Source organism: Ensifer sp. Root954 (genome assembly GCF_001429005.1).
Classification (GTDB): Bacteria; Pseudomonadota; Alphaproteobacteria; order Rhizobiales; family Rhizobiaceae; genus Ensifer; species Ensifer adhaerens.
The window spans coordinates 293-57,963 of record NZ_LMJM01000002.1 but is presented as its reverse complement, the minus strand read 5'-3'; the positions used below and the strand labels follow the sequence as shown (position 1 = coordinate 57,963).

The following is a 57,671-nucleotide window of genomic DNA, read 5'->3' as shown; positions in this document are numbered from 1 at the left end:
CTGGCCGTCGAGACGCGCTGTGAAGAGGGCGGCATCCGGCCCGGCCGCGGTCTCCACAAGCTCGTCCGGATCGGATCCATAGGTCTTGATGTAGCTCTCGACCGGAGCGACGTCGCCGAGACCGGGGCCGGTGAAGGGCGGCAGTGCCTCGGACGTGACCTCGAAGAAAAAGTCGCAGCCGGCAAAGTCGCTGACGAAACGCCCGTCGGCCGGCTCGACGATGACTGCTGCTGTCATGGGATCTGCCTGCTCAAACCGCCTCAGGCATCGGCGGGGCGATCCTTGGGATCGAACTGGATGATCGTCTGCCAGGTTGCCGTCAGCGCCGGCTTGCGCTCGCCTTCGATCTCGACGCTGACGTCGTAGGTGATCATCAGCATGCTGGCGCCGCGGAAGCGGGCATCGGCCATGGTGAAGTGGCCGCGCACCTTGGCGCCGCTCTTCACCGGCGCGATGAAGCGCACTTTCTCGAAGCCGTAATTGATGCCCATGGTTTGTTCGCGGATTTTCGGCAGGCAATTGTAGTTCATCGCCGAGAGCAATGAGAGCGACAGGAAGCCATGCGCGATCGTGCCGCCGAAGGGCGTTTCGGCAGCGGCCCGCACCGGGTCGACGTGAATATACTGATAGTCGCTGGTTGCCTCGGCGAATTTGTCGATTGTTTCCTGCGTGACCGTGATCCAGTCGGAAACGCCGACCTCCTTGCCGACCAGCACCTTGATCTCAGAAAGTGAAATGTCGTGCAGCATGTAAACGCCTCGAAACAAGCCCCCCAAGCGATCTATAGGCTCGCCCGTTGCAACCTGCAAGTGGTGGAAAAGCTTTAGAAAACCTCGACGAAGAAGGCAACGGAGCGCGGCGCCACGTGATCGGCGGGGGATGACGCTGCGAGCGCATCCTGCCATTTTCTATTGGCGCTGTCGGGCAGGCGGAGGGGATGCGGCGCATGGCTGCGATTGATGACGACGGCAAGCCGCGTTGCCCGCTTCTGGGTGCGGTCGGGGGTGGTCAGCACCATTGTCAGATTGTCCGTTGCCGGATGCTCCCAGTCGGTCACGGTCATCGGGTGACCGTCGAGACGGCACCACTCGACGTCGCCGTTTCCTGTCAGGAACGTGGTCTCGTCGAAAACGCCGAAGCGGGAGCGCATGGCTGACAGGGCTGCAGTATGGGCGACGATCTCATCGTCCATCGCCGTCCAGTCTAGCCAGGTGATGGCGTTGTCCTGGCAGTAGGCGTTGTTGTTGCCCTGCTGGCTGCGCCCGGCTTCGTCGCCGGCGGTCAGCATGATCGTGCCGCGGGTGGCAAAGAGCGTGCCGATGAGCGCCATCACGTCATGGCGGCGAGCCGCCTCGATTTCCGGATCCGCGGTCGGCCCTTCGGCGCCATTGTTCCAGGAGTGGTTCTCGTTGTGGCCGTCGCGATTTTCCTCGCCATTCGCCTCGTTGTGCTTGCCGGCATAGGAGACGAGATCGGCCAGCGTGAAGCCGTCATGGGCGGCGATGAAGTTGACCGTGCGCGTGCCGGTCTCACCCCAGCGGGCGAAACTGCCTGAGGAGCCGGCAAGCGCTGTCGCCAGCGCGCCGATCGAATGGCGATCGCCGCGCCAGTAGATGCGGAGGTCGTCGCGGGCGCGGTCGTTCCACTCGAGGAAGGGCGCGGGGAAATTGCCGAGCTGGTAGCCACCGGGACCGATATCCCAGGGCTCGGCGATCAGCACCCGGTCGGCAAGCAGCGGATCGGTCGCAATCGCCTGGAAGAGTGGGGCATCGCGGTGGAAGCCGCCCATGTCGCGGCCGAGGATCGAGGCGAGATCGAAGCGGAAGCCGTCGACGCCGGCAGCGCTGACGAAGTGGCGCAGGCTGTCGAGGATCAGTGCCTCGACCACCGGATTGTCGCAGGCGATCGTGTTGCCGCAGCCGGTATCGTTGATCAGCTCGCCCGGGCGGTCGGTGGCGTGACGATAATAAGTCAGGTTGTCGAGGCCGCGCATCGACAGCGTTGTGCCGAAGCGATCGCTTTCACCGGAGTGGTTGAAAACGAGATCGAGGATGACGCCGATGCCGGCCTTGCGCAGCGCCTCGACGGTCTTTCGCAGCTCCTTGATGCCGCCCGGCACCAGGCGCGGATCGAGTGCCATAGGGGCGATCGGATTGTAACCCCAGCCGTTCTTCAGACCGAGCGGTGGCAGATGGCGTTCGTCGATCCAGGCGACGATCGGCATCAGCTCGATGGCCGAGACGCCGAGGCGCTTCAGATGTTCGATGATGGCGGGCTCGGCGAGGGCGGCCACCGTGCCGCGCTTGGCTTCGGGCACGTCGGGATGAAGGATGGTGAAAGGCTTGACGGCGATTTCGTAGACAAGGCCGCCGGCGCGAAAGAGCGGCGCCTTCACCTTGGCAGCCTTCACCTCGGTGACGATCGCTTTCGGTACGAGGTCGGCGGTGTCTTCGCCAAAGATCGTCAGGCGCGGATCATGGCCAAACGGGCGGTCGAGTTCGATGGCATAGGGATCGACGAGAAGCTTGGATGGATCGAACCAGAGACCGTGATCGGGCGAATAGACGCCATCGGCCCGGAAGCCGTAGCGCGTTCCTTTCGGCGCGTCGGCAACCTTCAAGCTGTGAATGTCGCCGTTCCGCGTCATCGGCAGCTGGCGCAGCTGTTTGGCGCCTGATTTGTCGAAAAGGCAGAGATCGATACGGGCGGCATTGTGCGACCAGACCGAAAACACGGTGCCTTCGGAGGTGATGGTGGCACCGAGGGGTGGGTTTCCTTTGGTCGGCATGAAGGCGGCCCTCTTCGTGGTGTCGTCGGTGTGTGTGACCCACCCCCCTCTGCCCGGCCGGGCATCTGCCCCACAAGGGGGAGGTTGACTTGTGGCATCCTCCCATTCCAACGATAAACCGATGCGTTGGTTTACGGGCGAGGGGATCCCTGCGACGTCAACGCCATCTTAGGGCAAGGCCGTGCCGCAGATCGATCTCCCCCTTGTGGGGGAGATGCCCGGCAGGGCAGAGGGGGGTAAGCGGCAAACGAAAAAGGGCCGCATCAAGCGGCCCCGATAGTGCGGTATCTCAGGTAATGACGCTCGGCTCGGTGCGGCCGGTGCGGGTCTTGATGCTGGCGATCTCTTCGGCAACGGCGATGAGATCGGCGAGCGCCGTCTGCGTCTCGATATCGTGACGCGAGGCGTCCGGCTCGAAGCGCTCGATATAGACGCGCAACGTTGCTCCCGATGTGCCGGTGCCCGACAGGCGGAAGACGACGCGGGAGCCGCCTTCGAACAGGATGCGGATGCCCTGGTTCTTGCTGACGGAATGGTCGACCGGATCGTTGTAGGCGAAGTCGTCCGCGGTCGCGACCTTGAGCGCGCCGAAGGACTTGCTGGGCAGCGTGGCAAGCTGGTCGCGCAGGTTGGCGATCAGGCCATTGGCCGCATCAGAATCGACCTCTTCGTAGTCGTGGCGCGAATAGTAGTTGCGGCCGTAGGTCGCCCAATGGTTCTTGACGATGTCGAGCGCGCTTTCCTTGCGCACCGCCAGAATGTTGAGCCAGAGCAGGACTGCCCAGAGCCCGTCCTTCTCGCGCACGTGGTTGGAGCCGGTGCCCGCACTTTCCTCGCCGCAGATCGTCGCCATGCCCTCGTCGAGCAGGTTGCCGAAGAACTTCCAGCCGGTCGGCGTCTCGTAGATGCCGATGCCGAGCTTTTCGGCGACACGGTCGGCAGCACCACTGGTCGGCATCGAACGGGCGATGCCGGCAAGACCCTTGGCATAGCCGGGTGCCAGATGCGCGTTGGCGGCGAGCATGGCCAGACTGTCGGACGGTGTGATGAAGATGCCGCGGCCGATGACGAGGTTGCGGTCGCCGTCGCCGTCGGAAGCGGCGCCGAAATCCGGTGCGTCGGGCGCCATCATCGTCTCATAGAGCGCGCGGGCATGAACCAGGTTCGGGTCCGGGTGGTGGCCGCCGAAATCGGGCAGCGGGATGAAGTTCATCACCGAGCCCTTAGGCGCGCCGAGTCGCTTTTCGATGATCTCCTTGGCATAGGGACCGGTAACGGCGCTCATCGCATCGAAGACGACGCGGAAGCCGCCTTCAATCATTTTGCGGATCGCGCCGAAGTCGAACAGGTTTTCCATCAACTCGGCATAATCGGCGACGGGATCGATGACGGTGATCGTCATGCCGTCGATGTCCTGCGTGCCTTCGGCATCAAGGTTGATGTCGGCGACATCGGAGATCTTGTAGCTGTCGATCACCTTGCTGCGCGCGAAGATCGCGTCAGTGATCTTCTCCGGTGCCGGGCCGCCATTGCCGATGTTGTACTTGATGCCGAAGTCTTCGGTCGGGCCGCCAGGATTGTGGCTGGCCGACAACACGATGCCGCCAAAGGCTTTGTACTTGCGGATGACGTTGGAGGCAGCCGGCGTCGACAGGATGCCGCCGCGGCCGACGAGCACGCGGCCGAAGCCGTTGGCCGCCGCCATCTTGATGGCGATCTGGATGACTTCGCGGTTGTAGAAGCGACCGTCGCCGCCGATGACGAGCGTTTCGCCCTGAAAGCCTTCGAGCGAATCGAAGATCGACTGGATGAAGTTCTCGGCATAGTTCTTCTGCTGGAAGACCGGGACCTTCTTGCGCAGCCCTGACGTGCCAGGCTTCTGGTCGCCGTAGGGGGTTGTGGTAACCGTTCTTATCATGCTGACTTAACCTTTCCCGAGAAGTCCGGAATAAAGAGAGACGTAACGCTCGGCACTTGTGGCCCAGGAAACGTCCGATTTCATGCCCTGGGTCTGAATTTTCGACCAGACTTTGGGCTCGCTGTATGCACGCAGCGCCCGCCGGATCGCAAGCCGCAACCCATCGGCATTGACAGGCGTGAATTGGAAGCCGGTCGCGACCTTGGCCGCAAGCCCGGCCTCGTTGGCGTCGATGATGGTATCGGCAAGCCCGCCGGTGCGGGCGACGACCGGCACGCAGCCGTAGCGCAGGCCATAGAGCTGGGTAAGCCCGCAGGGCTCGAAGCGCGACGGAATGAGGATGGCGTCGGAGCCCGCCTGCATCAGATGCGACAGCGGCTCGTTGTAGCCGGTGACCATGCCGATATGGCCGCGATGGCGGGAGGCAGCGGCGAGCAGCGCGCCTTCGAGCGCTGCGTCGCCGGAGCCGAGCACCACGAGCTTGCCGCCCATGGCGACGAGCTCGTCGGCGATCTCGGCGACCAGATCCATGCCCTTCTGCCAGGTGAGCCGGCTGACAACGCAGAAGATCGGGCCGTTGCCTTTTTCAAGGCCGAAGCGTTCCTCGAGCGCACGCCGGTTGACCGCGCGCTGCTTCAGGCTCGTTGCGCTGAAATGCTGGGCGATGTGCGGGTCGGTCTGCGGATCCCAGATGTCGGCGTCGATGCCGTTGACGATGCCAGAGAGGTCGGCGACGCGGCTCTTCAACAGGCCTTCGAGGCCCATGCCGAATTCGGGCGTCAGGATTTCCTGCGCATAGGAGGGGCTGACGGTGGTAATGGCGTCGGCGGTCTGCAGGCCGCCCTTCAGGAAGCCGACGTCGCCGTAATATTCGACGAACTGCATCGAGAAGGCTTCGGCAGGAAGGGCAAGCTCGGGGAAGACTAAGGCGCCGAACTGGCCCTGGAAGGCGATGTTGTGGATCGTCATCACCGTCGGCGTTGCGGCCGCCGGGCCGAAATGCATGTAGACTGGCGTCAGCGCCGTCTGCCAGTCATGGGCGTGAACGATATCGGGTTTCCAGCCCGAGACGACATCGCCGCCGGCAATTTCTGCCGCCGCAAGCGAGAGTGCTGCAAAGCGGCGGAAATTGTCGACGTAGTCGCGGCCGGTGGCATCGACATAGGGGCCGCCGTCTCGGGCGTAGAGTTCAGGCTGGTCGAGGACCAGCAGATCGAGCCCGTCGATTTCGGCGGCGAAAACTGTCGCCGGATTGCCGAACAGGTTTTCGAAACTGCCGACCTTCTTTTTCTTCTTCAGCTTCTGCAGCACGGCCGGATAGCCGGGCACCAGCGTGCGGGTCTTGACGCCGTGCGGCAAAAGCGCTGCCGGAAGCGCGCCGACGACATCGGCAAGCCCCCCGGTCTTGATCAGCGGATAGACTTCGGACGCAACGGAGAGGACGTTCATGAAGTGCCTACATTCCCAGTTTGTCGATCATCGTTTGCGTGATCAGGCAGACGCCGTTTTCCGAACGCCGGAAACGCTTGGCATCGAGCACCGGATCGTCACCGACGACGAGGCCCTCGGGGATCACGACACGGCTGTCGATGACCACGTTGCGCAGCGTCGCGTGGCGACCGATCTTCACATCGGGAAGAACTACGGCATTCTCCAGACGGGAATATGAATTTACGCGGACACCTGTGAACAACAGGCTGCGGTTGAGCGCGGCGCCTGAGATAATGCAGTCGCCGGAGATCAGCGACGAGGTTGCCGAGCCGCGGCGGTTTTCATCGTCATGCACGAATTTCGCCGGCGGCTTGATCTCGGCAAAGGTCCAGATCGGCCAGGTGCTGTCGTAGATGTCGAGCTCCGGCGTCACGTGGGTCAGGTCGATATTGGCCTGCCAATAGGCGTCGATCGTGCCGACGTCGCGCCAGTAGGCCTCGCGCTCGAAGTCCGACCGCACGCAGGACTCTGCGAAACGGTGGGCGACGGCTTTGCCGTTATCGACGATGTAGGGGATGATGTCCTTGCCGAAGTCGCGGCTCGATTTCGGATCGGCGGCGTCGCGACGCAGAAGATCCATCAGGAACTTCGTGTGGAAGACATAGATGCCCATGGAGGCAAGCGCCATCTCCGGATTGCCGGGAATGCCCGGCGGATCGGCCGGCTTCTCGACGAAGGCGATGATGCGGTCCTTTTCGTCGACATGCATCACGCCGAAGCCGGTTGCTTCCATGCGCGGCACCTCGAGGCAGCCGATGGTGACGTCGGCGCCGGAATCGACGTGCTGCTGCAGCATCAATTCGTAGTCCATCTTGTAAATATGGTCGCCAGCAAGGATCACCATGTATTCGACGCCATGGTCCTCGATGATGTCGATGTTTTGGTAAACGGCGTCGGCCGTGCCTTCGTACCATTGCGTTTCGGAAACGCGCTGGCTGGCCGGGAGAATATCGAAGCTTTCGTTTCGCTCCGGGCGGAAGAAGTTCCAGCCACGCTGCAGGTGGCGGATCAGCGAATGCGCCTTGTACTGGGTGGCGACGCCGATGCGGCGGATACCGGAGTTGAGCGCGTTCGATAGCGCGAAGTCGATGATACGGGCCTTGCCGCCGAAATAGACCGCCGGCTTCGCCCGTCGGTCGGTCAGTTCCTTCAGGCGACTGCCGCGACCGCCGGCGAGAACATAGGCCATGGCATCACGTGCCAGAGGTTGCGTACGCTTTTCCACCATTTGTCCTCCCCATTCATTGACCTTAAGGGGTCGTCACGGCGGCCTTCTGCGACGCCTTGCGGCCCTCGATATTTGCAGTCTTCCGCCGCCTTCGGCTGGCGGGTCGGATAAATTACTCCTGTTCCAGCATCAGTGTCGCGAGCGGCGGCAGGGTGATGTTGGCCATGATCGCTCCCGTGCTGTTCTTCTCGGCAAAAACCGCGCCGCCATTGCCCTTGCCGCTTCCTCCATAGATTTCCGCGTCGCTGTTGAGGATCTCCTTCCAGCGACCCTTGACCGGCAGCGGGATGGCGTAGCTTTCCCGGTAGACGGGGGTGAAATTGGTGATGACGGCGACGAGTTTTTCGCCGGGCGCCTTGCGCAGCCAGGCAAAGACCGAGTTGTCGCGGTCGTCGGCCAGCAGCCATTCGAAACCTTCGCCTTCGCAATCGCGCGCATGCAGCGCCGGCTTGGCGCGGTAGGTGCCGTTCAAGTCACGCACCAGCCGTCGCATGCCCTCGTGCAGATGGTATTCGAGCAGGTTCCAGTCGAGCGCCCGATCCTCGGACCATTCGCGCCATTGCGCGAACTCCTGACCCATGAACAAGAGCTTCTTGCCGGGATAGCCCCACATGAAGGCATAGTAGGCCCGGAGATTGGCGAACTTCTGCCAGTCGTCGCCGGCCATCTTGGCGATCAGCGAGCCCTTGCCGTGCACGACCTCGTCATGGGACAGCGGCAGCACGAAGTTCTCGTTGAAGGCATAAAGCAGGCCGAATGTCAGGTCGTTGTGGTGGAACTTGCGGTGCACCGGCTCGCGCGACAGATATTGCAGCGTGTCGTGCATGAAGCCCATGTTCCACTTGAAGCCGAACCCGAGACCCCCCGCATGGACCGGATGGGAGACCTTCGGCCAGGAGGTCGATTCCTCGGCGATCGTCAGGATACCCTTGTGAGAGCCGTATATTTCCGTGTTCAGCGTCTGCAGGAAACGGACGGCCTCGAGGTTCTCGTTGCCGCCATATTCGTTCGGCACCCACTCGCCGTGCTTGCGCGAGTAGTCGAGGTAGAGCATCGAGGCGACCGCATCGACGCGCAGGCCGTCGACATGGAATTTTTCCGCCCAGTAGAGCGCATTGTTGACGAGGAACGACAGCACTTCCTGGCGGCCGAAATTGTAGATCGCCGTGTTCCAGTCGGGGTGGAAGCCTTGGCGCGGATCCTCGTGTTCGTAGAGTGCGGTGCCGTCGAACCAGCGCAGGCCGTGCTCGTCGGTCGGGAAATGCGCCGGCACCCAGTCGAGGATGACGCCGATGCCGACCTTGTGGCAGCCGTTGACGAAGCGGGCAAAACCTTCGGGCTCGCCGAAACGGGCGGTCGGCGCATAAAGACCGGTTGTCTGGTAGCCCCAGGAGGGGTCGAAAGGAAACTCCGAGATCGGCAGAAACTCGATATGGGTAAAGCCCATGTCGACGCAGTAGGGGATCAGCCGGTCGGCAAGCTCGTCCCAGGAGAGCATCTCGCCATTGTCGCGGCGCTGCCAGGAACCGGCGTGCACTTCGTAGATCGAGATCGGTTGCCGTCTTGCGTCGGCCGAGGCCCAATGCTTGCGGTGTGCCTCGTCGTCCCAGGTCTGCGCGATTTCCGGCGTGGTCATCGAGGCCGTGTTCGGGCGTAGTTCGGAGCGCCGGGCAAAGGGATCGGCCTTGAGCGGCAGACGCGTGCCGTTGCGGTCGAGGATCTCGTACTTGTAGACAAGGCCCGCATCGACGCCGGGAATGAAGATTTCCCAGATGCCGGTGTCGGTGCGCAGCCGCATGACGTGGCGACGGCCGTCCCAGTCGTTGAACTGGCCGACGACCGAAACACGCTTCGCATTGGGTGCCCAGACGGCGAAATGGTAGCCGCTGGCACCGTCATGCTCGATCGGGTGCGCCCCCATCTTGTCGAAGAGCCTGAGATGCGAGCCTTCGCGAATGTAATAATCGTCCATCGGCCCGAGAACCGGACCGAAGCTGTAGGGATCGACGACCACCCATTCGCCGCCCTGATTGCGGGCGCGGTAGCGGACGGGCTGTGGCTTCTTCAGCGCCACCGGGCCTTCGAAGAAGCCGGCATCGTCGCGCTGTTCGATCGCCCCCAGGTCCTTGCCCGAGAGCGTTTCGACCGTCACCGTCTCGGCATCGGGGATGAAGCAGCGGGCAAGGACGGTCTTGCCGACGGGGTGCACGCCAAGAACCGCAAAGGGGTCGTCATGCGTGCCCTTGAGGATGGCCGCGATATCCGGGGCTGACAGCAGACCTGAAGCTGCGGGTTCCGGGTCCTTGCCGGCCGAGGGCGTCATCCAGCTCTCCAGATTTCCCCGGCATATTGCCGGATGGTGCGATCGGACGAGAACCAGCCCATCCGTGCGGTGTTGCGGATTGCCTGCGCGTGCCAGTCGGACGGCGTCGTCCAGAGCTGGTCGAGCTCGCGCTGCGCCTTGGCGTAGGCTTCAAAATCGGCAGCGACCATGAACCAGTCGTGATTGTAGAGCCCTTCGACGAGGCTTGCGAAGCGATTACGGTCATCGGGCGAGAACACGCCGGACGCAATCGCCTGCAGCGCCTGCGACAGCTCGCGCGAGCCTTCGATGATGGCGCGCGGATTGTGACCTTCGGCGCGTGCCCTGGTCACCTCTTCGGCGGTCATGCCGAAAATCTTGATGTTTTCCTCGCCGATCCAGTCGCGCATCTCGACATTGGCGCCGTCGAGCGTACCGATCGTCAAGGCGCCGTTCAGCGCGAACTTCATGTTGCCGGTGCCCGATGCTTCCATGCCGGCCGTCGAGATCTGCTCGGAAAGGTCGGCAGCCGGAACCATGATCTCGGCGAGCGAGACGTTGTAGTTCGGCACGAAGACGATCTTCAGGAGGCCGCGCACCGCCGGATCGTTGTTGACGACACGGGCGACGTCGTTGGCCAGTTTGATGATCAGCTTGGCATTGTGATAGCTCGGCGCCGCCTTGCCGGCAAAGAGCTTGACGCGCGGCACCCAGTCGAGCTCCGGATGGGAGCGGATCTGGTCGTAGAGCGCCACGGCCTCGATGATGTTGAGGAGCTGGCGCTTGTACTCGTGGATGCGCTTGATCTGGATGTCGAACATCGCCGACGGATCGAGCCGGATGCCGAGGCGGCTCTGCACGAGCTGCGCGAGGCGCACCTTGTTGGCGCGTTTGACCGCGGCGAAATGTTCCTGGAAGTCCGCCTTGTCGGCGAAGACGTCGAGCGCCTGCAGCGCCTCGGTATTGTCCATGAACTCGTCGCCGATCGCGTCGCGGATCAGTCCGAAGAGACCGGGATTGCACTGCATCAGCCAGCGGCGCGGCGTAATGCCGTTGGTCTTGTTGTTGATGCGGTCCGGGTAGAGCTTGTGCAGGTCGGCAAACACCGTTTCCTTCATCAGCTCGGTGTGCAGTGCCGAAACGCCGTTGATCGAGTGCGAGCCGACAAAGGCGAGATTGCCCATGCGCACGCGTCGTTCGCCGCTTTCGTCGATCAGCGAGATGTTGCGGATTTCGTCGTCCGTGGCGCCCTTCTGGCGGCGGGCCTCGATCAGGATCTTGGCGTTGATCGCATAGACGATCTGCATGTGGCGCGGCAGCAGGCGCTCGATCAGCGGTACCGGCCAGCTTTCGAGCGCTTCGGGCAGAAGCGTGTGGTTGGTGTAGGAGATCGTGCGGCGGGTGATGTCCCAGGCCTGCTCGAAATCGAGGCCGTGCAGGTCGGTCAAGAGCCGCACCAGTTCGGCAATGGAAATGGCTGGATGGGTGTCATTGAGCTGGATGGCGACGGCGTCCGGCAGCGAGTTGAAATCCGGGTATTGCTGCAGGTGACGGCGCAGGATGTCCTGCAGCGAGGCCGAGGAGAAGAAGTATTCCTGGCGCAGGCGCAGCTCCTGGCCCGCTGGCGTCGCGTCGGCCGGATAGAGAACACGCGTCAGGCTTTCCGCCTTGTTGCTTTCGCGAAGGGCGCCGATGTGGTCGCCGGCGTTGAAGGCGGCCAGCAGGATCGGGTCAATCGGCTGCGCGGTCCACAAGCGCAGCGTGTTGACGCGTTTTGCCCGCCAGCCGACGGCGGGCGTGTCGAAGGCGGTGGCGATGACGCGCTCGGCCGGTTTCCACACGAAACGCTGGATTTCCTCGTCGACATTGGCGGTTTCGACCACGCCGCCGAAGCCGATTTCGTAGGAGCTTTCGCGGCGTTCGAATTCCCAGGGGTTGCCGTGGGCAAGCCAGGTTTCGGGTAGTTCCACCTGCCAGCCATCGGCCATCTGCTGGCGGAAGAGGCCATGCATGTAGCGGATGCCGTAGCCATAGGCGGGTACGTCGACGGTCGCCATCGATTCCATGAAACAGGCAGCCAGCCGTCCGAGACCGCCATTGCCGAGGGCCGCATCCGGCTCGAGCTGGGCGACGACATCGATATCGACGCCGAGGGAGGCGAGCGCATCGCGCATCTCGTCCATCAGGCCGATATTGGTCATGGCATCGCGCATCAGCCGGCCGATCAGGAATTCGAGCGAGAGATAATAAACGCGCTTGGCGCCGGTCGCGTAGGTCTTGCGGGTGGAGTCCATCCACTTGTCGGTGATGCGGTCACGCGCAACCAGGATCGCCGCCGTCAGCCAGTCATGGGGCTTGGCGACCTTCGGGTCCTTGCCGATGCGGTACTTCAGACGTTCGAGGATTTCGACGGCGAGCTGGCTAGGTTCAGACGACCTTGGGGCGGGCTGCGGCACGTCGTTGGTGGAGAGCCTGTTCATCATGAAACTGTCTTTACCCTTTTGCGTTGGGAGATCGCAGGCCGGACCCGACCGGGGATAAAGCCAATTTATGCATCGATCCGAAGCGCTTGCAACAGATGTTTTTAAATGGATTAGACTTGTCTCAGACGGTGGAGAACGTGTCCCGCCGAAACGCAAAATGCCGCCCGGCGGGGCCGGGCGGCATCGTCAGCGATGTGGTCTGTCTTACCTTGTCAGGCGTGCCATCTTGCCCGAGGTGGTGGCGCCGATTTCACCGAAAACCTTGACCAGAGCTGCGGCATCTTCCGGCGACTTGTAGTCGGCTGTGCTGCTGGCGCATCGGCTGAGCACCGATTTTCCCTGGATCGGTGCCATGAAGGCGATGGTGAAGACGCGAATGCCGGCGTCCTTGGCATCCTGGCACGCCTTGAGCGTTGCCGTGTCGGATTTGGAATCCTGGGCTTTGTATTTGTCGAGTTCCGGTTCCGGCTTTGGCGCCGCCGGGATGGTCAACGCCTTTCCTTCGAAATGTGTGTTCGCCCCATCGGTCATGAAGACGATGTATTTTTTCGGCGTCAGGCCGTTGGATGCCGTGTGCGCGTCGTTTTCGCCCTTGAGCTTCAGATCCGTGACGGCCTTGGCGAAGGCGCCGCTCGAATCCGTGCCGCCGTTCGCCTCCAGGTTCTTGACGTAGGTACTGGCCTTCGTCGTGCCCCAGGCCAGTTTCTCTTCCGGGAAGATGGAGCTGCTATAGGAAACAGCGCCGACACGGACATACTTGTTGTCGGGGTCCATCTCGGTGAGTGGCTTCAGCAGCGTCTCAACCGCGGATTTCAAGGTCGTGATCTTGTCGATCATGCAAGGGCTGGTCTCAGAGATGCTCTTGCCCCAGTTCTCCGCCGTCCAGTTCTTGCACTTGGTGCGCTTCTCGTCCTTCACATTCGTCACGAAGGCCATCGAGCCCGAGCGGTCGAGCACGAGGTACATCGACATGGCGTTCTTGGTTTCCGTCGCGCTCTCGGCAACGGCTACCGTTTCCAGATTGACGGACTTCTGTCCGAGCAACCGCGTCATGGGGTTGAGCTGAATTGTATGCTTGTTGACGATCGTGACCTTAAAGGCCTTGTCGCTCTTGCCGACAGTCGTCATGACGATGTCGACCGTCGGCTGAACCTGGGTCTCCGTCGGGTCGGTCACGCCGCCCGCGGAAGCGCCGCTGGTGCCCGGGTCGCTGCCGCCAGCTCCACCGGGCAGATCGGTCGAGCTTGCGCCCGACTGCGCCTTCAGGAAGTTCAAGGCGATTTCCTTGGCCTTCTCGGTCGCCAGCGTATCCTTGTTTGCAACCAGTGCGGACGCAGCCGCAAGTGCTGCCGCGTCGGCTGCATCCTGCATCTGGTTTTTCGTCGTCATCATGGTGGCCAGATCGACGGCGACGCCGCCGGCTGCCAACACCAACGGCGCCGCGAGTGCTGCCATGATGCCAAAATTGCCACCCCGGTCCTTGAGCATGGCTACGAAGGACCGGCCTACCGTGTATCGTCTTCCCATCTTTGCACACCCCAAAGGAACACGTTGCAAGCTTGGGGGCATCAATAGCGGCGATGGCTTACGATATCGTTCCGGCAATCCTTGCAATTTTAATGGATTGCCGGAAAACCGGTTGTTGTAAGGGGTTCTGCGGCACCCCGTCTGTTCCGAAGCGGGAATCGGCCTGTGCCAAATCGGGTCACGGTACCGGAATGACGTCGACCGCCTGTTTCGTCGTTTGGCTGCCGTAGCTTTTCAGGACCCCGATGACGGGCGCGACATCGCCGTAGTCGCGGCCATGGCCGACGACGATATGGTCGGTTCCAGCCGGAATATTGTTGGTCGGATCGAGTTCGAGCCACCCACCGGTTGTGCCGCACCAGACGCGCACCCAAGCGTGCATGGCATCGGCCCCCTCCAGGCGCTCCTTGCCGGGCGGAGGGATCGTCCTTAGGAAACCGCTAACATAGCCGGCAGGGATGCCGAGGCTTCTGAGCGCCACGATCATGACATGGGCGAAATCCTGGCAGACGCCGCGCTTGAGCTTGAACGCTTCTGCCGGCGTCGTGTTCACGGTTGTCGCCTCGCCGTCATAGGCGAAGTCGCGATGGATGCGGTCGCACAATGCGACGGCGATCTGGCGCACGGTCATCGTGTCGGTAATGGTGTCACGCGCGTAGGCGGCAATGTCGGCGACCTCGGGCAAGAGTGGGCTCGGGCCGGCGAAGTGATGCGGCGCGTCGGCATCGACGGACCAGCAGGCCGCAAGCTCTGCCGGCAGGCCGCTGAGGTCAGGGGAGAAGTCCGCGGTCAGGGCCTGTGCTTCCACCTGCACGCGCGCCTGCATGCGGATCGTCAGGTCGGCATGCGAGGTGCGAAAGAGGATCGACGTAAACGGGTTGGCGAAGAAGTCGATGCTCTCGGTACGTTCGGCCGGCATGGGATGGCAGCTGAGCGAGCCGACGACGAGACGCTGGCGACCGGGCAGCGTCGCCGGCAGCACGCGCACGAGGTGGCGGCCGCCGGACACCGGCACTTCGTAGTCATAGATGATCTTCAGGCTGATGTCGTAAAGCATGGCTAGCCGAGATAGGTGCGCGCGAGCAGATCGGACAGGCTTTCGAGATCCCGCTCCAACCGATTGTAGACGCCGAGGTTCATGGCTTCCGGTGTCATCACCGCCAGGCCGGAATGCAGCCGCATCGCCTCGCGGTAGAAGGAGGACATCTGGCCGTTGACGAAGGCGTTCGGCAACAGCTCGACCTCGGTCTTGATCTCATTCAACTGGTAAAGCACCGAGCGCGGATTGAGCGGATCGAGCGCCAGGAGGTCGGTGACTGTCAAGGCGGCGGTGCTGACATTGTAGCGCCGGCGATGGGTCATGACGCTGTCGCCGATTTCGAGCAGCATGTCATAGGCGCCATCGGGCGCATCCGGCCCCGACATGTGGCCGAGCAGCCGGGTCATGTGCAGGCCGCGCTCGATATAGCGGCCGATCGAAAGAAAGCGCCAGCCGGTGAAGCGGTACATGTTTTCATGCACGAGACCGGCAAAGCCGGCGAGCTTGCGCAGGAGCACGGTGATCGCGCGGGTCGCGTCGTCGCCGGCCTGCACCGTCGCGTGGAACTTGCGCGCCGTCTGCGACAGGTCGTTCAGTGCCAGCCAGCCGTCCGGCGAGAACCGGTCGCGGATGTTGCCGGCGCTGAAGAGGGCGCTTGCGATATTGGCGAGCAGGCTGTCGGGCACCGGCTGGCGCGCATCGATGTCGAGGGCTGCGAGATAGTCGCCGACATCCTTAAGGAGCGGCAGGTCCGGATCGGCGGTTTCGGCGAAGCGGCCGTGCCAGGCGCGCAGGATGCGCAGCGCCCCTTCCGCACGCTCGATATAGCGGCCGAGCCAGAAGAGATTGTCGGCCGCCCGGCTCGGCAGGCTTCCCGGCATGTTGCGGGTGAAACTTTCCTCGGCCGGAAGCAGCGTCGTGCGCTCGACCGGTCGATCGCTGACGATCCAGACATCGGCGGCGGTGCCGCCCGCCTGCATCGCGATCGCGGCGACATCGTCGCCGGAGCCGATGCGGGCAAAGCCCCCTGGCATGATCTGCCAGCCGTCGCGGGTGCGTGCCGCAAACACCCGCAGGCTCATCGGCCGCGGGGTCAACCGGCCACGCACCCAGGCCGGCGTGGTCGAAAGCGTGACCACCTCCTGGCCCACGAGCTTGCCGCCCTCGGCGCTAAGCCAATCTGCGATCGAGGCTCGAGCCTTCTCATCAAGCGTACGGCCGAGTACCGACTGGCCATTGTCGTCGAAGAAAGGGCGGGTCTGGTAGGCGGGGCCGATGACCATGCGGTCGAGATTGGCGGCGACCTGTTCGCGTTCGGCGCCCTGGCCGCACCACCAGGTGGCGATCGAGGGCAGCTTCTGTTCCTCGCCCAGCAGATGGCGGCAGATCGCCGGCATGAAGGCGAGGAAGGCGCGGGTTTCGACGATGCCGGTGCCGAGCGCGTTCACGATTGAGACCGAGCCGGCCCTGAGCGCCTCGACAATGCCCGGTGTGCCGATATGCGAGGACTGATTGAGCTCGAGCGGATCGGCAAAGGCCGCGTCGAGACGACGCCAGAGCACGCCAATGGGCTTGAGGCCGGCGACGGTGCGCACCATCACCCGGCCGCCGATCACGGTCAGATCCTCGCCTTCAAGCAGCATGAAGCCCAGATAGCGGGCGATATAGGCATGTTCGAAATAGGTCTCGTTGGCGATCCCCGGCGAAAGAACGGCGATGCGGTCGTCCGGGTGCAGCCGGCGGCTCTGGAGCGTGTCGCGGAACTCGCCAAAGAAGCCGGCCAGCCGGTGGACGTGGCTTTCGGCATAAAGATTGGAGAAGGCACGCGTGGTCGCGACCCGGTTCTCCAGGGCGAAGCCGGCGCCCGAAGGTGCCTCGGTGCGATCGGACAGGACCCACCAGTTACCGTCGGGTCCACGGCCAATCTCGAAGGAGACGAAATGCAGGAAGTGGCCGTCGGCCGGTTTCACGCCGACGAGCGGGCGCAAGAACTCCGGATTGGAGGCGACCAGCGCCGGCGGCAGCAGCCCTTCGCGCACCAGCCGGTTCTCGCCATAGATGTCGGCGACCACCTTTTCCAGAAGTTCGGCGCGCTGCACGAGGCCTTGCGAGACATGCGCCCATTCCTTTTCGTCGATCAGAACCGGAATGTGCGACAGCGGCCAGCTTCGCTCGGAACTCTCCTTGGCGCCATAGACGCGATAGAACACGCCGGCGTCGCGCAGATAGCGGTCGGCGCGCGCGAAGCGGTTGGCAAGTTCGGTCTCGTCGAGCCGCCCAAGCGTCGCGAGCAACCGCTGCCAGACCGGGCGGACATTGCCCTCCTGGTCGAGCATTTCGTCGGCAATGCCCGGTAGGGCACGGTAGCCGAAGACCGGATCGTCGTCGGTGCCCGGATGGTTTGCGGCCGCTGTCTGCTTCTTCGGCATTTACGCTCCTGGTGGACGCCTGAGATCAAGCGTCATCGGGAATTCCGTCGACGGGCTTTCGGGGCGCAGCGGATAGCCTCCCGGCGTATGGCCCCAAGGCTCGAACCGCGCCAGGCGTCGCGCCTCCGCCTCGTTGCCGTTGACCGGAAACGTGTCGTAGTGGCGCCCACCCGGGTGGGCGACATGGTAGATGCAACCGCCGATCGCCCGATTCGACCATGTATCATAGATATCGAATGTAAGGGGAGTGTTGACCGGTAGCACCGGATGTAGCCCTGAGGCCGGCTGCCACGCCTTGTAGCGGACGCCGGCCACCGCCGTGCCATTCGAACCAGTGCGTGTGAGCGGCAAGGGCCGACCGTTGCAGGCGACCGTATATCGCTCGGGATTGGCGGTATCGAGCTTGACCTGCAGCCGTTCGATCGAGCTGTCGACATAGCGCACGGTGCCGCCGATCGCGCCCTGTTCGCCCATCACGTGCCAGGGTTCGAGCGCCTGACGGATTTCGAGCTTTGCCCCCTCGTATTCGACCTCGCCGCAGAAGGGGAAGCGGAACTCGAGCTGAGCCTCGAACCATTCCGGCTTCAGATCGAAGCCATGCGCCCGGAGATCGGCGAGCACGTCGAGAAAGTCCTGCCAGACGTGATGCGGCAGCATGAAACGATCGTGCAAAGCTGTGCCCCAGCGCACGAAGCGACCGTCGACCGGGTGTTTCCAGAAGCGGGCGATGAGGGCGCGCACCAGCAATTGCTGGGCGAGCGACATGCGGGCGTTCGGCGGCATCTCGAAACCGCGGAACTCGACGAGGCCGAGGCGGCCGGTGGGCCCGTCAGGCGAAAACAGCTTGTCGATGCAGATCTCCGCCCGATGGGTGTTGCCGGTGACATCGACGAGCAGGTTGCGGAACAGCCGGTCGACGAGCCAGGGCAGGGGCGGCGGCGTTGCAGAGCCCGGCATCGGCACCTGCGCCAGGGCGATTTCGAGTTCATAGAGCTGGTCGTGCCGGGCTTCGTCGATACGCGGCGCCTGCGAGGTCGGGCCGATGAAGAGGCCGGAGAACAGGTAGGAGAGCGAGGGATGCCGCTGCCAGTGCAGCACCATGCTTTTTAGCAGATCCGGGCGGCGCAGGAACGGGCTGTCATTCGGATTGGCGCCGCCGACGACCACGTGATTGCCGCCGCCGGTGCCGGTGTGACGGCCGTCGATCATGAACTTGTCGGCACCGAGCCGGCTCTGGCGCGCCTCCTCGTAGATCGCCGTGGTGATATCGATGCAGTCCTGCCAATGGGCGGCCGGATGAATGTTGACCTCGATGACGCCCGGGTCCGGCGCAACGCGGATGACGTTGATGCGCTCGTCCTGCGGCGGTGCATAGCCTTCGATGTGCACGGGCAGGCCGATCGCAGCGGCAGCGCGCTCCGCAGACGCGATCAGATCGAGATACTCCTCGACGCTTGTCGTCGGCGGCATGAAGACGCAGAGCCGGCCGTCGCGCGGCTCGACGCTGATGGCGGTGCGCACCAGTCCGGCGATCTCGTCGCGCGGCGCCGGGAGCGGCGTTTCCGGAACTTCCGAGGCCTCGAAGCGTGCATGCTGCGTGCGGGCGCTGCTTTCGCTGAAGTCCGGCAAATCGTCGCGCGGGACCGTCGGATCGACCGGATGGATATAGGGGTAAGCGGAGGGCGCGACATAGGGCAGGGCGCCGAGCGGAAGGCGATAGCCGACGGCGCTGTCGCCGGGAACGAGGAAGATGCGGCCACGGCGCGTCTGCCATTTCTCGCTCATCCATTTCACGCCGGTGGCGCGCGCGTTCCAGGCTTGCACCGGCAGAACATAGCCGGTCGGCGCCGTCAGGCCGCGCTCGAACACGCGGGCCATGCGGCTGCGCTCCTCGGGATCCTTCAGCTTGGAGTTGGCAGGATCGACGTTGTCGGGGAGGTTTGCCTCCTTCAGCAGCCAGTCGGCCGGGTCTTCGAAGGCCGGCACGACCATTTCGGTCGGCAGGCTCAATTCGCCTGCGACCAGATGCAGCAGGCGTTCGGCATCCGCTACCGTCACGTCGTGGCGGCTGGTCTCCTCGGCGATCAGGTCCGGCCGGCGCCAGATCGGCACGCCGTCCTTGCGCCAGTAGAGGGAGAAGGTCCAGCGCGGCAGGGTTTCGCCCGGATACCATTTGCCCTGGCCATAATGCAGGAAGCCACCGGGGGCGAAGCGTTCGCGCAGCCGGCGGATCAGTGTGTCGGCCTTCTCGCGCTTGGTTGGTCCGACGGCCTCCGTGTTCCATTCCTCGGACTCGAAGTCGTCGATCGAAACGAAGGTGGGCTCGCCGCCCATCGTCAGGCGGATGTCGTTTTCCTCAAGCTCCCGGTCAACCTTCCCGCCGAGTGCATTCAGCGCATCCCAGCTTTCGTCGGAGAAGGGTTTGGTGATCCGCGGGTGCTCGGCGACGCGCCTCACCTTCATGTCGAAAGCGAAGTCGGTGCGGGTCTCGGGATCGCCGAAAAATTCTCCGGAGATCGGCGCGGCGTTGCGGTAATGGGGCGTTGCGGCAAGCGGAATGTGGCTCTCGCCGGTCAGCAGGCCCGAGGTCGGGTCGAGCCCGACCCAGCCGGCGCCGGGCAGGTAGACTTCGGCCCAGGCATGCAGGTCGGTGAAGTCGTGGTCGGTGCCGGAGGGGCCGTCGAGGGCTTTCAGATCCGGCGTCAGCTGAATGAGATAGCCGGAGACGAAGCGGGCGGCGAAGCCGAGATTGCGCAGGATCTGTACGAGCAGCCAGCTGGAATCGCGGCAGGATCCTCTTGCCGATGTCAGCGTCTGCTCCGGGTCCTGCACGCCCGGCTCCATCCGGATCACATAGCCGATTTCCTTCTGCAGGCGTGCGTTGAGCCCGACGACCATGTCTATGGTGCGCTGGCGGGAACGGTCGACCGTTGCCATGAAGGCGGAGAGCGCCGGGCCGAGCGGCTCCGGCGTCATATAGATCCGGAGATCGTCGCTGAGATCTTCGGGGTAGGGGAAGGGCCAATGTTCGGCCTCTTCCTCGACGAAAAAGTCAAAGGGGTTGTAGACGGTCATGTCGGCGACGAGATCGACTTCGATCTTCAGCTCGCTCACCGGCTCGGGGAAGACGAAACGGGCGAGGTAGTTGCCGTAGGGGTCCTGCTGCAGGTTGACGAAATGGTTGCCGGGCGAAACCTTCAGCGAGTGGCTGATAACCTTGGTCTTGGAATGGGCAGCGGGCTTCAGCCGGATGATCTGCGGCGAGAGGCTTACGGGACGGTCATAGATATAGTGGGTCAGGTGATAGATACTGGCCTTGATCGACATGCCGGATTTGATCCCCTTCGTGGCGGGTCTGACGCCCCCCATCGCCACGAAGTTTGTGCAATGCAAATCGAGAATGCAAGCGCGAAAGCGCCCGCAGAAAATCAGGGCGGCGCAACGCATTCGCACGCCCGGACGGGCGTGCGAAACATTGGCCATCCTCGGTCAGACGATCGGCGGATTGATGCGGGCAAAACCCTCCTGGCGGTAGTAGGGGAAGTAGGGGTAGGCCGGCGTCGTTCGGCTCGCCGCGTCGAGTCGGGCGATCTGGTCCGCTGACAACGACCAGCCGACGGCGCCGAGGTTCTGGCGAAGCTGCTCCTCGTTGCGGGCGCCGATGATGACGCTCGAGACCGTCGGGCGCTGCAGCAGCCAGTTGATGGCGATCTGCGGGATCGTCTTGCCGGTTTCCTCCGCGAGCTGGTCGAGCACGTCGACGACATCGTAGAGCTTCTCATCATCGACCGGTGGGCCGAAGGCCGCAGTGTCGTGCAGGCGGCTGCCTTCGGGCCACGGCTTGCCGCGGCGGATCTTGCCGGTGAGACGCCCCCAGCCGAGCGGGCTCCAGACCAGAGCGCCGACGCCTTGGTCGGCGCCAAGCGGCATCAGTTCCCATTCGTAGTCGCGTCCAACCAGCGAATAGTAGACCTGGTGGGCGACGTGGCGCACGAGGCCGTGCTTCTCCGAGACAGCCAGCGATTTCATCAATTGCCAGCCGGCAAAGTTCGAGGCACCGACGTAGCGCAGCTTGCCGGCGGCAACCAGACTGTCGAGTGTCGAAAGCACCTCCTCGACCGGCGTTCCCGCGTCGAAGGCGTGCAGTTGCAAAAGGTCGATGTAGTCGGTGCCGAGCCGCTTCAAGGCATCGTCGACGCCCTTGACGAGACGCGTGCGCGACGTGCCGGCGTCGTTCGGTCCGTCGCCCATCGGCAATGCCATCTTGGTGGAGAGAAGAACGGCATCACGCCGGCCCTTGATGGCCGCGCCGAGCACGCTCTCGGACGCACCGTCGGAGTAAACGTCTGCGGTATCGAAGAGATTGACGCCGGCTTCGAGCGAGATGTCGATCAGCCGCCGGGCTTCCGCGGCGTCGCTGTTGCCCCAGGCGCTGAAGAGCGGCCCCTTGCCGCCGAAGGTACCGGCGCCGAAGCTCAAGGCAGGCACTTTCAGTCCCGATGATCCAAGCCGTCTGTATTCCATGTCGTCAAACTCCTCGTTGGTTTTGTCTTTGCGAGAGCGGAAGTACGCTCGCCCACCAGGAGAAGGTGGTATCGCGGCCATTTGCGATGTAGACCGGATGAAAGAACATCATTTGTGAGTTGAAGTCACATGTCGCGCTTGTCTATCAACCGTTCGGGGGAGATGGCGGTTTTCGCCAAGGCGGTGGAGCTCGGCGGCTTTTCGGCCGCGGCAAAGGTCTGCTGCATGACACCCTCGGCCGTCAGCAAGCTCGTGCAGAGGCTGGAGGAAAGGCTCGGCGTCCGGCTCATCAACCGCTCGACGCGGCGGCTGCAGCTGACGGCGGAAGGCTGTGCCTTCTATGAGCGGGCGGTGCGCATCCTTGCCGATATCGACGAGGCGGAGCGCGAGGCGGGTTCAGGCGAAACGCCCGAGGGCCGCGTGCGGCTAAACGTCAGCGCTTCCTATGCGGTGCATGTGCTGATGCCGGTGCTGCCGGAGTTTCTCTCGGTCTTTCCATCGGTCTCGCTCGATATCCTGCAGACCGACGCCGTGGTCGATCTGATGGCGGAGCGGGCCGACATCGCCGTGCGCGCCGGTCCTCTGAAGTCTTCGAGCCTGATCGCCCGCAAGCTCGGCAGCACGTCGATGACGATCGTGGGCGCGCCGTCCTATCTTCAACGGTTCGGCATGCCCGAGAGTGTCGGCGACCTCGAAGCGATGAACAGGCTGAGCCATAGCTATGCGCGTACGATCGATGGCTGGCCGCTCCTGTCGAACGGGGAGCCTTTCACGCTGGCGCCGACGGAGCAGGTCCGCGTGAGCGACGGCGAGGGTTTGCGCCAGCTTACGCTCGCCGGTGTCGGGCTGGCGCGACTGCCCACGTTTACGGTCAAGGAGGATATCCGTTGCGGCCGGCTGACGGCGGTCGCCGAGCACTTGAACCCGGGCGACATCGAGGCATTCCATGCGGTGTTCCACGGGCAGGGTGGAGCCCTGCCGGCGCGCGTGCGGGTGGTACTTGATTTCCTGGCTAAGCGCGCGCGGATTTCATCGCCTTGAACGGCTGGTGCGTCGCTTCGGCCGGCTGGCCGCAGACGCGATTGCGGCCCTCGGACTTGGCGCGATAGAGCTCGTTATCGGCAAGTTCGATCAGGTGCTTCCAGCCACCGTTCGCGCTGCGGCCTTCGGCCACGCCGAAGCTGGCGGTGACGTTCAGCTTCCGTCCGTCGGCAAGGACGATCGGTTCGTGCGCGAGGTTGACCCTGATCCTTTCGGCAAGGGCAAGGGCGGACTCGATGCTGTCGCCGGGCGTGATCACGGCAAACTCCTCACCGCCGAAGCGGGCGACGAGATCGGAATTGCGCACGGAATTGCGGATGATGCGGGCGGTTTCCTGAAGCACGATGTCGCCGATCAGATGGCCGTGGGTATCGTTGATCTGCTTGAAATGGTCGATGTCCATCAGGATCAGACAGGCGTCCTGATCCTTGCCGTCCGTGTCTTCCGCGCCGCCGATCAGCTCCAGCGCGCGGCGGTTGAGCAGGCCGGTCAGTTCGTCGGTTTCCGCCTGGCGTTCGAGATGCTGCATCAGCAGCGTGCGCTCGTCGAGGCGGTGGCGCAGAATATCGATCGCATCGAACAGGCGTCCCATTTCGCCTTCTCCGCCCTTGCCCTGAAGGCGCGCGATCGGGCGATCATTGGCAAGCTCGATGATGCTGTGGCGCGCAAGAAGCAGCGGTTCGAACACCAGCGATCGGGCGCGCCGCATCAAGATCAGCAACATCAGGAAGAGCGAGAAGGTCGCAAGGCTCGCCACGGCGAGCTTGATCGACGCGCGGGTCTTGTTGGCGGACAGGCGCTCGACGGTCGAATCCATGAAGGCGCGACGCAGATCTTCGAGCGGTTTCATCTTCGGGACGAAAAGGTCGGTGAGCTGTTCGGCGGTCATCGGGTAGTCGCCCGAGCGTTTACCGACGGCGACGATGTTGTCGATGATTGCAAAACCTTCGGCAAAGAACTCGCGGTCGATCTTGGCGAGATCGCCGATCTTCGACGGATCCAAGCCTGGAAGCGCGCCCGGCTTGCCGACGATCGCCCAGACCTCCTGCAGCCTGCCGCGCGTGCGCTCGCTGTCGGCCAGATTCTTGATCGCGAGCGGCTTGCCGACGGCAACGGGCGCCATGACGTGCGAGCCGAGGCGCCCTCCGTCCTCACGCAGATTGGCAAGCATCTGGGCTGCAAGGGCAATGCCCGCAAGGTTCGGGTCGGTGTTGGTCAGGCGCTGAATGTTCCAGTCGATCGCGGGGCGAAGCGCATCGATCACGCCGAACATGGCCTCGATCGTCGCTTCGATTTCGGCAAGGTTCCGCCGTTCCGGCGGAAGGGCCGCAATGCGATCGACTTCCGCACGCGCGAGTATCAGCCGACGATGGACCTCGACCAGGATGGGCGAAAGCGCGCCGGCCGGTTCGGAGCGGCTGGCATTGTCGATGTCGGCGGTGATCTGAGCCAATGCCGCGTCGCTGCGGGCACGAAACTCCGCCAGCCGCGCCTGGACAGTCGAGCCGGGCGCTACGCCAAGGCCGAGCACACCGTTGGACGGGCCACGTTCGGCCGAGAGGTAGTTTGCGGCGTCGAGGACGCGGCAAAAGGCCATGACTTCCGTCAGGTTGCGGCGCGCGACGACAAAGTCGCTATAGGATGCGGCGATGATTTCGGTCGCAAGAATGCCCGTGCAGGCAACGACGATCGCCACCAGCCATTGGAGCTTGCGTCGCAGGGCCTTGGCCGTACGCGCTTCCCCTACGCCCATCTGAGGGGACGCATAGGTGCTGCCCTTATTGCTCATTTGCGCGAAGTTGCTCCACTCATGTCGCCGCCCGTCTGCTCGACAATCGCGACAAATTCTTGCCACCCGACAAGAAACCCATCCGAAATCAGTGTGCTTGCCGCCCCTGCTATCGTATAAGATGTTAAATAAGCTTGAAATACCCTGAAATACTAGGGGCTATTCCGCAACCGAGGGATGCGCCCGGCGCACGGCAGACCCCAGCTTTGCGGCCCCCGTATTCGCTTTCCGGTCCATGATCGCAATAAATCCTGCCCGCCTTCTTGCCGAAAGCGGGCCTGGACTTGGTTGGTCGTCATTTTACTTCAGCAACTCTTCACGGCAACGTGATCTGTGCTGCCGCCTAAAGCGCCGCGCGTCTTATCAGACGGGCTAAGGTCGCTGTAACACTTTGATTTTCTGCAAGTCTGTTCCCTTACGTAGAGGACGATTTAAGGAGACAAGCAGTCGTCTCAGCGCTTCGGCCCGACCAGTGCGAAGAGGGCGCCCTGCGGGTCGAGCGCCTGAACGATCCAGGCGCCTCCGGGGACCTCCATCGGCTCCAGCACGATCTTGCCGCCGCCAGCCTTGATGCGTTCGATGGCGGCATCGATGGCCGGTACGTTGATGTAGTAGAGCCAGTAAGGCGCGGGCACTTCCTTCGGCTTGGTCATCATCCCGCCGATCGGGGCGCCGCCATGGGCGAAGATCTGGTAGATGCCCATTTCGCCCATGTCCATGCCCTGGTCCTTCGTCCAGCCGAAGAGTTCGGAATAGAAGGGAAAGGCGGTGTCGAGGTCGCCCGAGGCAAGCTCGTGCCAGCCGATCAGTCCGGGCGCCATCGGGTCGGTGACCGGCGGCGGATCGCCCGTACCCTTGAAGATCGAGAAGACCGCGCCGTGCGGATCGGTGACGACGGCGAAGCGCCCTATACCCGGGATATCGTCCGGCGCCCGGTGCACCTTGCCGCCCTTGGCGGCGATGCTGGCGGCGCTCACATCGACATCGTCGACGCCGACATAGCCGAGCCAGGCGGGCGGCACGTTCATTTCGAGCGCGCCTTCCGGCATGGTCATCAATCCCGCCACCGGAATCTCGCCGACGTTGAACAGCGTGTAGCTGATGCCGGCCATGCCGGCATCGCTGGCGGCCCAGCCGACCACGTCCTTGTAGAACGTCTCGGCGGCCGCCATGTCGGTGGTCATCAGTTCGTACCAAACGAATTTGCCGTGATCTGCCATTGCCTTCCTCCGGTTTGCTCTGGCGCGGCGCATCTGGCGCCACTTGTTTGCCTGTTCGAATGAACTGTCGTCGGGTCAGCCTGACATGATGCGTGGCCGAACAGCCAAGGCCGTCGTCAGCGCGGCTTTCAATCCCGACGTAGGTATTCCGCCGTCATCAAGTCTTTCCAGTTTCCGTCCGCTGTCTGCGCCTGCGCCGTCAGCAGCCGACGGGATGGCCCGGCAAGCGTGATGACGTCGCGGTAGCGCATGGTCCTGCCGGGGTTCTCGAAATCCGGTCCCTTGCAGTGGAGGGAGAGGGACGTGCCGTCCGCGTCCAGTTCTCCGTCATAGATCCACATGTGGCTCATCATCGAGCCGACCCAGGTGCCGACGTAACGTTTTGTCTGCGGATTGAAGCCGAGCGTCATCAGCGTCTGGCCGAAACTGCCGCCCGGCATCGTTCCCTGACCCTCGCAGACGATCCAGAGGCCTTCGAGTGACCGGACATGCTCGGTCCAGGGCCCGCTGCCATCGGGCTTGCCATCGGAGCCGGCCGTGCGAACGTGCCAGTCGCCCAGCAATTGCTCGAGCCAGCGGTGCGCTTCTTCCGGTTCTGCTCTCACGGGATTTCCTTCTTGACCGGGCGCAGACGTTCGGCCCGGCACGCGAGCGTTCTCAAAACGATTTTGCGGGCGAAAAGTTCCGTCCGCTGGGGTGCGGAATTCAGCCCGCCTTGCGTCCGGGCTCCCGATCATATTCGTCGTGGCGGCGAACGAAGCTCATGGTCCCGTCCTCGTTGCGCCCCTTGGGTGCGCGGTCGAGCAGCATCAGTGTGCCCACGAGTTCCTCGAGCCCGCGGGCATAGGACGAATAGGTGTGGTAGATCGTGCCGTCCTCGCCCTTCTGGAAGGCGCTGAGACCGGGCAGTTCCTCATGCGCATTGGCGCTTTCTATGTCGGTGAAGTTGTACCCGACCTTGCCGCTTGCGAGCTCGTCTGGCGAAAAGGCCACGTGGAAGTCATGGTTGAAGCCGTTGCCTTCCGCCGAGACCCAGGGGAAATCCCACTCCATGCGTTTCTTGTAGGTTTCGATCTTTGCGAGCGGCGCGTTCGATGCGGCGACCAGCGTCACGTCGTGATGGTTGAGGTGCGGCAGCATGCCGGCGAAATGATCGACCAGGAAGGAGCAGCCGGGGCAACCGGCCTCCCAGGTGGGGCCGAACATGAAATGGTAGACCATGAGCTGGCTGCGGCCGTCGAAAAGCTCGGACAGGGATTTGCGGCCCACCCGCGTATCGAAGACGTAGGTCTTTTCCATCTTCACCCAGGGCAAGGCCAGCCGGGCGGCATTGACCTTGTCGCGTGCGTGGGTGTGTTCCTTTTCCAGCGCAAGCAGATCTTTGCGCGCTTTCAGCCACTCTCCAGGCGATACCACTGCGTGGTCCTGTCTCATGCCCGTTCCTCCTTCCAACGTTGCACTTGACTATTTACGTTGATATCAACATTAATCGGGCATGTCAAAAATGCCGCTTGTTTCGTTCGACACTACCCTGCATGTGAAGGACACCTGCCTCTGCCTGCATGTGCAACGCGCCGCGCGCGCCATTGCCCGCCGGTTCGACGAGGCGCTGCGCCCGCTCGATATCACCAACGGACAGTTCTCTCTCCTGATGTCGCTCAACCGCCCGGCGCCGCCCAATATGGGCTCGGTGGCGTCGCTTCTCGCCATGGACCGGACGACCTTGACGGCGGCGTTGAAGCCGCTGGAACGGCGCGGCCTGGTCGAAAGCTTCCCGGATGCCGACGACCGGCGGTCGCGGCGATTGCGGCTGACGACCGAAGGGCAGGCGCTGCTGGCGCGCGCCGTGCCGATCTGGCGGAACCTGCATGAGGCGCTCGATCCGGTGCTCGATGACGGCGGTTCGGACCGCCTGCGTGCCGATCTCTTAAGGCTGGCTTGACGGGCGGCCGGTCAGTCCTCGGACGGCTCTGGCGCGGGGCGCTCCTTGAGCACCTCGATCACCTCGGCGATCAAGGCAGAGGCCTGCCGCAGCCGTCGTTCGCCGAGTGCGCCGCCCAGGCCGTCCGCCCAGGCCGCCTGCCGCTCCTTGATGTCGTGCAGTGCCGTTTCTCCCGCCGCAGTCAGAACCATGAGCTTTGCCCTCTGGTGGGTCGGGTTGTCCCTGTAGGCGATCAGCCCTTCGGCCTCCAAGAGATCGGCGATGCGCTGCACCCCCTGGCGCGCAAGGCCGAGCGCGCGTGCCGCATCGGCAACCGACATCGGCGCATGGTTTGCCGCGGCCAGCACCTGCCAGCGGGCGCTCGTCTGTCCGGAAGGTTTGGCGAGTGCGTCGCCGGCCTGCGTCAACGGGCCGGCTAGCCGCAGTACCGATATGGCGAACTCCGCAAAGGCGTCTCCGGCGGGTGTCCGATCGGGATCTTTCATGTTGACAGCACCACCGTCGTGTGAATGTTTGTATGACATCATGTTGTCATGATGCGGTCGTTTCAGCAAGTCATTTTAGCAAGGGAGATGAGAGCATGGCGAGAAGGACTTACAGCGGCGGTTGCCATTGCGGCAAGGTCAGATACGAAGCGACTTTCGATCTTGATGCGGGGACGACGCGATGCAATTGCTCGTTCTGTGGCAAGTCCCGCTACTGGGGTGCACAGGTCCAGCCGGAGGATTTTCGCCTCCTGTCACCGGAAGATCAGGTTGGGCTCTATCAGTTTGGCGCCAAGGTTGGCAACCACCGCTTCTGCCCTGCCTGCGGCATCGCCTCCTATAGCCATGGTTATGTCGAGGAACTCGGCGGCGCCTATTGCAGCATCAATGTCGCAACGCTGGACGATGTCGATCCGACGGTACTGGCAAAGGTGCCGGTGCAATATCTGGATGGCCGGAACGACCGCTGGGATGAAACGCCTGCCGAATTCCGTCATCTCTGACGCGTGCGAGATCTCGCTCCTATTTGACAATATGTTGTCAATATGGCATATGGACTGCATGAGTTTCACCTGGCAGCATATCGCCTGCCGGGTGGGCGGCAATAGGGGGCCTGCCTGGCCCGCCACGCAGGAGCGACGGGTATGAAACTGACCTATAAGGGAAGCTGCCATTGCGGAAACATCCGCTATGAGGCCGACATCGACCTCGATGCCGGCACCGGCAAATGCAACTGCTCGATTTGCTGGAAGCGGCGCTACTGGGGGGCGGTCGTGAAGCCCGACGCTTTCCGGCTGCAGTGCGACGAAGCCAATATCGCCGACTACCAGTTCGGCAGCGACAGCGTGCATCACCGCTTCTGCAGGACCTGCGGCGTTGCCGCCTTCGGCCACGGCTATATCGAGGAGATTGGCGGCGCCTATTACTCCGTCAACCTCGCCTGCCTCGACGACCTCGATCCGGCGGTGCTGGCCGAAGCACCGGTGCAGTACATGGACGGGCGCAACAACAACTGGTTCCACGCGCCAGCCGAGACCCGTCACCTCTAGAGCCCACAGTGAAGCTGGTTACATCTTGCGAAATTCGAGGTGATAGATGACCTCCTCGCCGGTTGCCGGGTCCACGCCCGGCGCGCCGTAGATCACCAGCTTATCCCCTTGCAGGACAAAGGGGCGGATCAGGTCGGAGACGCCCCAGGCCGGGTTCCAGCTTGCCTCGACATGATGGATGATCCGGCCGTCCTTGAGCGAATAGGAGCCGGAATAGGCGAGCATGGAATCAAACAGTGCCGCCTTTTCGTCGTGAGACGGCACGAGTCCTTTGAGCTGCGGTCGATCGCGTTTCACCACAACGGCGGTCATCCGGCCATCGGGAAAGTACGAGAGATAGCCGATAGGATCAGGGCCCATGGCATCGGTGACCTCGCCAGTGGCGACGACCTCGCGCGTCCAGGAAAGCATCTTCCAGGTGCCGAGCAATCCAGACTCGTCCGCCATGACCCACCTGTTTGATTTTAGGGTAAACTAAAATAGCAGATGCTTCCTGTCCGGCAAAGCCGGGCCGATCCCTAGGATGAGATCAAAGAAAAGGGCCCCCGACGCGCAGGAGCCCTTCGTTGTTTCTTGCGCCGCTCGGGCGCTGCCAGAACGTAGCTGGTCAGTGTTCGCCGAGGTCGCGCACAGCACCGCGGTCGGCGGAGGTGGCAAAGGCGGCATAGGCCTTGAGCGCCGTCGTCACCTTGCGCTTGCGCTGTTCGGTCGGCTTCCAGCCCTGGGCGTCCTGCTCAGTGCGGCGACGGCTAAGTTCCGCCTCGTCGACGCGCAGGCTGATCGTGCGGTTCGGGATGTCGATGTCGATCATGTCACCTTCGCGCACCAGGCCGATCGTGCCGCCATTGGCCGCTTCCGGCGAAACGTGGCCGATCGACAGGCCCGAAGTGCCGCCGGAGAAGCGGCCGTCGGTGATCAGCGCGCAGGCTTTGCCCAGGCCCTTCGATTTCAGGTAGCTCGTCGGATAGAGCATTTCCTGCATGCCTGGGCCGCCCTTGGGGCCTTCATAGCGGATGACGACGACGTCGCCGGCCTTGATCTCGTTGCCGAGGATCGCCTTGACCGACGCATCCTGGCTTTCGAAGACGCGGGCCGGGCCGGAGAACTTCAGGATGCTCTCGTCGACGCCCGCGGTCTTCACGATGCAGCCGTCGATCGCGATGTTGCCCTTCAAGACGGCGAGGCCGCCATCCTTGGAGAAGGGATGTTCGACCGAGCGGATTACGCCCTTTTCGCGGTCGGTGTCGAGCTCGTCCCAGCGCGCTTCCTGGCTGAAGGCCACCTGGGTCGGGATGCCGCCCGGTGCCGCGCGGAAGAAGTTGCGAACGGTTTCGCTGGTCGTGCGGGTGATGTCCCAGCGGTCGATGGCGTCGCCGAGCGTGGCGCTGTGGACCGTCGGGCAATCGCGGTTGATGAGGCCGCCCTTCTCGAGTTCGCCGAGGATCGACATGATGCCGCCGGCACGGTGCACGTCTTCCATGTGCACGTCGCTTTTCGCCGGAGCGACCTTCGACAGGCAGGGAACCTTGCGCGACAGGCGGTCGATATCCGCCATGGTGAAATCGACCTCGCCCTCGTGGGCCGCGGCGAGAATGTGCAGCACGGTGTTGGTCGAACCGCCCATGGCGATATCGAGCGCCATGGCGTTTTCAAACGCCTTCTTCGAGGCGACCTTGCGCGGCAGCACGTTCTCGTCTTCCTGCTCGTAATAGCGGCGGGCGAGATCGACGACCAGGTGGCCGGCCTCGACGAAGAGGCGCTTGCGGTCGGCGTGGGTGGCGAGCGTCGAGCCGTTGCCGGGCAGCGACAGGCCGAGCGCTTCGGTCAGACAGTTCATCGAGTTGGCGGTGAACATGCCGGAGCAAGAGCCGCAGGTCGGGCAGGCCGAGCGTTCGATGACCTTGACGTCCTCGTCCGAGACGTTGTCGTCGGCTGCGGCGACCATGGCGTCGACCAGGTCAAGCGCATGGGTCTTGCCGTGCAGCACGACCTTGCCGGCTTCCATCGGGCCGCCGGAAACGAAGACGGCGGGGATGTTGAGACGCAGCGCCGCCATCAGCATGCCGGGCGTGATCTTGTCGCAGTTGGAGATGCAGACCATGGCGTCGGCGCAGTGGGCGTTGACCATGTACTCGACGCTATCGGCGATGATTTCGCGCGACGGCAACGAATAGAGCATGCCGTCGTGACCCATGGCGATGCCGTCGTCGACGGCGATGGTATTGAATTCCTTGGCGACGCCGCCGGCAGCCTCGATCTCGCGGGCGACGAGCTGGCCAAGATCCTTAAGGTGCACGTGGCCGGGCACGAACTGGGTGAACGAGTTCACCACGGCAATAATCGGCTTGCCAAAATCGCTGTCCTTCATGCCCGTCGCGCGCCAGAGGCCGCGGGCACCGGCCATGTTGCGGCCGTGGGTGGTGGTACGTGAGCGATAGGCAGGCATGGCATGTTCCTTCACGGACAAGGGTATTGCTCGGGAATGGCGATCCCTGATCGCCACCGAAGGGGCTACCTAGCGCAAAATTGCGCGCGCGTCATCTTTTGCGTCAGATTATTTCGACGCTGCGCGCGCTGTCGCGCCAGGCTTTCGCCGCTTCGGAAATCAAATCTAGACCGCGGCCGGCGCCTTGGACAACACCCGCCGAAGCGCTTTACGGAAATCTTATGTCGAGCGCCTGAAGTCGCAATCGAAACTGGACGCCTGACGAGTCTAGCCTTGCCGCATCGAATAGGGATGCGTGCCATGTCTCTCCAGGATTTCAACATCCACCGTCATTTGCCCGGGGCTCTACGCGAGGTCGATGCGGGCCCTGAGCTCACCGGTGGCGAAAGGGCTCCGGAGGCGCTCGATGCGCTCATGCTGCGGCTCACCGCCGTTCGCCGCCTGCGCGAGCACCATGTCTGGGAGGCGGTGCGGGTGATCGCGGACCTGCCGGATCTGGCGGCTGGAGAATGGCCGTCGCGTCGGTACCGTGAACTGATGGCCGCCGATGCACTGGTCGATGCCGTCATTCACCTGACGTCGGCGACCGAAGCGAAACTGTGCCTTCGAACGCTCAGTCACGAGTTCGGGCTGTGGACCTGCGCGCTGCGCTATCAGCCACCCGGAGCCGGCCGCATCACCTTCAAGGCACGGCATGCCGACCTTGCCGCGGCGATCCTTGGCGCCTTCCTGCGCTCCTGCCGCGGCCATCAGCTTGCGGCTGCTGCCGGCCGTTGCCAACTTCCCACCTGAAGGATATTTCCATGAACATGCATTCGCTGCGCCTCGAAGGCGCGATCACGGCGCTCGTCACGCCGTTCCGGGACGGCAAGGTTGATGTCGTCGGCCTGATGTCGCTCGTGGAATGGCAGATCCGACACGGCATTTCCGGCATCGTCGCCTGCGGCACCACCGGCGAGGCGCCGACGCTGTCGCGGGCGGAACGGGCCATGGTGATCGAACGCTGCGTCGAGGTGGCGGAACGCAAGATCCCGGTTATCGCCGGAACCGGCACCAACAGTACTGCGACGACGATCGAACTGACGGCGGAAGCCAGGACGCTCGGCGCCGACGCGGCGCTCGTCGTTGCACCCTATTACAGCAAGCCTTCGCAGGAGGGGCTCTATCGCCACTTCGAGGCGGTCGCCCGGGCGGTGGATCTTCCCATCATCATCTACAATGTGCCCTCGCGCACCGGGGTCGATCTCGCCGCGCGGACGATCGAGCGGCTGGCGGAGCTTCAAAATGTCGTCGGCATCAAGGATGCCACCGGCGACGTCGGTCGCTTCCAGTCTTCGTCGCCAGCCCTTAAGGCCAGGCTCATGCAGCTCTCGGGTCACGACCAGACGGCGCTGCCGTTCAATCTCTGCGGCGGTCACGGCACCATCTCGGTGGCGTCCAATGTCGTGCCGCGGCTGGTGGTCGCCATGCACCAGGCTGTCACGACCGGAAATGTCGCAGCGGCGCTCGCCCTTCATGAGCGCCTCCGCCCGCTGCTCACGGCGCTTGAGCGCGAGACCAATCCGGGGCCGGTGAAATACGCATTGCACCTGGTGCGGGCGCTCAGCCCGGAGGTGCGTCTGCCGCTGACGCAGGTGGCGCCGGAGACGGCGGCCGAGATCCGCGCGGCGCTCGAACCGCTGACCGAGCTTCCAGCCTCCACCCAGATCGGCCGCGGGGTGCGCATCGCGCTTGCTGGCTGACGGTTCGTCCTCGCACGGATCTGTCGTGCCCGATTGCCGCGGCGGTTCCCGCCGTCCGCATCCATCTCACCCGAAAGGAAAGACCATGTCCCGTTTCCCCCATCTTGCCGCGCGCGCCGCTGAGCGCCGGCGCATCGAAAGCAGCGAGCGCGCCGAGCGCATTCCGCCCAGGGACAGCGCCGTTCGCGATGCCTTTCTCGGCATCGGCATCAGGCTCGCCGTCGTCCTCGGCCTTGCCTACGGCATCCAGGCCGCACTTCCGTGGATTGCCGGCTAAGGCTTCGCTTTCGTCAACAAGGATTGTTCGATCATGGGCAGTATTCAGCAGATCCGTCGTGGTTTCCTGGCGCGCGCGCGTTTCGTCGTCGGCCGCGACCGGCACGGCTGGTGGGTCGTATCCGACCGCAAGGGTCTCGTCGGCGGCCTCTTTACCAATGAGAGCGCCGCAATCCATTTCGCCGTCGAAGCGAGCGACCGGCATCCGGAGGAGGTGTGTCGCGCGCCGGAAGGGGCGGCCATCGACCTTGATACGTTTTCGCGCCGGTCGAGGGCCATGCGACAGCGCCGGCGCGGCGCCTATGCCTGACGCCGCATCCTGATGCAGGCGTAAGGAAGAAACCCCACCAGCTCGGCGCTGGCGGGGTTTTCTCTTGTCGGGGTGCTGCGCTGGCGGACGCTCAGCCGAGCGAAGCGATCGCCTCGTCGATCAGCGCCACGATCTCCTTGGCGTGCGAGGCAAGGGAGGCGTGGCTGGCATCGAGCGTGATGATCTTCTTCGCCTTGATACGCTCGGCCATCCATTGTTCGGTTTCCGGCGGGATCATGTGGTCGTGGCGCGAGACCTGGTACCAACTGGGCTGCGTCTTCCAGGCGGGAGCCCCGGCCTTGTCCTCGAAGCAACGCCCGGCGATCGGTTTCTGTGCGACCGCCATGACCAGTGCTTCGGTCTCGCTCAGGTCCTGGCCGAAACTCTCACGGAACGTTTCCTGCGCTAGCCAGAGGAAGCCGTCCTTGTCGGGACGGATGCTGGCGGCGCCGGATGGCGGCTCGCGCCTTGCAAAGATGCTGCCGAGGCTGTCGCCTTCATCCGGCGCGAAGGCCGCGACATAGACGAGCCCGACGACGTTGGCCGCATGACCGGCGCCGCTGATAACAGCACCACCATAGGAGTGGCCGACGAGCAGGGTCGGGCCCTCGAGCGATTCGGCCAGCTTGCGGGTGCGCTCGACGTCGTCGGCAAGCGAGGTCAGCGGGTTCTGAACCGCGGCAATTCTGTAGCCCTTGGCGTGGAGCGGCGGAATGACGTGGCGCCAATGGGAGGCATCGCCCCAGGCGCCGTGCACAAGCACGATGTTCTTGACTGCCGGCATGATCAGTTCCTTTCGCTCGAATGGAGAGGTGCTCGGTTCGGCATCACACCCGCTCGTGGTGAGGCGAGGCATACTGCCCGTCGTCGGTTTTGGTGGGTTCCCTTGCTTTGCGCCTGGCGCGTGGCAAGGCGTTGAGATTGCAGACGTAAATTAGGGCGGGAAGGCGTGCGTTCCATGACGCAAACCACAAATTTTCGTGACGGAAGACCAACCCGGCGCGTCCCCGCAGGCGGTGGCCGCGATAGCAGGCCGATGGCGACAGGATGATGAGGAGACGGGGTCCCAGAGCGGCGTATTGGGGCTACGGGGCATCGCTCTGGGACCGGTTGCGCCCAGGAGGCGGGCTGTGCTTCCGGGCGCATCGGCATCAAGTCACCGCGAAGCCGATTCGACAATGCGCCCCGGACCTTTGCCGGCCCCCGTCGGACCAAAGTCTGAGCGTCGGCTGTGGGCAACTTGGTACGGAGGTTTTGATAAACGCCGCGGCGAGCGGCCGTTCGCAAGCTGAGGGCCGGAAGAAATCGAGGGAAACGAAAAAGGCCTTTCGATTTCTCGAAAGGCCTTTGAATTCGAATGGTGGGCGTGACAAGGATCGAACTTGTGACCCCTACGATGTCAACGTAGTGCTCTCCCGCTGAGCTACACGCCCATCCGATGTGGCGCATAGACCACAAAAGCCGTTGTCGCGTCAATAGGGTTTTCGAAGGTTTTTTGACAGAAATTTAGAGGCGGTGATTTTCCCCATGGGGGCGGCGTCGATGAGACACCGGCAAGACGCCGGATTTGCTGGGTTTCCGCTAAGGTATTGAAACGAAAAGACCGCCGGAGATCCCTGTGGATCGCGGCGGTCGGTTCTAAGTCGCATTCTTTACAGTCGCGGGACGTCGCGCCTGTGGAAAACTGCCTTGATCAGGCAGCAGCCAGCATCTTGTTGACCTCGTCGACGAGGTCACGCAGGTGGAAGGGCTTGGACAGCACCTTGGCATCCTTCGGCGCCTTGCTGTCGGGGTTGAGCGCAACGGCGGCAAAGCCGGTGATGAACATGACCTTGAGGTCCGGGTCGAGTTCCGTCGCGCGCCGCGCCAGTTCGATGCCGTCCATCTCAGGCATGACGATGTCGGTCAAAAGGAGCGAGAACGGTTCTTCGCGAAGCCGGTCGTAAGCGCTGGCGCCGTTGTCATAGGACATGACCTTGTAGCCGGCCTTTTCCAGCGCCTTCACCAGGAACCGGCGCATGTCGTTGTCGTCTTCGGCAAGAAGGATTTTCGCAGTCATGAATTGGGCCGTGCTTCTCTTTATTCAGTTCATTGCGCGTAGATTGCGGCGTTTTATCCAAACCGCAACGCGGTAAATATCTCGTGAACGCGGGACGTCAATTCCCCGGGATGCTGTGATTGGCCACTATGGACACAGAGCGGGCCAACTGGCAACATGATGACAATTGCAAGTACCGCATATGGTAAAAAAGGGTTCAGATGGGGGAAATTGCGGAGAGGGAACTGTTCGAGGTCCTTGAACCTCCAATCCAGCGCATTCCCTTTGTGTTCAATTCGCCGCACAGCGGCCGCTCCTATCCCCAGAGTTTTCTCGACCAGTCCAGGCTCGACGCGCTTTCGATTCGCCGGTCGGAAGACCACTATGTCGATGAGCTGTTCCAGAACGCGACGTTCCTCGGCGCGCCGATGCTGCTTGCGCATTTCCCGCGCGCCTTCCTCGACGTCAACCGCGAGCCATACGAACTCGATCCGCGCATGTTCGACGGGCCGCTACCGCCGCATGCCAACATCAGCTCGATGCGCGTCGCAGGCGGGCTCGGAACGATCCCGCGGCTGGTGGCCGAGAACATGGAAATCTATCGTGGACGGTTCCCGGTCGAGGACGCGCTGACGCGGATCGAGACGATCTACAAGCCCTATCACGCCACCTTGCGCAAGCTGATCGCGCGCACACACGTGCAGTTCGGCCTCTCGGTGCTGATCGACTGCCACTCGATGCCGGGCAATGTGCATCTGCCGGGCAGCGCCCAGCGGCCCGACTTCATCATCGGCGACCGTTACGGTACCAGTGCTGCCGGTGAGCTTTCGCGCGCTGCGGTTGATCTGCTGCAGCAGCTCGGCTACAGCGTCGTGCGCAACAAGCCCTATGCCGGCGGCTTCATCACCGAGCATTACGGCCGACCGACGCGCGGGCTGCATGCGCTGCAGATCGAGATCAACCGGGCGCTCTATGTCGACGAGGCGACGCTGGTGCGCAAACCTGGCTTCGGTGCGCTGGTTGCCGATCTCACGACCTTCATCGGCTCGCTTGCCCGCCACGTCGAGGACTACGGCGCTTACCTGCCGCTGGCGGCCGAGTAGCCTTTCCCAAAAACCAGGAACAACCGGCAAAGCGGGATGGCGTCCAGCAAAGTACTGGCGACGCTTGGTATTTTGCTGTCGGGGAGGTTCAAAAAAAACCGCGCCAACGGCGCGGTCAAGTCTAGGGAGGAAACACCCAAGGAGGGTATTTACAGTCACAGGTGACTGTAGGAAAACCATAATATTGCACTGCACAAATGTCAAGTTTGCCGGTGAAAACTTTTGCGTCGCGTCAAAAGTTTTTCAGCCGGAAATGGCGAATCAACCGATTGAATTCTCCAAAGTCGCGTTTGAAGTGCGAAGCGGTCGTGGTGCAGTGCGAAATGCTCCGGCCCTGACGCCGACGACGCCCGCAGGTGGGCGTGCTCGGTCGTTTGCCTTTCGACAAATTTCGTCTATGCAGGACGTACCTTCCTCCATGTTTTTCAGAGAGATCGCCATGTTGCCTGACCGCGCCTTCTTCGATCGCCTTGCAGATGCCGCCAAGGCGGAAACCCTGCCGCGCTTTCGGATCGGGACCAGCGTGGTCAACAAGCTGGAGAGCGGCTTCGATCCGGTAACGGAAGCGGACCAATCGGCGGAAGCGGCGATCCGCGCGCTGATCGAGGCGCATTTCCCGGACCATGGCATTCTTGGCGAAGAGCACGGCAATATTGGCCTCGACCGCGAGTATGTCTGGGTCATCGACCCGATCGACGGCACGCGCGCCTTCATTTCCGGCTTGCCGGTCTGGGGCACGCTGGTCGGCCTCTATCGCAATGGCGATGCGGTCATGGGCCTGATGGACCAGCCTTTCACCGGCGAGCGCTATTTCGCCGACGGCACGAAATCGGTCTACCGCGGGCCGGGTGGCGAGCAGGTGCTTTCGACCCGCGCCTGCAGATCGCTTGACGACGCGGTGCTTTTCACCACCTCGCCGCATCTCTATTCCGGCGATCTCAAGACCCGCTATGAGACGGTGCAAAGCAAGGTGCGTCTGTTCCGCTACGGCTGCGATTGCTACGCATTCGCGCTTCTGGCCGCCGGCCATGTCGATCTGGTAATCGAATGCGGGCTGAAGCCCTATGATGTCGGCGGGCTCATCCCTCTGATCGAGCAGGCCGGCGGCATCGTCACCAACTGGCAGGGCGGTCCGGCGGAAATGGGCGGCGAAGTTGTTGCTGCCGGCAATGCCGAACTGCACGCGCAGGCGCTGGAAATCCTGAAGGGCTGATGCGCCCTGCGCCTCGCGCGGCGGTCCAGACATCCGTAAAATCAACGTGTTGCAGTGACCTTTGCGCGTCTGATAGGACGTGCGGCGCTGTAGCGAGCGACCGCTTGCTTCAGGCGGCGCTGGTTTCGCGCGCGTCGCCTTCTTCGGGGATGACGAAGGCGAGGATCGCCGCCATCGCCTGGGCGCGGTAGCGGTCCGCCTCGTGCAGCAGCTCGTGTCGGGCGCCGTCGATCGGGATCATCTGCGCGGCGCGGAAATTGCGCGCCAGCCATTCGACGGCGATGTGGGGTACCAGCCGATCGGCCGTCGGTGCCAGGATGATCGTCGGCAGGGTGATGCGGGTCAGATGCTCGCGGCGGATGACCCGGCGCATGGCGTGGAAAGCCTCGCTCAGCCAGCGCGCCGTCGGGGGCCCGAGCCTCAGTTCCGGATGCGCATCGGTTAGCGCGATGTTGCGGGCGTAGCGGCGGCGATCGGCCGTCAGCACGTTGTTTTCGAAGGGGCGGTTGCCCTTGTCGGGGTGTGCCGGCAGGGCGCCGAGGCCGACCAGCCGCATGAAGGTCGCAACCGTCGCGATGCTCTTTTCGCCGAGCGCCTGGCCGCCAAGGCCGACGAAGGGTGCGAGCACCACCAGCCGATCGATGCGGCTTGCCAGCATCGGGGCGAGGGAGAGGGCAACGAGAGCGCCCATGGAATGGGCGACGATCGAGAAGGGCAGGCGGGTATCGGGCAGCACGATCTGTTCGAGGAAGGTGCTGAGGTCGCGCTCATAGTCGGAAAAGTGGTCGACATAACCGCGTCCGGGGTGCGCCAGCAGCCGCTCGGAGCCGGCCTGGCCGCGCCAGTCGAAGGTGGCGACCCAGAGGCCGGCCGCAGTCAGATCGGCAATCGTCTCGAAGTACTTCTCGATCGATTCGTTGCGGCCCTGCAGCAGAACGACCGTGCCGCGCGCCACCGGCTGCTTCGTCTTGAAGATCGCATAGCGGATCTTGCGGCCGCCGATGCCATCGAAAAAGCCAGCGACATGATTGTCCGGGATCGGATTGTCCGGTGTCGCGTGGAGGATCGAGGTCATGGGGTCGTGGCCGGAGGTGAAAGCGTGTTGATCGGTAGCATCAAGGGATAGGCGGCAGGGTCTTCGCCGTCAAAGAAAAAAGCCGGAAACGGTGGGTGAAATCCGGACGATCACCGTTTCCGGCCGCTGAAGGGGAAGGGACATGTCACTTCAGCCTGGGCGTTGCGGCCCAGGATTTTGTTTTAGTCCCGCCGGGCTGAACGGAAGCCGAAGCCGGCGTTCATGTCGGGTTCACGGAAAAATCGTCGGCGGGGGCGTCTTGAAGTCGTCAAATCGCCTCCCCAAATCAGGGTCACGGGCGCCGAAGACGGGTCCGTTCACCGGTCCTGCCACTGCCAGAATGGGGTGGCCGACCAGACATCGCAAAAGTTGCTCCAAGGAGGACACCATGCGTCACTTCGATTTCTCTCCCCTTTACCGCTCGACCGTCGGATTCGACCGCCTGTTCACCATGCTCGACAGCCTCGGCCAGCCGGGTGAAGCCCAGACCTATCCGCCCTACAACATCGAGCGCACCGGCGAAAACGCCTACCGCATCACCATGGCCGTTGCCGGTTTCGACGAGAGCGAGCTTTCGATCGAGGCGCGTGAACACACGCTGACGGTCAAGGGCGAAAAGGCCGAGGACAAGGGCGAAGAAAGCCAGTTTCTCCATCGCGGCATTGCCAAGCGCGCCTTCGAGCGCCGCTTCCAGCTCGCCGATCACGTGGAGATCAAGTCCGCTTCGCTGAAGAATGGCTTGCTGCACATCGATCTTACCCGCGAGATCCCGGAAGCCGCCAAGCCCCGCCGGATCGAGATCGCGTCGGTCGCATCGCAGCCGAAGCAGATCGAGGCTCAGACCCTCTGAACATCATGCCCGAACAGGGCATGAAACAGACCTCCCACAAAGAACGGCGTCCTCTACGGGCGCCGTTTTTTGTTGTCGGATCAATCAGGGCTGGGCCGGTACCGGCATGGCGGAAGCAGCCGCTTTCCTTGCTGCATAACGCTGGGCAATCACCGCGCAGGCCATCAGCTGGATCTGGTGGAACAGCATGACGGGCAGCACGATCGCGCCGATGTTCTGGCCGGCGAAGATGGCGCTTGCCATGGGGACGCCGCTCGCAAGGCTCTTCTTCGAGCCGCAGAAGGTGATGGCGATCTCGTCGGCCTTGTCGAAACCGAGCAGGCGGCTGCCGTACATGGTGACGGCAATCACGAGCGCCAGCATGACGATCTCTATGACGACGAGCACGCCGAGATCGGTCAGAGAAAACGTCTGCCACAGGCCGGAGGTGACCGCCTGGCTGAAGGCGAGGTAGACGACCATCAGGATCGAGCCGCGATCGACCGGCGCCAACAGTCCCTTGCGGGCGCGGATCCAGTTGCCGATCACGGGCTGCAGCATCTGGCCGATGACGAAGGGGGCAAGCAGCTGCAGCAGGATCTGCTTGACCGCATCGAGCGTGACGGTGCCATGGCCGCCGGCGGAAAACAGCAGCCCGACGAGCAGCGGCGTCAGGAACATGCCGAAAATGTTGGAGGCCGACGCCGAGCAGATCGCGGCCGGCACATTGCCACCGGCCATGGAGGTGAATGCGATCGACGACTGCACCGTCGAGGGCAGCACGCAGAGGAAGAGGATGCCGGTATAGAGCGATTGCGGCAGGATCGAATCCGGCACGAAGCCGATCGCAAGGCCGAGCAGCGGGAAGAGCACGAAGGTCGAGGCAAGGATCGTCAGGTGCAGGCGCCAATGCAGGATGCCGGCGATCACCACGTCGCGCGACAGGCGCGCCCCGTGCAGGAAGAAGACCATGCCGACAGCCACCTTCGTCGCCAATCCGAACCATTCGGTTGCCTCGCCATGGATCGGCAGGACGGATGCAAGCAGCACCGTCGCCAGAAGCAGGATCGTGAAGGTATCGGGAAGGTAGCGGCGCATATCAGCTCACTTGCTCGTTATCGAACGTCTTGCGGGGATCGCTCATTGTGAAGCAGGATGCAAGGAATAACAGTTATCACGAAATGAGATGAGCTATGTTGGATCTCGTGCAGTTGCGCAGTTTCGTCGCCCTCGAACAGATGGGCAGCTTCACGCTTGCAGCGGAAAAACTATCGCTCGGGCAATCGACGGTCAGCCAGCATATCCAGCGGCTCGAAGCCTCGCTCGGACGCACGCTCGTCGACCGCGATACGCACCGCGTTTCGCTGACGGCAGACGGGCAGGCGCTGCTTGCCCACGCGCGCTCGATGCTGGCGATCGACGGCGAGGTCCGGGCGCTGTTTGCCGAAAGCAGTTTGCGCGGCCGTCTCCGCCTCGGGGTCTCCGAGGACTTCGTCATGAGCCGGCTGCCGGCGGTGCTGGAAGACTTCGTCCGCGCCCATCCGTCGGTCGATCTGGAACTCACGGTGGCCCTGAGCGGCGTGCTCTACCAGATGCAGGACAATGGCGAGATCGATCTGGTGCTTGCCAAGCGCAGGCTCGGCGACCTCAGGGGCGAGCTCGTCTATCGCGAACCGCTGGTTTGGCTGGCGCGCGATCCCGAGAGGATCAAGCGCGACAAGGTGCTGCCGCTGATCGCCTTTCCGCCGCCGAGCATCACCCGCAGCGTCGCGCTCGAAGTGCTCGACCGCCACCGCCTGCCGTGGCGGATCGTATGCACCTGTGGCAGCCTCAGCGGCCTGACGGCGGCGGCCCGTGCCGGCATGGGCGTGCTCGTGCAGCCGCGCAGCATGGTGCCCTCGGGGCTGAAGGAAATCCCGGCCGGGCTCCTGCCGCCGCTCGAAGACGTGGAATTCGTGCTGGTGCCGAGCAAGGGCGTCGACCGAAAGCTGAGTGCGGCGCTCTCGGTCGAAATCCTCGCCAATCTGAGGACCCTGCAAGGGCAGTCCTGAAGGCAGGGCCGATACCGATACCGCTCAGCAGCCGGCGACGAAGCGGTCGACGTCCTCGGCCTTGGTCGCAAAGCTGGTGACGAGGCGATAGAGGCCCTCGTTCTTAGCAAGCTTGCCCTCGAGGTCGTGCGGCACTGGCCAGTCGTAGAAGACGGCGCCATCCTGCCTGAGCTTCGCCGCCACATCCTTGCTGATGATGGCGAAGACCTCGTTGGCATCGGCCTGCCAGGCAAGCCGGCTCGTCTTTGCGGCGGCAATGCCCTCGGCCAGGCGTGTGGCCATGGCGTTGGCGTGACGGGCGAGATTCAGCCAGAGATCGCCGGCGAAATAGGCGTCGAACTGCGCCGAGACGAAACGCGACTTGGAGAAAAGCTGGGCGGAGCGCTTGCGCAGGAAGTGCATCTCGTGGGCCTTGGAGAGGTCGAACAGCACCAGCGCCTCGGCGCACCAGCAGCCGTTCTTGGTGCCGCCGAAGGAGACGAGGTCGACGCCGCGCTTCCAGGTCATTTCGGCGGGCGTTACGTCGAGGCTGACCAGCGCGTTGGCGAAGCGCGCACCATCCATGTGCAGCGGCAGCTTGTGTCCCTTGGCGACGGCCGCGATCGCTTCGATTTCGGCGAGCGAATAGACCGTGCCGCTTTCCGTCGCTTGCGTCAGCGATACCGCACTGGGCTGGCCGCCATGGACGTTATCGAGCGGGAAGCGCCGGATCTCGGCTTCGAGGCGGGAGGCCTCCATCTTGCCCCGCGGTCCGTCGACGGGTTTCAGTCGGGCGCCATGCGAAAAGAATTCGGGCGCGCCGCATTCGTCGGCGATGACATGGGCCTCGCGATGGCAGAAGGCGACACCGCCGGCGCGGTTGGCTGTTGCCAGTGCCAGCGAATTGGCGGCTGTTCCGGTGCCGACGAAGAAGACGGCGACGTCCCTTTCGAAGATGTCCGCGAACTTCTTCTCCACCTTCCGGTCGAGCTCGCTGGTGCCATAGGCCGACGCGTAGCCGCCGGCATGGGCCATCAGGCTTTCGGCAATCGCGGGATGGGCGCCAGCCCAGTTATCAGACGAAAAAATCATCACTTCTCACCCTGTTTCACCGTCAATTCGACGGCTTTTGCCGACCTTAGCCGAGTTTATAGCCGGATCAATCACGGTCAGCGGCCGAAAGGCCAACGGGAGACCAGTTTGAAACCAAAATGAAGAAAACGACGATATGCCGTAATTAAATTATAAAAGCCGGAAATTTCCGGCAATGTTCGGCAAAATCTTCTCCATTATTTGCTGATATGCCTCTTGCGGAGGGGGGTGGTTTCTGGCATAGAGCACATGAAATAGGACAGGTTTGCTGTCCTATTTCGGTCTAGGGACCGGAACAATCGCCGTGAGTGCCTAAAAAAGTGGCATCCGGCGTGCGAAGCGGGAGGATTGGCCGGATTTCATCCGGTTGTTATCGCCTGCCGTCAGGATGGTCGCAGACATCAGTGCCTGATGATGCCGTGCTTATTTGCGACCTGATCAGGATCATGAGACGATGAGTGCCCCGGCTTTTCGGCGTGTCTTTGCGCGCAACGAAGAGTCATGCGCGGGCGGTGCCATGCCCGGCGGTGCCGGGTTCAACAGGAGGGAAAACGATGACGGATCATTCGCCATCACAGCAATCTGGGCTCAACCTCGCACACAGCGTTGCGACGGCTGAAAAAACGCCCGCATTCCCGACTGGCCTGCCGCGAAAACAGGGGCTCTACGATCCGCGCAACGAACATGACGCCTGCGGTGTCGGCTTCGTCGCCCATATGAAGGGTCAGAAGTCGCACCAGATCGTGCGCGATGGCCTCTTCATGCTCGAAAACCTGACGCACCGTGGTGCCGTCGGCGCCGACCCGCTGATGGGAGATGGCGCGGGCATCCTCGTGCAGATTCCCGACCGTTTCTTCCGCGAGGAGATGGCCAAGCAGGGCATCACCCTGCCGAAGGCGGGCGAATATGCCGTCGGCCACATCTTCATGCCGCAGGACGATGCGCTCGTCGAACACTTCAAGCAGGTGATCAAGGACGTCGTCACCGAAGAGGGCCAGGTGCTCATCGGCTACCGCGACGTGCCCGTCGACAACGCGTCGCTGTCGAAGGCGCCGGAAATCGCCGCGACCGAGCCGCGCCATGTCCAGATCTTCATCGGTGCCGGCCGTGACGCCGCCACGAACCCGGAGTTCGAGCGCCGTCTCTTCACGCTGCGCAAGGTGATCTCCAACCGCATCTATGACGAATACAAGGGCGAGGAGAGCAACTTCTACCCCGTGTCGCTGTCGTCCTCGACGATCGTCTACAAGGGCATGTTCCTCGCTTACCAGGTCGGCGCCTATTACAAGGATCTGTCCGACCCGCGCTTCGAAAGTGCGGTGGCGCTCGTTCACCAGCGCTTCTCGACCAACACGTTTCCGTCGTGGAAGCTCGCCCATCCCTACCGCATGGTCGCCCACAACGGCGAAATCAACACGCTGCGCGGCAACGTCAACTGGATGGCAGCGCGCCAGGCCTCGGTTTCCTCGCCGCTCTTCGGCGACGACATCTCCAAGCTCTGGCCGATCTCCTACGAAGGCCAGTCGGACACCGCCTGCTTCGACAACGCACTCGAGTTCCTGGTGCAGGGCGGCTATTCGCTGTCGCATGCCGTCATGATGCTGATCCCCGAGGCGTGGGCCGGCAACCAGTTGATGTCGCCTGAGCGAAAGGCGTTCTACGAATACCACGCAGCGCTGATGGAGCCGTGGGACGGTCCGGCAGCTGTCGCCTTTACCGACGGTCGCCAGGTCGGTGCGACGCTCGACCGCAACGGTTTGCGTCCGGCCCGCTACATCGTCACCTCGGACGACCGCGTCATCCTCGCGTCGGAAGCCGGCGTGCTGCCGGTCGACGAAGACAAGATCGTCAAGAAGTGGCGCCTGCAGCCGGGCAAGATGCTGCTCATCGATATGGAACAGGGCCGCATCATCTCCGACGAGGAGGTGAAGTCCTCGCTCGCGCAAAAGCACCCCTACAGCAAGTGGCTCGAAGACACCCAGCTGATCCTCGAGGAGCTGAAGCCGGTGGAGCCGCGTGCGCTCCGCCGTGACGTTTCCCTGATCGATCGCCAGCAGGCCTTTGGCTACACGCTCGAAGACACCAAGATCCTGATGTCGCCGATGGCGACGACCGGCCAGGAAGCGATCGGCTCGATGGGCACCGACACGCCGATCTCGGCGATGTCGGACAAGCGCAAGCTGCTTTACACCTATTTCAAGCAGAACTTTGCGCAGGTCACCAACCCGCCGATCGACCCGATCCGCGAGGAGCTGGTGATGAGCCTCGTCTCCTTCATCGGTCCGCGTCCGAACATCCTCGACCACGAGGGCATGGCGCATGCCAAGCGGCTCGAGGTGCGCCAGCCGATCCTGACCAACGGCGATCTCGAAAAGATCCGCTCGATCGGTCACACCGAGGATCGTTTCGACACCAAGACGCTCGACTTTACCTATGACATTTCGCGCGGCGCCGAAGGGATGCCGGAAATGCTCGACCGGCTCTGCGAACGTGCGGAAGCGGCGGTGAAGGGCGGCTACAACATCATCGTTCTGTCGGACCGCCAGGTCGGACCGGACCGCGTGGCTATCCCGGCGCTGCTCGCGACCGCGGCCGTGCACCACCACCTGATCCGCAAGGGTCTGCGCACGTCGGTCGGCATCGTGCTTGAATCCGGCGAACCGCGCGAAGTGCATCAGTTCTGTCTGCTCGCCGGCTACGGCGCCGAGGCGATCAACCCCTATCTCGCCTTCGATACGCTCACCGACATGCACAAGCGTGGCGAGTTCCCCAAGGAAGTCGACGGCAGCGAAGTGGTCTACCGCTACATCAAGGCCGTCGGTAAGGGCATCCTCAAGGTCATGTCCAAGATGGGCATCTCGACCTACCAGTCCTATTGTGGCGCGCAGATCTTCGACGCCGTCGGCCTGTCGTCGAAGCTTGTCGACCAGTTCTTCTTCGGCACGGCGACGACGATCGAAGGCATCGGCCTCGAAGAGATCGCCGCCGAAACCGTCGCCCGCCACAAGGCGGCCTTCGGCGCCGACCCGGTTCTCGCCAACTCGCTCGATATCGGTGGCGAATATGCCTTCCGCATGCGCGGCGAAAGCCATGCCTGGACGCCGGACGCGATCGCCTCGCTGCAGCACGCCGTTCGTGGCAACGCAGAGGACCGCTACCGCGAGTTCGCCGAGATGGTGAACAACTCGGCGCTGCGCATGAACACCATCCGTGGCCTGTTCACGATCAAGAGCGCCGAAGCCCTTGGCCGCAAGCCGATCTCGGTCGACGAGGTCGAACCGGCCGTCGATATCGTCAAGCGCTTCTCGACCGGGGCCATGTCCTTCGGCTCGATCAGCCGCGAGGCACATACGACGCTGGCGATTGCCATGAACCGGATCGGCGGCAAGTCGAACACCGGCGAAGGGGGCGAGGAAAGCGACCGCTACCTGCCGCTGCCCGATGGTTCGATGAACCCGGAACGTTCGGCGATCAAGCAGATCGCGTCCGGCCGCTTCGGCGTGACCACCGAGTATCTGGTCAATGCCGACATGCTGCAGATCAAGGTGGCGCAAGGGGCCAAGCCCGGCGAAGGCGGGCAGCTGCCCGGCCACAAGGTCGATGCAACGGTTGCCAAGACCAGGCATTCGACCCCGGGCGTCGGCCTGATTTCGCCGCCGCCGCACCATGACATCTACTCGATCGAAGACCTGGCACAGCTGATCTACGATCTGAAGAACGTCAATCCGGAAGCCGACGTTTCGGTCAAGCTCGTCTCGGAAGTCGGCGTCGGCACGGTTGCCGCCGGCGTTGCCAAGGCGCGCGCCGACCATATCACCGTCGCTGGCTTCGACGGCGGTACCGGCGCTTCGCCGCTCACCTCGCTGAAACACGCCGGCAGCCCCTGGGAAATCGGTCTGGCCGAGACCCAGCAGACGCTGGTGCTGAACGGCCTGCGTTCGCGCGTCGCCCTTCAGGTCGATGGTGGTCTGAAGACCGGTCGCGACGTCATCATCGGCGCGCTGCTCGGTGCCGACGAATTCGGCTTCGCCACCGCACCGCTGATCGCCGCCGGCTGCATCATGATGCGCAAGTGCCACCTCAACACCTGTCCCGTCGGCGTTGCGACCCAGGATCCGGTGCTGCGCAAGCGCTTCAAGGGCACGGCCGAACACGTCATCAACTACTTCTTCTTCGTGGCCGAGGAAGTGCGCGAGATCCTGGCGTCGCTCGGCGTCAGGAAGCTCAACGACATCGTCGGCGCTTCGGAACTGCTCGAAAAGGACAGTGCGCTTGCGCACTGGAAGGCCAACGGCCTCGACTTCTCGAAGATCTTCCACAAGGTGGAAGCCAAGAAGGAAGAGACCTACTGGACCACGCGCCAGCAGCACCCGATCGACGATGTTCTCGATCGCAAGCTGATCAAGGAAGCGGCGGTCGCGCTCGAAACCAAGGCTCCGGTCAAGATCGAAGCCGAGATCAAGAACGTCGACCGTTCGGCCGGCGCGATGCTTGCGGGTGCGCTTGCCAAGCGCTGGGGCCACAAGGGCCTGAAGGACGACACCATCCACGTGACCCTCAAGGGCACGGCTGGCCAGTCCTTCGGCGCGTTCCTCGCACGCGGCATCACCTTCGATCTCGTGGGTGACGGTAACGACTATGTCGGCAAGGGTCTTTCGGGCGGTCGCATCATCGTCCGGCCGCCGGAAAATGCCACGATCGTTCCGCAAGAATCGATCATCGTCGGCAACACCGTGCTTTACGGCGCGATCTCGGGCGAGTGCTACTTCAACGGCGTAGCCGGCGAACGTTTCGCCGTGCGCAACTCCGGCGCGGTCGCGGTCGTCGAGGGCGTGGGTGACCACGGCTGCGAATACATGACCGGCGGCGTCGTCGTCGTGCTCGGCGGAACGGGGCGCAACTTTGCGGCCGGCATGTCGGGCGGTGTCGCCTATGTGCTCGACGAGGAAGGCGATTTCGCCCGTCGCTGCAACATGGCGATGGTCGAGCTGCAACCGGTTCCGGAAGAGGACGACATGCTGGAGAAGCTGCACCACCACGGCGGCGACATCATGCACAAGGGCATGGTCGACGTGTCGGGCGACATGACGCGCCACGACGAGGAGCGGCTTTATCAGCTCATCTCCAACCACCTTCACCACACGGGTTCGCCCCGGGCGAAGGAGATCCTCGATCACTGGACGGATTATCGGCCGAAGTTCCGCAAGGTCATGCCGGTCGAGTACCGCCGTGCGCTCGAGGATATGGAACGCATGAAAATGGCAGAGGCGGCCGAATAGGAGGCCCCGGTGACCAAGGCTCCCGGTTCATCACAGATCGGTTCGGGGGCCCCTCACGCGCGCTCGCAAAAAGCGCCTGTTCAGACGCACAGCTTTCAGGATGAAACGATGGGTAAGGTAACTGGATTTCTCGAGATCGACCGGCAAGTGGCAAAGTACCAGCCGGCGTCCGACCGCATCCGCCATTTTCGCGAATTCACCATTCCGATGTCAGAACCGGAAGTGCAGAAGCAGGCTGCTCGCTGCATGGACTGTGGCATCCCCTATTGCCACGGCCCGACCGGCTGCCCGGTGCACAACCAGATCCCGGACTGGAACGATCTCGTCTACAACGGCAACTGGGACGAGGCGATCCGCAACCTGCATTCGACCAACAACTTCCCGGAATTCACCGGCCGCGTCTGCCCGGCGCCGTGCGAGGAAGCCTGCACGTTGAACCTCGAAGACACCCCGGTCGCGATCAAGACCGTCGAACAGGCGATCGCCGACAAGGCCTATGAAATGGGCTATATCGTGCCGCAGCCGGCCGTCACCAAGACCGGCAAGAAGGTCGCGATCATCGGCTCGGGACCTGCCGGTATGGCCGCGGCCCAGCAGCTTGCCCGCGCCGGCCACGAGGTGCACGTCTACGAGCGCGAAACCAAGCCCGGCGGCCTGCTGCGCTACGGCATCCCGGACTTCAAGATGGAGAAGAACTTCATCGATCGCCGCGTCGACCAGATGCGCGGCGAAGGCGTCACTTTCCACTGCGGCATCAATGTCGGCGTCGACGTTCCGATGCAGCGCCTGCTCGACGAGCATGACGCCGTGCTCTACTGCGGCGGCTCCGAGACCCCGCGCGACGCGGGAATCCCCGGCGTCCAGTTCGCCGGCGTGCATGACGCGATGCCCTATCTCGTCCAGCAGAACCGCCGCGTCGGCCGCGAGAACATCGACAGCGTCGGCTGGCCGTCGCAGCCGATCCTTGCCGGCGGCAAGCATATCGTCGTCGTCGGCGGTGGTGATACCGCGTCCGACTGTGTCGGCACCGCTTTCCGCCAGGGCGCCGTCAAGGTGACCCAGCTCGACATCCGTCCGCAGCCGCCGGAAAAGGAAGACAAGCTCGCCGTCTGGCCGTTTTGGGCGACGAAGATGCGCACCTCTTCGAGCCAGGCCGAAGGCGCCATCCGCGAGTTCCAGGTGGCGACCCTTGAGTTCATCGGCGACGAGGACGGCAACCTGACCGGCGTGAAGTGCTGCCAGGTGGATGATCGCCGCAAGCCGGTCGCCGGCACGGAGTTCATCATCAAGGCGGATCTTGCCTTCATCGCCATCGGTTTCAGTGGTCCCTTCACCAACAGCGTGATCAAGGACCTCGGCGACAAGCTGACGCTCAACACCGACCGCCGCGGCTCGACCAACGTCGTCGCCAACGAGCGCGACTACAAGACCTCGGTCGACAAGCTCTGGACGGCCGGCGACGTGCGCCGCGGCCAGTCGCTCGTCGTCTGGGCGATCCGCGAAGGCCGCCAGGCGGCGCGTGCGATCGACGAGGCGCTGATGGGTTCGACCACGCTGCCGCGCTAAGGCATTACTCCCAAGCATGAAAAAAGCCCCGCAGCGATGCGGGGCTTTTTTCATGGTGTGCCAGAAGGCTGAATGGGGATCGTCGGCCTAGTTGCGGATCACCGGGTTGCTGATGACCGTGTTTGGCTTCGAGAGGCGGAAGTCATCGACGCGGCCGGCCGGAGCGGCGGCGACGTCACCCTTGCCAACCAGCAGGTCGCGTGGGCTCTTGCCGTTGCCCTTGTCCGGTGCGGCGCTGCCGAGCAGGGACGCGGCGCCATCCAGCGCCGGATCGGTCAGCCCGATCGGCTGGGTCTTGACGATATCCTCGTTGCCGAGCGGTGCGGTCACCACCAGGTCCTTGAGCTCGTCGGCGCCCGGCACGTTCTTGTCGGTGGCGGCGGCATCGCCGAGCAGCCGACGGATGTCCTTCTCGACGTAGAAGGCAAGCTTGCGCTTGCCGGCCTTGGTGAGGTTGACGCCGTCGGCGCCGCGCAGGCGCACCTGCTGGCCGTTGATATCGGAGCCGGTCAGAACGAACTTGCCGCCCTCATCGACGAAGCCGTCCCAGATGTCGACGAACTGTCCGCCGACCTTCTCGATCTCCTCGCGATAGATGCCGTTGAAGGTGACCATGTCGGCGGTCATCGCGGCCGACTGGAACGGCGGCATGCCGACCCAGAGAACCGGCAGCTTTTCCTTGCGCGCAAGGGCTGCCAGCGCGTTGACACGCTTGCGATATTCTTCCGTCCAAAGGTCGGAGCGGAACTTCTCCTTGGTGCTGCCGATCTGCATCTGCTGGCGATCGTTGGCGCCGAGGCTGATGATGATGACCGACGGCTTCACGTCGCCGACATAGCCCGGCAGCGTGCCCGGCCAATTGAAATAGTCCTCGCGCACGAGGCCGGACGAGCCGTTCGCCCGCGTCTCGATGGTGATGCCGGGCGTCATCTCGAAGGCGGTCTTCAAGCCGTCGCCGAGGCTGCCGGCCATGAAGTCGCCGACGACGAGCACCTTCTTGGCATCTGGCGCTTTCTCCACCACCACCGGCGCCGGGGCAGGGGTGTCGGCGACCTTCGGCTTCTGCTTCTGTTGGCCCTGGCCCTTCTGTCGCTGCTGCGGCTGGCGCTGGCGCTTCGGGCGCGGTTGTTCGGGATAATAGTCGCGATCTGCATAGGTCGGCCGTTCGCGGGTCAGCCCGCCGAAAAGCATCTGGAACAGAGTGCGCCGCTGCACCCGTTCCTGCGCTTCGGCAAAGCTCGCAAAAAGGCTGACGGTGAGCATCGCCACAAGGGCGATGCAGATCGTCGCAATCCCGAACGGCGTTCGGCCAACTTGCCTGCGGCGTTTGCTGATCATCTGCTTTCTGCCCCGTTCATCGCGTATTCGGGCGGCCTTGCCGCGCAAAAGTTTCAGCGCGCCGCACGGGGTGCAGCGCGCTTGCCCTATTGTATCTCACGGATACTCAGATCGCGAAACCGTTTCGAACCTGCTAGTTGCGGAGCGCCCGCAGCAGCATCTGGGTCGGCTCTCCGTCCGGCGCCAGTCCGTTCTTCGACTGGAACGCCTGGATCGCGGCCTTGGAGCCGGAGCCGAAATTGCCGTCGACTTCGCCGCTGTAGTAGCCGAGCTCCTTCAGCCGGTTCTGCAGCTCGAACTTCTCGCTGATATCAAGCGAACCGTCCGGACGCGGCCAGCGCTGCTGCATGCCCTGGTAGCCGGCGATCTGGTCGGCGAGCAGGCCGACGCCAAGCGCGTAGCTGTCCGAGGCGTTGTAGCGCTTGATGACGAAGAAGTTCTTGGTCATCAGGAAGCCGGGGCCCTGGCCCCCGCTCGGCAGCTTGAGTTCGGCGCGGGTGCTGCCGTTGCGGAAGCCCTTGCCGTTCGGCCGGGCAAAACCGAGCGACGCCCATTCCTTGAGCGTCTTCGTCTGGCCGGAATATTTCGCGGCATTTGCCGGCGGGGCGACCTCGTAGCCCCAGGTCTCGCCCGGTTGCCAGCCATTCTTCTTCAGGAGGTTGGCGGCGGTCGCCAGCGCGTCCGGCACGGAGTTCCAGATGTCGCGGTGACCGTTTCCATCCGCATCGACTGCATAGAGCAGGTAGCTCGTCGGGATGAACTGGGTGTGGCCCATGGCACCCGCCCAGGAGCCGGTCAGCTCGCGCGGCGTGATGTCGCCCTTCTGCAGGATCTTGAGTGCTGCGATCAGCTGCTTCTTGGCATAGTTCGACCGCTTCGGATCCGCATAGGCAAGGGTTGCCAGCGCGCGCGGCACGTAGTGCAGGCGGTCATCCTTCTCCAGCACTGCGCCGTAGTTGGACTCCATCGACCAGATGGCCAGAAGAATGGTCTTGTCGACGCCGAAGTGTTTCTCCAGCGCGTTCAGCGTGCGGGCGTGCTTGGTCGCCATCTCCTGGCCGACGCGCTTGGTGTAGGGGTTCACGCGGGAATCGATATATTCCCAGATCTTGTGCTTGAACTCCGGCTGGTAGTTGGCCTTGTCGATCACCGTCTGGTCGGGCGACTTTACGCCGGCAAAGGCCTGGCGGTAGGTTGACTTGGTGATGCCGGCCTGGGCGGCGGTCGCGTAAAACTCGTTGATCCAGTTCTGGAACCCGGTATCGGCGCGCGCAGGTGCGGTGCCGAGCGTGGCGGCGGATAGGACGAGGGCGGCTGCGATATGACGGAAAAACGTCCTGCGGTTTCTGATCATCAGCTGTCGGTTCCGTTTCTCTGCGGAGCTTCGGCCGTCATGGCCCGAATCACTCCGCAAGGTGGCAGTCTGGGGCCAGCCTGGACGGTGGGGGCAGTCGTCGGCGGCTCCTGTTTCGGATCCGGCCGCGCTTGTTGCATTGCCGGATTGCAACGAATCTACAGAAACGTGGTCAACAAACCCTTTACCATGAAAATGTGGTGGCGTCTTCGGCCACAGAAAATGTCAAGCCTTGGTCGTGGAGTTCGCATATGCATTTGTTTCGTCGGTTCATGCTGTGTTCAGCTGACGGCATAGAGATTGCGGCTCCATTACGGAGCGCTGTATGGTTCGGGACGGATTGACGTCCAGGACCATTCGGCAAGAGTTATGAGTGAAATCCTTTCAAGGAGGTATCGATGACCGACAAGCGTAAAGTCCGCAAAGCCGTGTTCCCGGTCGCAGGACTGGGCACCCGTTTCCTGCCGGCGACCAAGGCCGTGCCGAAGGAAATGCTGACGGTGGTGGACAAGCCGGTCATTCAATATGTGGTCGACGAAGCGCTGGAAGCCGGGATCGAGCATCTGATCTTCGTGACCGGACGCAGCAAGGCTGTCATCGAGGACTATTTCGACATTCAGGTCGAGCTCGACCAGACGCTGCGCGAGCGCAACAAGAAGGCCGAGATCGCGCTGCTCGACGGCATCCTGCCGAAGGCCGGCACCACCAGCTTCACCCGCCAGCAGGCGCCGCTCGGCCTTGGCCACGCGGTCTGGTGCGCCCGTGAACTCGTCGGCAACGAGCCCTTCGCGCTGCTCCTGCCCGACATGATCATGAAGGGTGAGAAGGGCTGCCTGAAGGGCATGGTCGAGCTCTATGAGCAGAGCGGCGGCAACGTCATCGCGGTTGAGGAATGCGCGCCGGACCAGGCGCACAAATACGGCATCGTCGGCGTCGGCGACAAGGTCGGCGAAGGTTTCAAGATCACCAAGATGGTCGAGAAGCCAGCACCGGGCACTGCCCCCTCCAACTTCTTCATCAACGGCCGCTACATCCTGCAGCCGGAGATCTTCCCGATTCTCGAAAAGCAGGAGCGCGGCGCCGGCAACGAGATCCAGCTGACCGACGGCATGGTCAAGCTTTCCGACAACCAGCAGTTCGCCGCTTACCACTTCCGTGGCGATACCTACGACTGTGGCGCCAAGGACGGCTTCATCCTGGCCAACGTCGCCTTCGCGCTCGAGCGTGGCGATATCCGTCCGACCGTCGAAGGCCCGCTGAAGAGCCTGCTCGGCAGCCTGAAGTAATCGGCTTTCTCTTCTCGAAGGCAAGAAAGGCCGCGTCCATCGGGCGCGGCCTTTTTTTATCTGGATAATGGGATTGCCTCAGCGGCGCAGCGTCAACCCGACGCCGACGCGGGTGATGTCGGTGGTGTCGCCCTGATCGCGGGTGGTGCGCTCGTAGCTGACGTCGCCCGTCAGCGCCAGGTAGCGGTTGATGTCGTAGGTGAGGCCGGCGCCGGTGCGCCAGGTGGTCTCGTCCGACGAGCGGGCGTTCGAGGGGTAGTTGCGCAGCGTCAGGCTATTCGTCAGGCGCGCGACGAGATCCGAGCGCATCTGGTGGGTGATGATGTTGGTGAGGTTGTAGTCGATCGAACCAGCGTCGCCGGGCGTCGTTGACGGGTTGAGGTCGGTCGACACGGCGAAGAGCACGTCGGTGCCGCGTTGCGGCGACCAGTTGAGGCGGCCATCGACCGACAGGCCGCGGAGTTCGCCAAGCCGTTCATCCTCGAAATTGTAGGTTTCGTAGCCGAGGCCGAGCTCGCCATAGAGTTTCTCGCCGAGGTCGAGCTCGATACCGCCGCGTGCGGCATAGGTCTGATAGGAGCGTTCGAAACCGAGCGGATCTTCGCGCAGATCGTAGAGCGACTTGCCGACGGAGGCTTCGAGGAACGGGATCAATGCCGGCGACAGTTCGTAGCCGACGCGGGCCGTGAGCACACCGGTGTTGCGGTTTCGATACTTGACCGAAAGGTTCGTGCCGTTTTCGAGTTCGACATCACCATAGGTGCGCCGGTCGAAATCGATGCCGACCGAGCCGCGGATCAGACCGAAATCACGCTCAACGGCCGCGCCGAGGCGGTAGGTGTTGACCGCGGACTGGTTTTTGGCGTTGGAGATCGCGTTCGGGTCGTCGGCGTCCTCGCGCTCGAAACTGTAGCCGGCGCGCAGACGGGCGATCGTTTCGTCCCAGAGATCGAGCCGCAGTTCCGCATCGACATTGGCGCGGGGCTCTTCCTCGCCCTCGCCGGAGATGTTGTTCTGCAACACGCCTTCGCCGGTGACGGTCAGCTGATGCCGCGACCAGTCCGAGGTCAAGGTGCCGCGGATTCCGGTTTCGAGATAGCCGCGGTTGGTCTTGGTGTCGCCGTCCTTGCGCCATTCGTGGTTGATGGTCTCGCTGACGCTGGGGCGCAGCGTGAAGGTGCCGATTCGGATGCCCGGGGCGCGATCGTATTCGGGGTTGTCGGTCCGCAACCGCAGACCGTCGATCGTCGGCTCGCGCTGGTTCAGGCGAAGGTAATCCTCGTTAGAGGCCGGGGTCAGGTCGTCAGCGCTGACGGCGCCGGTGGTCTGCGGATCGGTGATTGCGGGCGTCGCGGCCGGAACGGCTGAAGGCGCAGTGCCCGCGCCATAGGTGGTCGTCGTCGGAGCGGTGGCGGGAGCGGTCGTGGCGGTCTGGGCGTTCAAGGATGCGGGGGCAAGCATCGCCGTGCCGGCCAGCAGCAACGCCAGCGACGTCGAACGCCGCGCGCCTCCTTTGATCGAGCGAGATGAGCCTGGCACCATATGCCGTTTGTCCACGAGCCTGATTGCAATCCTTTCGCAACCGTAAAGCGACGTGGTTAATCAATCGTTTCCAAACGGAAAAAACGTCGTGGCATCAGCCGCTTGCGGTTACACTTTCGACGGTCAGGTTGCGGCCGTGGGTGGAAACGACGCGCACCCTTGTACCGGCCGGCAGGTCCGGTCCCTCAACGACCCAGAACGTGTCGTCGAGCCGGATGCGCCCTCGGCCTTCGGCGATCGGTTTTTCCAGGACCGCGGTGCGGCCGACGAGGCTTTCGGCGCGCTGGTTCAAAAGCGGCTCGTCGGTGGTCTCGGATGTGGAGAGAACGAAGCGGCGGCCAAGGAGAACGGCCGCCACCGAGAGCAGCGCGAACAGCACGAGCTGGACCTGCCACGTCCAGAAGCCGACCTCCCAAAGCATGAGGGAGAGGATGCCGACTGCCAAGGCGGCGACACCGATCCAGATCAGGAACACGCCGGGGGCGATGAGCTCGGCGGCGAGAAGCACGAAGCCCAGAACCCACCAGCTCCAGGGCCCGAGTTCTTGAATGGCGCGTTCGATCATCGTCTACTTCCCTTGCGCGGGATCGGTCGGGAAAGCCGGCGTGGTGCGCGGCGTCGACTGGCGCGGGCGGGTCGCTGGCGCCGTCTGGCTGTCGCCAAAGACTTCCTTGGCGATGGCGCCGATGCCACCGAGTGAACCGATCAGCGCGGAAGCTTCCATCGGCATCAGCACGATCTTCTGGTTGTTGGCGGTGCCGATCGAGGCGAGTGCCTCGGTGTACTTCTGGGCGACGAAGTAGTTGATCGCCTGCACGTCGCCGGCCGCAATGGCCTCGGAGACCATCTTGGTTGCCTTCGCCTCTGCCTCGGCCAGGCGCTCGCGCGCTTCGGCGTCACGAAACGCCGCTTCGCGCTGGCCCTCGGCCTGCAGGATCGCCGACTGCTTGGCGCCTTCGGCGCGCAGGATCTGGGCGTTTCTGGCGCCTTCGGCTTCGAGCACCTGCGCGCGTTTCTCGCGCTCGGCCTTCATCTGGCGCGCCATGGCATCGACGAGATCCTTCGGCGGGGCGATATCCTTGATCTCGATGCGGGTGATCTTGATGCCCCAGGGGCTGGCAGCTTCGTCGACGACGTGCAGCAGCCTGTCGTTGATCGTATCACGGTTGGAGAGCAGTTCGTCGAGGTCCATCGAACCCATGACCGAGCGGATGTTGGTCATCGTCAGGTTGAGGATGGCGTTTTCCAGATGCGCCACCTGGTAGGCGGCCTGCGCCGCATTCAGGATCTGATAGAAGGCGACGGCATCGGCCGAAACGCTGGCATTGTCCTTGGTGATGACTTCCTGGGTCGGAACGTCGAGCACCTGTTCCATCACGTTCATCTTGGCGCCGATGCGGTCGATGAACGGCACGATCAGATTGAGGCCCGGCTCCAGCGTTTTGGTGTAGCGACCGAAGCGCTCGATCGTATAGCGGTAGCCCTGCGGCACCGTCTTGATCCCCATGAAGAGGACCAGGATGATGAGCACCACGAAGCCAATGACGACGATATCCATTCCGCCCAAGACTTACCCCCTTAAATTGCAATCTCGACCTGTGGCTGCAGTCTAGCGTATTCCGTTTCCCTTCGGAATCGCTTTTCCGCGGATTGCGCGTAAATTCAAAATGTTAGATTGCCGCGCTCGCCGGTGGGCAAGAGCGCGGCTCCTTCATCCTGAGTTGGCGGCCAGCGCGCCGTTCAAGTGGGGTGATGGGACGCTTAAAGCCAGCCGGCAAGCTCCCGGCGCACGACGTGTTCGAGCACGGCCATGCCTTCGGCGCTGTCGTTCAGGCAGGGGATGTGGGTGAACTTCTCGCCGCCATTGTGATGGAAGCTTTCGGCCGCCTGCTCGGCG

General features: G+C 63.3%; 45 protein-coding genes, 1 tRNA gene and 1 pseudogene (1 of these 47 cut by a window edge). 15 read left to right on the top strand and 32 right to left on the bottom strand.

Going from position 1 to position 57,671, the window contains the following annotated elements:
• The 13 genes from ASE71_RS03290 to ASE71_RS03230 all read right to left on the bottom strand — a co-directional run.
• Positions 1–237, bottom strand: partial view of a GNAT family N-acetyltransferase gene (locus ASE71_RS03290; protein WP_060517573.1) — the 5' end (the start) only. It extends 303 nt beyond the left edge of the window; the window shows 237 of its 540 coding nt (coding positions 1–237); it begins with the start codon at positions 235–237; the stop codon falls past the left edge of the window.
• A gap of 23 nt (positions 238–260) precedes the next feature.
• On the bottom strand, positions 261–749 hold the full coding sequence (locus tag ASE71_RS03285; protein WP_034786863.1) for a MaoC family dehydratase: 489 nt from the start codon (positions 747–749) through the stop codon (positions 261–263).
• Positions 750–823: 74 nt separating this feature from the next.
• Entirely contained in the window at positions 824–2,788 is a 1,965-nt protein-coding gene (gene glgX / locus ASE71_RS03280) for a glycogen debranching protein GlgX (RefSeq protein ID WP_060517575.1), read from the bottom strand.
• A gap of 289 nt (positions 2,789–3,077) precedes the next feature.
• Positions 3,078–4,706: an alpha-D-glucose phosphate-specific phosphoglucomutase gene (locus ASE71_RS03275; RefSeq protein ID WP_060517577.1), complete on the bottom strand. Its 1,629-nt coding sequence runs from the start codon at positions 4,704–4,706 to the stop codon at positions 3,078–3,080.
• A gap of 6 nt (positions 4,707–4,712) precedes the next feature.
• Entirely contained in the window at positions 4,713–6,155 is a 1,443-nt protein-coding gene (gene glgA, locus ASE71_RS03270) for a glycogen synthase GlgA (RefSeq protein ID WP_060517579.1), read from the bottom strand.
• Positions 6,156–6,162: 7 nt separating this feature from the next.
• On the bottom strand, positions 6,163–7,425 hold the full coding sequence (gene glgC, locus ASE71_RS03265; protein WP_034786853.1) for a glucose-1-phosphate adenylyltransferase: 1,263 nt from the start codon (positions 7,423–7,425) through the stop codon (positions 6,163–6,165).
• 112 nt (positions 7,426–7,537) lie between these two features.
• Positions 7,538–9,748: a 1,4-alpha-glucan branching protein GlgB gene (gene glgB, locus ASE71_RS03260; protein ID WP_060517581.1), complete on the bottom strand. Its 2,211-nt coding sequence runs from the start codon at positions 9,746–9,748 to the stop codon at positions 7,538–7,540.
• A complete protein-coding gene (locus tag ASE71_RS03255) occupies positions 9,745–12,207 on the bottom strand; it encodes a glycogen/starch/alpha-glucan phosphorylase (RefSeq protein WP_034787265.1) in 2,463 nt (820 codons plus the stop codon). The genes glgB and ASE71_RS03255 overlap by 4 nt, the downstream gene beginning before the upstream one ends.
• 207 nt (positions 12,208–12,414) lie before the next feature.
• On the bottom strand, positions 12,415–13,737 hold the full coding sequence (locus ASE71_RS03250; RefSeq protein ID WP_060517583.1) for a vWA domain-containing protein: 1,323 nt from the start codon (positions 13,735–13,737) through the stop codon (positions 12,415–12,417).
• A 178-nt stretch (positions 13,738–13,915) separates the two neighbouring features.
• A complete protein-coding gene (locus ASE71_RS03245) occupies positions 13,916–14,794 on the bottom strand; it encodes a transglutaminase family protein (protein ID WP_060517585.1) in 879 nt (292 codons plus the stop codon).
• A gap of 2 nt (positions 14,795–14,796) precedes the next feature.
• Positions 14,797–17,205 (bottom strand): circularly permuted type 2 ATP-grasp protein, encoded by a 2,409-nt coding sequence (locus tag ASE71_RS03240; RefSeq protein WP_060517588.1) that lies wholly within the window; start codon positions 17,203–17,205, stop codon positions 14,797–14,799.
• Complete coding sequence (locus tag ASE71_RS03235; RefSeq protein ID WP_060517590.1) at positions 17,206–20,532, bottom strand: DUF2126 domain-containing protein; 3,327 nt, start codon at positions 20,530–20,532, stop codon at positions 17,206–17,208.
• A 162-nt stretch (positions 20,533–20,694) separates the two neighbouring features.
• Positions 20,695–21,729 (bottom strand): aldo/keto reductase, encoded by a 1,035-nt coding sequence (locus ASE71_RS03230; protein ID WP_034786838.1) that lies wholly within the window; start codon positions 21,727–21,729, stop codon positions 20,695–20,697.
• 129 nt (positions 21,730–21,858) lie between these two features.
• Here ASE71_RS03230 and ASE71_RS03225 point away from each other — a divergent pair, with 129 nt between their 5' ends.
• Complete coding sequence (locus tag ASE71_RS03225) at positions 21,859–22,770, top strand: LysR family transcriptional regulator (protein WP_060517592.1); 912 nt, start codon at positions 21,859–21,861, stop codon at positions 22,768–22,770.
• On the opposite strand, the gene ASE71_RS03220 is transcribed toward ASE71_RS03225, so the two are convergent.
• From ASE71_RS03220 to ASE71_RS03205, 4 genes are all read right to left on the bottom strand, one after another.
• Positions 22,742–24,559: a GGDEF domain-containing protein gene (locus ASE71_RS03220; RefSeq protein ID WP_060539209.1), complete on the bottom strand. Its 1,818-nt coding sequence runs from the start codon at positions 24,557–24,559 to the stop codon at positions 22,742–22,744. The two genes, ASE71_RS03225 and ASE71_RS03220, sit on opposite strands and share 29 nt — an antisense overlap.
• A 452-nt stretch (positions 24,560–25,011) precedes the next feature.
• A complete protein-coding gene (locus tag ASE71_RS03215) occupies positions 25,012–25,779 on the bottom strand; it encodes a VOC family protein (RefSeq protein ID WP_034786835.1) in 768 nt (255 codons plus the stop codon).
• A 128-nt stretch (positions 25,780–25,907) separates the two neighbouring features.
• A complete protein-coding gene (locus tag ASE71_RS03210) occupies positions 25,908–26,384 on the bottom strand; it encodes a DUF1579 domain-containing protein (RefSeq protein ID WP_060517596.1) in 477 nt (158 codons plus the stop codon).
• A 100-nt stretch (positions 26,385–26,484) separates the two neighbouring features.
• Positions 26,485–27,213: a DUF899 domain-containing protein gene (locus ASE71_RS03205; protein WP_060517598.1), complete on the bottom strand. Its 729-nt coding sequence runs from the start codon at positions 27,211–27,213 to the stop codon at positions 26,485–26,487.
• Positions 27,214–27,274: 61 nt separating this feature from the next.
• Here ASE71_RS03205 and ASE71_RS03200 point away from each other — a divergent pair, with 61 nt between their 5' ends.
• Complete coding sequence (locus tag ASE71_RS03200) at positions 27,275–27,721, top strand: MarR family winged helix-turn-helix transcriptional regulator (protein ID WP_060517600.1); 447 nt, start codon at positions 27,275–27,277, stop codon at positions 27,719–27,721.
• A gap of 11 nt (positions 27,722–27,732) precedes the next feature.
• Here ASE71_RS03200 and ASE71_RS03195 read toward each other — a convergent pair whose 3' ends face one another.
• Complete coding sequence (locus ASE71_RS03195) at positions 27,733–28,206, bottom strand: MarR family winged helix-turn-helix transcriptional regulator (protein WP_034787245.1); 474 nt, start codon at positions 28,204–28,206, stop codon at positions 27,733–27,735.
• A 95-nt stretch (positions 28,207–28,301) separates the two neighbouring features.
• Between ASE71_RS03195 and ASE71_RS03190 the strand changes: the two genes are divergently transcribed.
• Both ASE71_RS03190 and ASE71_RS03185 read left to right on the top strand, forming a co-directional pair.
• Complete coding sequence (locus tag ASE71_RS03190; protein ID WP_060517602.1) at positions 28,302–28,709, top strand: GFA family protein; 408 nt, start codon at positions 28,302–28,304, stop codon at positions 28,707–28,709.
• 141 nt (positions 28,710–28,850) lie between these two features.
• Positions 28,851–29,255, top strand: coding sequence for a GFA family protein (locus ASE71_RS03185; RefSeq protein ID WP_034786825.1), 405 nt, complete (start codon positions 28,851–28,853; stop codon positions 29,253–29,255).
• 18 nt (positions 29,256–29,273) lie between these two features.
• On the opposite strand, the gene ASE71_RS03180 is transcribed toward ASE71_RS03185, so the two are convergent.
• Both ASE71_RS03180 and ilvD read right to left on the bottom strand, forming a co-directional pair.
• Positions 29,274–29,702 carry a lipocalin-like domain-containing protein gene (locus ASE71_RS03180; RefSeq protein WP_034786824.1) on the bottom strand — a complete coding sequence of 143 codons (429 nt, stop codon included), beginning with the start codon at positions 29,700–29,702 and terminating at the stop codon, positions 29,274–29,276.
• A 160-nt stretch (positions 29,703–29,862) separates the two neighbouring features.
• Positions 29,863–31,701 carry a dihydroxy-acid dehydratase gene (gene ilvD / locus ASE71_RS03175; RefSeq protein WP_034786822.1) on the bottom strand — a complete coding sequence of 613 codons (1,839 nt, stop codon included), beginning with the start codon at positions 31,699–31,701 and terminating at the stop codon, positions 29,863–29,865.
• 300 nt (positions 31,702–32,001) lie between these two features.
• On the opposite strand from ilvD, the gene ASE71_RS03170 reads away from it, so the two are divergent.
• From ASE71_RS03170 to ASE71_RS03155, 4 genes are all read left to right on the top strand, one after another.
• On the top strand, positions 32,002–32,493 hold the full coding sequence (locus ASE71_RS03170; protein ID WP_060517604.1) for a hypothetical protein: 492 nt from the start codon (positions 32,002–32,004) through the stop codon (positions 32,491–32,493).
• Positions 32,494–32,504: 11 nt separating this feature from the next.
• On the top strand, positions 32,505–33,443 hold the full coding sequence (gene dapA, locus ASE71_RS03165; RefSeq protein ID WP_060517606.1) for a 4-hydroxy-tetrahydrodipicolinate synthase: 939 nt from the start codon (positions 32,505–32,507) through the stop codon (positions 33,441–33,443).
• 85 nt (positions 33,444–33,528) lie between these two features.
• A complete protein-coding gene (locus ASE71_RS03160) occupies positions 33,529–33,720 on the top strand; it encodes a hypothetical protein (protein WP_060517608.1) in 192 nt (63 codons plus the stop codon).
• 33 nt (positions 33,721–33,753) lie between these two features.
• Positions 33,754–34,029, top strand: coding sequence for a hypothetical protein (locus ASE71_RS03155; protein WP_060517610.1), 276 nt, complete (start codon positions 33,754–33,756; stop codon positions 34,027–34,029).
• Positions 34,030–34,120: 91 nt separating this feature from the next.
• Here ASE71_RS03155 and ASE71_RS03150 read toward each other — a convergent pair whose 3' ends face one another.
• From ASE71_RS03150 to cpdR1, 3 genes are all read right to left on the bottom strand, one after another.
• Positions 34,121–34,813 (bottom strand): alpha/beta fold hydrolase, encoded by a 693-nt coding sequence (locus ASE71_RS03150; RefSeq protein WP_060517612.1) that lies wholly within the window; start codon positions 34,811–34,813, stop codon positions 34,121–34,123.
• A 574-nt stretch (positions 34,814–35,387) separates the two neighbouring features.
• Positions 35,388–35,462: transfer RNA gene (locus tag ASE71_RS03145), tRNA-Val, on the bottom strand.
• Between the two features lie 260 nt (positions 35,463–35,722).
• Entirely contained in the window at positions 35,723–36,088 is a 366-nt protein-coding gene (gene cpdR1, locus ASE71_RS03140; protein ID WP_034786813.1) for a response regulator CpdR1, read from the bottom strand.
• Positions 36,089–36,288: 200 nt separating this feature from the next.
• On the opposite strand from cpdR1, the gene ASE71_RS03135 reads away from it, so the two are divergent.
• Positions 36,289–37,170 carry an N-formylglutamate amidohydrolase gene (locus ASE71_RS03135; RefSeq protein ID WP_060517614.1) on the top strand — a complete coding sequence of 294 codons (882 nt, stop codon included), beginning with the start codon at positions 36,289–36,291 and terminating at the stop codon, positions 37,168–37,170.
• 439 nt (positions 37,171–37,609) lie between these two features.
• Positions 37,610–38,383: a histidinol-phosphatase gene (hisN, locus tag ASE71_RS03130; RefSeq protein ID WP_060517651.1), complete on the top strand. Its 774-nt coding sequence runs from the start codon at positions 37,610–37,612 to the stop codon at positions 38,381–38,383.
• A 109-nt stretch (positions 38,384–38,492) separates the two neighbouring features.
• Here the strand turns inward: hisN and ASE71_RS03125 are convergent, their stop codons facing one another.
• Positions 38,493–39,458: an alpha/beta fold hydrolase gene (locus ASE71_RS03125; RefSeq protein WP_060517616.1), complete on the bottom strand. Its 966-nt coding sequence runs from the start codon at positions 39,456–39,458 to the stop codon at positions 38,493–38,495.
• A 388-nt stretch (positions 39,459–39,846) separates the two neighbouring features.
• Here ASE71_RS03125 and ASE71_RS03120 point away from each other — a divergent pair, with 388 nt between their 5' ends.
• A complete protein-coding gene (locus tag ASE71_RS03120) occupies positions 39,847–40,308 on the top strand; it encodes an Hsp20 family protein (RefSeq protein ID WP_034786801.1) in 462 nt (153 codons plus the stop codon).
• Positions 40,309–40,392: 84 nt separating this feature from the next.
• Here the strand turns inward: ASE71_RS03120 and ASE71_RS03115 are convergent, their stop codons facing one another.
• On the bottom strand, positions 40,393–41,385 hold the full coding sequence (locus tag ASE71_RS03115) for a bile acid:sodium symporter family protein (RefSeq protein ID WP_060517617.1): 993 nt from the start codon (positions 41,383–41,385) through the stop codon (positions 40,393–40,395).
• Between the two features lie 95 nt (positions 41,386–41,480).
• On the opposite strand from ASE71_RS03115, the gene ASE71_RS03110 reads away from it, so the two are divergent.
• Positions 41,481–42,338 carry a LysR family transcriptional regulator gene (locus ASE71_RS03110; protein ID WP_034786796.1) on the top strand — a complete coding sequence of 286 codons (858 nt, stop codon included), beginning with the start codon at positions 41,481–41,483 and terminating at the stop codon, positions 42,336–42,338.
• Positions 42,339–42,362: 24 nt separating this feature from the next.
• Here the strand turns inward: ASE71_RS03110 and ASE71_RS03105 are convergent, their stop codons facing one another.
• Positions 42,363–43,409: a threonine aldolase family protein gene (locus ASE71_RS03105; protein ID WP_060517618.1), complete on the bottom strand. Its 1,047-nt coding sequence runs from the start codon at positions 43,407–43,409 to the stop codon at positions 42,363–42,365.
• Positions 43,410–43,963: 554 nt separating this feature from the next.
• Here ASE71_RS03105 and gltB point away from each other — a divergent pair.
• Both gltB and ASE71_RS03095 read left to right on the top strand, forming a co-directional pair.
• Positions 43,964–48,688, top strand: a complete 4,725-nt coding sequence (gene gltB / locus ASE71_RS03100) for a glutamate synthase large subunit (RefSeq protein ID WP_034786790.1) — start codon at positions 43,964–43,966, stop codon at positions 48,686–48,688.
• A gap of 108 nt (positions 48,689–48,796) precedes the next feature.
• Positions 48,797–50,254 carry a glutamate synthase subunit beta gene (locus tag ASE71_RS03095; RefSeq protein WP_034786787.1) on the top strand — a complete coding sequence of 486 codons (1,458 nt, stop codon included), beginning with the start codon at positions 48,797–48,799 and terminating at the stop codon, positions 50,252–50,254.
• 87 nt (positions 50,255–50,341) lie between these two features.
• Here the strand turns inward: ASE71_RS03095 and ASE71_RS03090 are convergent, their stop codons facing one another.
• Together ASE71_RS03090 and ASE71_RS03085 are read right to left on the bottom strand one after the other, a co-directional pair.
• Positions 50,342–51,592 (bottom strand): DUF459 domain-containing protein, encoded by a 1,251-nt coding sequence (locus ASE71_RS03090; protein WP_060517622.1) that lies wholly within the window; start codon positions 51,590–51,592, stop codon positions 50,342–50,344.
• Between the two features lie 133 nt (positions 51,593–51,725).
• Complete coding sequence (locus tag ASE71_RS03085; RefSeq protein ID WP_034786785.1) at positions 51,726–52,946, bottom strand: lytic murein transglycosylase; 1,221 nt, start codon at positions 52,944–52,946, stop codon at positions 51,726–51,728.
• A 398-nt stretch (positions 52,947–53,344) separates the two neighbouring features.
• Between ASE71_RS03085 and galU the strand changes: the two genes are divergently transcribed.
• Positions 53,345–54,232 (top strand): UTP--glucose-1-phosphate uridylyltransferase GalU, encoded by an 888-nt coding sequence (gene galU, locus ASE71_RS03080; protein ID WP_060517625.1) that lies wholly within the window; start codon positions 53,345–53,347, stop codon positions 54,230–54,232.
• 78 nt (positions 54,233–54,310) lie between these two features.
• Here galU and ASE71_RS03075 read toward each other — a convergent pair whose 3' ends face one another.
• From ASE71_RS03075 to hemH, 4 genes and pseudogenes are all read right to left on the bottom strand, one after another.
• A complete protein-coding gene (locus ASE71_RS03075) occupies positions 54,311–55,774 on the bottom strand; it encodes an outer membrane beta-barrel protein (RefSeq protein ID WP_060517628.1) in 1,464 nt (487 codons plus the stop codon).
• 94 nt (positions 55,775–55,868) lie between these two features.
• Entirely contained in the window at positions 55,869–56,339 is a 471-nt protein-coding gene (locus ASE71_RS03070) for an NfeD family protein (RefSeq protein WP_034786778.1), read from the bottom strand.
• Between the two features lie 3 nt (positions 56,340–56,342).
• The gene (locus tag ASE71_RS03065) at positions 56,343–57,341 is read right to left on the bottom strand and encodes an SPFH domain-containing protein (RefSeq protein ID WP_089044972.1); all 999 of its coding nucleotides are present in this window, start codon (positions 57,339–57,341) and stop codon (positions 56,343–56,345) included.
• A 194-nt stretch (positions 57,342–57,535) separates the two neighbouring features.
• A pseudogene (gene hemH / locus ASE71_RS35565) lies at positions 57,536–57,671 on the bottom strand (ferrochelatase); the annotation flags it as partial.

Coding starts and splice junctions, on each gene's coding strand:
- ASE71_RS03245 (WP_060517585.1), bottom strand. CDS start 14,794: ATGCTTTACGACATCAGCCTGAAGATCATCTATGACTACGAAGTGCCG.
- ASE71_RS03115 (WP_060517617.1), bottom strand. CDS start 41,385: ATGCGCCGCTACCTTCCCGATACCTTCACGATCCTGCTTCTGGCGACG.
- dapA (WP_060517606.1), top strand. CDS start 32,505: ATGAACATGCATTCGCTGCGCCTCGAAGGCGCGATCACGGCGCTCGTC.
- ASE71_RS03150 (WP_060517612.1), bottom strand. CDS start 34,813: ATGCCGGCAGTCAAGAACATCGTGCTTGTGCACGGCGCCTGGGGCGAT.
- ASE71_RS03250 (WP_060517583.1), bottom strand. CDS start 13,737: ATGGGAAGACGATACACGGTAGGCCGGTCCTTCGTAGCCATGCTCAAG.
- ASE71_RS03105 (WP_060517618.1), bottom strand. CDS start 43,409: ATGATTTTTTCGTCTGATAACTGGGCTGGCGCCCATCCCGCGATTGCC.
- ASE71_RS03230 (WP_034786838.1), bottom strand. CDS start 21,729: ATGGAATACAGACGGCTTGGATCATCGGGACTGAAAGTGCCTGCCTTG.
- ASE71_RS03070 (WP_034786778.1), bottom strand. CDS start 56,339: ATGATCGAACGCGCCATTCAAGAACTCGGGCCCTGGAGCTGGTGGGTT.
- ASE71_RS03190 (WP_060517602.1), top strand. CDS start 28,302: ATGGCGAGAAGGACTTACAGCGGCGGTTGCCATTGCGGCAAGGTCAGA.
- ASE71_RS03075 (WP_060517628.1), bottom strand. CDS start 55,774: ATGGTGCCAGGCTCATCTCGCTCGATCAAAGGAGGCGCGCGGCGTTCG.
- ASE71_RS03090 (WP_060517622.1), bottom strand. CDS start 51,592: ATGATCAGCAAACGCCGCAGGCAAGTTGGCCGAACGCCGTTCGGGATT.
- ASE71_RS03085 (WP_034786785.1), bottom strand. CDS start 52,946: ATGATCAGAAACCGCAGGACGTTTTTCCGTCATATCGCAGCCGCCCTC.
- ASE71_RS03125 (WP_060517616.1), bottom strand. CDS start 39,458: ATGACCTCGATCCTCCACGCGACACCGGACAATCCGATCCCGGACAAT.
- ASE71_RS03200 (WP_060517600.1), top strand. CDS start 27,275: ATGTCAAAAATGCCGCTTGTTTCGTTCGACACTACCCTGCATGTGAAG.
- ASE71_RS03255 (WP_034787265.1), bottom strand. CDS start 12,207: ATGAACAGGCTCTCCACCAACGACGTGCCGCAGCCCGCCCCAAGGTCG.
- ASE71_RS03160 (WP_060517608.1), top strand. CDS start 33,529: ATGTCCCGTTTCCCCCATCTTGCCGCGCGCGCCGCTGAGCGCCGGCGC.
- ASE71_RS03225 (WP_060517592.1), top strand. CDS start 21,859: ATGTCGCGCTTGTCTATCAACCGTTCGGGGGAGATGGCGGTTTTCGCC.
- ASE71_RS03220 (WP_060539209.1), bottom strand. CDS start 24,559: ATGAGCAATAAGGGCAGCACCTATGCGTCCCCTCAGATGGGCGTAGGG.
- hisN (WP_060517651.1), top strand. CDS start 37,610: ATGTTGCCTGACCGCGCCTTCTTCGATCGCCTTGCAGATGCCGCCAAG.
- ASE71_RS03185 (WP_034786825.1), top strand. CDS start 28,851: ATGAAACTGACCTATAAGGGAAGCTGCCATTGCGGAAACATCCGCTAT.
- ASE71_RS03205 (WP_060517598.1), bottom strand. CDS start 27,213: ATGAGACAGGACCACGCAGTGGTATCGCCTGGAGAGTGGCTGAAAGCG.
- ASE71_RS03120 (WP_034786801.1), top strand. CDS start 39,847: ATGCGTCACTTCGATTTCTCTCCCCTTTACCGCTCGACCGTCGGATTC.
- glgX (WP_060517575.1), bottom strand. CDS start 2,788: ATGCCGACCAAAGGAAACCCACCCCTCGGTGCCACCATCACCTCCGAA.
- glgA (WP_060517579.1), bottom strand. CDS start 6,155: ATGAACGTCCTCTCCGTTGCGTCCGAAGTCTATCCGCTGATCAAGACC.
- ASE71_RS03285 (WP_034786863.1), bottom strand. CDS start 749: ATGCTGCACGACATTTCACTTTCTGAGATCAAGGTGCTGGTCGGCAAG.
- ilvD (WP_034786822.1), bottom strand. CDS start 31,701: ATGCCTGCCTATCGCTCACGTACCACCACCCACGGCCGCAACATGGCC.
- cpdR1 (WP_034786813.1), bottom strand. CDS start 36,088: ATGACTGCGAAAATCCTTCTTGCCGAAGACGACAACGACATGCGCCGG.
- ASE71_RS03235 (WP_060517590.1), bottom strand. CDS start 20,532: ATGTCGATCAAGGCCAGTATCTATCACCTGACCCACTATATCTATGAC.
- ASE71_RS03195 (WP_034787245.1), bottom strand. CDS start 28,206: ATGAAAGATCCCGATCGGACACCCGCCGGAGACGCCTTTGCGGAGTTC.
- ASE71_RS03240 (WP_060517588.1), bottom strand. CDS start 17,205: ATGCCGAAGAAGCAGACAGCGGCCGCAAACCATCCGGGCACCGACGAC.
- gltB (WP_034786790.1), top strand. CDS start 43,964: ATGACGGATCATTCGCCATCACAGCAATCTGGGCTCAACCTCGCACAC.
- ASE71_RS03170 (WP_060517604.1), top strand. CDS start 32,002: ATGTCTCTCCAGGATTTCAACATCCACCGTCATTTGCCCGGGGCTCTA.
- ASE71_RS03095 (WP_034786787.1), top strand. CDS start 48,797: ATGGGTAAGGTAACTGGATTTCTCGAGATCGACCGGCAAGTGGCAAAG.
- glgC (WP_034786853.1), bottom strand. CDS start 7,425: ATGGTGGAAAAGCGTACGCAACCTCTGGCACGTGATGCCATGGCCTAT.
- ASE71_RS03180 (WP_034786824.1), bottom strand. CDS start 29,702: ATGGCGGACGAGTCTGGATTGCTCGGCACCTGGAAGATGCTTTCCTGG.
- ASE71_RS03135 (WP_060517614.1), top strand. CDS start 36,289: ATGGGGGAAATTGCGGAGAGGGAACTGTTCGAGGTCCTTGAACCTCCA.
- glgB (WP_060517581.1), bottom strand. CDS start 9,748: ATGACGCCCTCGGCCGGCAAGGACCCGGAACCCGCAGCTTCAGGTCTG.
- ASE71_RS03110 (WP_034786796.1), top strand. CDS start 41,481: ATGTTGGATCTCGTGCAGTTGCGCAGTTTCGTCGCCCTCGAACAGATG.
- ASE71_RS03275 (WP_060517577.1), bottom strand. CDS start 4,706: ATGATAAGAACGGTTACCACAACCCCCTACGGCGACCAGAAGCCTGGC.
- ASE71_RS03155 (WP_060517610.1), top strand. CDS start 33,754: ATGGGCAGTATTCAGCAGATCCGTCGTGGTTTCCTGGCGCGCGCGCGT.
- ASE71_RS03215 (WP_034786835.1), bottom strand. CDS start 25,779: ATGGCAGATCACGGCAAATTCGTTTGGTACGAACTGATGACCACCGAC.
- galU (WP_060517625.1), top strand. CDS start 53,345: ATGACCGACAAGCGTAAAGTCCGCAAAGCCGTGTTCCCGGTCGCAGGA.